Raw genomic sequence first — 56,614 nt, 5'->3', positions numbered from 1 at the left:
ACATAGCGGGGAATCTTGTAGTGGGCGAGCTTGCCGGTGCAGAACGTCCGGAGCGACTCGGCGTCCAGCGGCTCGGTCCCCTCCCGCATCCGGATCCAGGCCATGAGTTCTTCGCCGTACTTCGCGTCGGGAACGCCGACGACCTGCGCGTCGAGAATGTCCGGATGGGTGTAGAGGAACTCCTCGATCTCACGGGGGTAGATGTTCTCCCCACCCCTGATGACCATGTCCTTGATCCGGCCCGTCACCGAGACGTATCCGTCCTCGTCCATGACCCCGATGTCTCCGGTGTGCATCCATCGGGCCGCGTCGATCGCCTCGGCCGTCTTGTCCGGCTGATCCCAATAACCGAGCATCACGGAGTATCCGCGCGTGCACAGCTCGCCGGGCTCGCCACGGGGCACCGTGAGCCCGGTGGCCGGGTCGACGATCTTGACCTCGAGATGCGGCCCGACCCGGCCGACGGTGCTCACGCGCCGCGCGATGCTGTCGTCACTGCGGGTCTGGGTGGACACGGGGGCGGTCTCGGTCATGCCGTAGCAGATCGACACCTCCTCCATGCCCATCCGCTCGATGACCTGCTTCATGACCTCCACCGGGCAGGGCGACCCGGCCATGATGCCGGTACGCAGGTTCGACAGGTCGTAGTTCTCGAAGCCGGGGTCGGCCAGTTCGGCGATGAACATCGTCGGAACGCCGTACAGCGACGTGCACTTCTCCTCGGCGACGGCGGTGAGAGTCGCTGCCGGGTCGAAGGCCGGGGCCGGCAGGACGATGGTCGCGCCGTGGCTCGTGCAGGCGAGATTCCCCATCGTCATCCCGAAGCAGTGGTACAGCGGAACAGGAATGCAGACCCGGTCCTGCTCGCTGTAGTGACACAGTTCGCCGACGAAGAACCCGTTGTTGAGGACGTTGTGATGGCTGAGGGTGGCGCCCTTGGGGAATCCGGTGGTGCCCGAGGTGTACTGGATGTTGATGGGATCGTCGGGTGAGAGCGACGCCTGTGCCGCTGCGAGCGCCGCACGATCGGTGACGAGCGCAGCCCTGCCGGTTTCGACGAGTTCGTCCCAGCGCCGCGAGCCGAGCAGTACGACGTCCTCGAGGTCGGGACAGTTCGGCCGTACGGTCTCGATCATCTCGGCGTAATCGGACGTCTTGAAGGCCGAGGCGGAGACCAGCATCCGTACCCCGGCCTGCTCGAGCACGTACTGCAGTTCGTGAGACCGGTATGCGGGGTTGATGTTGACGAGGATCGCTCCGATCTTCGCCGTCGCGTACTGCACGAGAACCCACTGCCAGCAATTGGGCGCCCAGATGCCGACGCGATCGCCCTTGACGATTCCCGCTCGCAGCATCCCCAGCGCCACGGCGTCGACGTCTTCGACGAATTCGCTGTAACTCCAGCGCTTTCCGGCGGCGGAATCGACGAGCGCCTCACGGTCGCCGAAACGGGCGGCGGTGCGGTCGAGGTTGTCGCCGATGGTGTCTCCGAGCAGTGGGATCTCCCAGGCACCCTGGGTGTAGCTCGGCAGACGGTCGACGTCGAGGCCGGACATCGCGTTCTCCTTTTTCGAGTCGGATACGTCGGCGAGCGGCCGCCCGGGTTCTGCCGGGTGGCCGCTGCCGGGGACGGTGTGTGGACGGATCGGTGGGATCGGTCAGAGTGCTCGGCCGCGGGTTTCGACGAGTGCCGCCGTGCAGATCAGGCTCACCAGGCCGATTCCTGCCAGCATGATCCCGATCGCGAAGCCGCCGTAGGAGGCAGCGAGCGGGGCAGCGATCATCGGTGGGATGGCCCCGCCCAGAACACCGGCGAAGTTGTAACCGAGTCCGGCGCCGGTGTAGCGGTAGCGGGTCGCGAACATCTCGGGCAACAGGGCGCCGCACGGGCCGTAGGCGACTCCGAAGATCGCGAGGGTGGTCATCATTCCGACGACGAACGCGATCGGTGAACCGGTGTCGAGGAGCGGGAACAACACCAGGGCCCAGACCACCGAGAATCCGCACGAGATCATGATGACCTTTCGTCGCCCCACGCGGTCGGAATACAGCGCGGACAGCACGATCGCGAGTCCGAACACCAGCGACGAGGCGATGCCCACCGTGAGGACGAACGGTCGGCCGAATCCGAGGGTGCCGGTCGCGTAGCTGGTCAGGTACGCCGTACCCATGTAGAAGAAGGCGAACATGATCGCGAGCGCGCCGCCTGCGAGGAGAATCTCCTTGGCCTGGTGACGCACAGCATCGAGGAAGGGCAGCCGGCGGGGTGCGGCGACGTCCGCGGCGAGATCGTTGCGCCGGGCCTCCCCCTCGGCACGGAGGCGGGCCTCCTGATCAGCACGGAGGCGGGCCTCCTGATCAGCACGGAGGCGAGCCTCCTGCTCGGCACGGAGGCGGGCCTCCTGATCAGCACGGAAGACCGGGGTCTCCTCGATGGCGAGGCGCATGTAGAGGCCGATACCGACGAGGACGATGCTGAGCAGGAACGGGATTCGCCAGCCGTAGGTGAGGAAGGCCTCGTTGGTGTCGCCGAGGGCCAGACCGGTGAACAGGAAGGTTCCGCTCGACAGGGCGAAGGCGATGGCGGGTCCGAGTTGCGGGAACATCGCGTACAACCCGCGTTGTCCCGGCGGCGCGTACTCGGCCGTGAGCAGTGTCGCACCGGCCCATTCGCCACCCACCGCGAATCCCTGACCGAATCGCAACAGCACGAGGATGATCGGTGCGGCGATACCGATCGTCTCGGCGCCGGGAAGAAGACCGATGAGCAACGTGGAGATGCCCATGAGCAGCAACGTGGAGATGAGCGTCTTCTTGCGGCCGATGCGATCACCGAAGTGCCCGAACAACATTGCGCCCACGGGGCGGGCGATGAAGGCGACGGCGAAGGTGGCGAAGGACGCCACTGTTCCCGCAGTCGATCCGAGGGCCGGAAAGAAGACGGTCGGGAAGACGAGCGCTGCGGCAGTGCCGTAGATGAAGAAGTCGTAGAACTCGATCGTCGTGCCCATGCAACTGGCCACGGCGACACGCCGGATGCCGGGGCCCTTCTTCGAATGCTCCGCCCGGTGGGATGCGGATGGCCCGGGCCGGGGTTCTTCCACCGATCGGGCGACGGGGGGTTCGGCAGCCCCGGGGGTCGACACACTGGTCACGTGAGTCCTCCGTTTGTCCGTTCGAACCGCGGGCGTGATCGCCTCCGCGGATGAACGAAAGGTAGTGATCCGGCTCACCCCCTCACCACCCCCGAAAGGGGGGAAGGGGTGACCGCGATCACATAGTGCGCCGAACGAACGAGAATCTCAGCGGCCGGCTGCGCCTGCGATCTCCTGCCGCATCTCGCTCCACACCGACGCGTAGGAGTCGATGTTGGCCGCAGTGGCCCACGCGAGCGAGCCGCCCTTGATCTTCTGCAGCGCTTCGGCGAACAGGTCCTGATAGCGCGACAGTCGCGGAACGAAGGCCGACACGTCGTCGAACAGGCTCTGCGCACGCCGGTCGAGGTCGAGGAGGGCATCGACGAATCCGTCGGCCTCGGTGTCCTCGAGGAGTGTCGGAAGTTCCTCGTCGAGCGGCAGGAACCGGTCGTAGAGCTCCGAGATCGAGTCTTCGTCGATCGAGACCCGCTCCGCCTCGAGCTGGTCGTTCAGCTCGGAGGTGCCCTTGTCGGTGAGACTGATCCCGCCGTCGTTCTCTGCAGCCTTGCCCTGCTGGAGCAGCGCGGCGACCGCTGCCTCCCCCGCCGCCACCGATACCCCGAGATGCGCGGCGATCACCTCGGCGGTGGCCTGCTTCTTCAATCGCACCGTCTGCAGCAGCGCCAGTTCGTCCACATTGCCCGCGAAGGCCATCACCACTCCTCGTCGCACCCAGGGGCGCTCACGTCACCAACGGAATCCGGACGGATTCCGCCACCGATTCTGGCGCACCGGCGCACTCGACGGGTGAACCACCCGGGCACGGCGCCCCGAGGGAGGCAGCGAGACCGCAGGCAGCGAGCGAATCGAGTCAGGCGAGCGAATCGATATGTGCCTCGAGAACGGCCACTGCCGATTCCGGGGTGTCGCCCCCTCCGACGAGCACGTGCATCGCGAGACCGTCGACGAGGGCGTGCAGGCGCGCTGCCTCGACCCCGAGGTCGAGGCCGGCCGCTACGAGCCCCGACCCGGAGAGCCCCCGCAGGATGTTCGCGCATCCCTCGCGTAAGGCGATCTGAGCGTCGGCAGCGATAACGCCGAGTTCCGGATGGCCAGGCGCTTCCGCGATGAGCGCGAGATTGACCAGCATCTCGCAGCGGCGGAGGTCATCGAGGGGCAGAAACTCGCACAGGATCGCGAGTGCGCTTTTCCGAACATCCGTCAGGTCCACGTGCGACGCGGCCCGCGCCGCCGCTCGCTCGTGCACCAGTCGCATCGAGTACCCGAGCAGCGCCGACTTGCTTGCGAAGACGTGCCGCACGGAACCGGTGGACAGGCCCGCTTCGGCGGCGACCTCCCGGATCGACACCGCCCCGACGCCCCCCCGAAGGATGAGCCGCCAGACAGCCTCCGAGATCTCCTGCTGGCGCGTGTCGTGATCGATCAGTTTCGGCACTGGATCATATTAACACGATCGTGCTAGCATCCTTTTTGCTAGCACGATCGTGCTACTCGAGCTCTGTATCCCCATGGAAGGGATTTCCATGAGCACTACACCCCGATACGCGGCACTCGACATTCTGCGCGGGATCGCAATCCTCGGCACTCTCGGCACGAACATCTGGATCTTCACCAACGCGGAAGGGCTGGTCGGCTACATCAACGGAACCGGACGGGCGACCGGCGGATGGAGTTTCGTCCAGGACGTGCTGCAACAGGTGACCCAGGGAAAGTTCCTCGGCCTCCTGACGATCATGTTCGGCATCGGGCTCGCGATCCAGCAACGCTCGGCGGCCGCACGAGGTATTCCGTGGCCCGGTAAATACCCGTGGCGTGCAGGACTTCTCATGCTCGACGGAGTGCTGCACTACTTTCTGTTCACCGAGTTCGACGTACTCACCGGGTATGCGATCACCGGACTCGTCGTCGCCTTCGTCCTGTCCACCGGCATGCGGTCCCAGAGAATATGGATCGCCTGCGCGCTCGCCCTGCATGTCGCGATGCTCGCCGTCGCGATCACTGCTCTTGCCGCGCTGCCCCCGAATCCGGGCAACCGGACACTGTCTCCGAATCCGTATGCGGACGGCACCTTTTGGGATCTGGTCGTCTTCCGCGCCGAGAACTTCGCGTTGTTCCGGCTGGAGACCGTATTCATCTTGCCCCTGTCGATTGCCCTCTTCCTGATCGGGGCGCGCCTTTACGCGGGCGGCATCCTCGATCCGGGACGCGCCCGACTCCGCCGCACTCTGATGATCGCCGGTTTCGGTGTTGCCCTCCCCCTCGACTTTGCGCTCGGCCTGTCCGGGTCCGACGCGGGACTCGTCCTCGGCCGCTACGGCACAGCTCCGATCGTGGCCTTCGCACTTCTCGCAGCCGTTGCACACCACTATGCCGACGGCCGCACCCCTGGGAGCATCGGCTCGACGCTCGCCCCCGTGGGACGAATGGCACTGAGCTGCTACATCTTACAGAACGTACTGTGCTCAATCGCGTGTTACGGCTGGGGATTCGGCTTGGCCGCACGCCTGGACGGCACCACGATCGTCCCGGCCACCGTAGCCCTGTTCGCCGTCGTGTCCGCGACACTCGTGGTCGTCGCGCGACTGTGGCTGACCCGCTTCGAGCGTGGACCGGTGGAATGGCTCTGGAACGTGAGCTACCAGGCACTCGCCGGTGGGTCGACCTCTCCCGCGAGCGCCTCCGCGCCACCTCGGGTGTCCGTCGTCGACCGCTGAGGTACCGGGCACGCATCGCCGGCGTCACTCACCACGAGCGGCGCCGGCGATGCGCCGGGCCGGGCACCGTCGGCCCAGTCCCGGCCGAGCACCACGCCGGACGACGCCAGCGCGGCGATCTCCTCGCCGGTGAATGCCCTTCCCCGCGAAAGGAATCGCACGACCTCGGGGCTTTCGAGGCTGAAGCCGGCGCCTCTTCCGGGAACCACATCGAGCACGAGGCACGTGTGTTTCCATGCCTCGAACTGCGAACCCGAGATCCACACCGGGACGGCGTAGGAACCGGAAGGCGGGTCGGGACGCGTCTCTCCGGCGTCGAGGCGGAGGTCGAGCACCCCGACCAGGACGTCACGATCGCCCACGAGAAACTCACCGTCGAGAAAGCACATCGGCGACGACCCGTCGCAGCACCCTCCCGACTGGTGCATCATCAGCGATCCGTTGCGGGCGACCAGACGTCGCAGAAGGTCCACGGCCGCAACCGTGGCCAGCAACCGGGCAGGGGTCGTCGACACCGTTCACCTTTCGTTCGCGAACTCCGACCGGCGCCCGCACCGCCCGGGACGAGCGATGCGGGTCCCCGAGGCGGATCAGAAGAAGCCCTGCGCCTTGGGCGCGTAGGACACGAGCAGGTTCTTCGTCTGCTGGTAGTGGTCGAGCATCATGTGGTGGTTCTCGCGGCCGATACCCGACTGCTTGTAGCCGCCGAAGGCCGCGTGCGCGGGATACTGGTGGTAGGTGTTCGTCCACACCCGGCCGGCCTGGATGGCGCGACCCGCTCGGTAGGCGACTCCCCCGTCACGCGACCAGACACCCGCTCCGAGTCCGTAGAGGGTGTCGTTGGCGATCGAGATCGCGTCGTCGAAGTCACGGAACGAGGTGACGGACACGACCGGCCCGAAGATCTCCTCCTGGAAGATGCGCATCCGGTTGTCGCCCTGGAAGATGGTCGGCTGCACGTAGTAGCCACCGGAGAGGTCGCCGCCGAGATCCGCGCGCTCCCCGCCTGTGATGACCTTGGCGCCTTCACTCTTGCCGATCTCGATGTACGACAGGATCTTCTCGAGCTGGTCGTTCGATGCCTGAGCGCCGATCATCGTCTCGGTGTCGAGCGGATCGCCCTGCCGGACAGCCTTGGTGCGAACCGCGGCGAGCGAGAGGAAGTCGTCGAAGATGTCCTGCTGGATCAGGGCACGTGACGGGCACGTGCACACCTCGCCCTGATTGAGCGCGAACATCGTGAAGCCTTCGAGCGCCTTGTCCTGGTAGTCGTCGTTCGCGGACAGCACGTCGGAGAAGAAGATGTTGGGGCTCTTGCCACCGAGTTCGAGGGTGACAGGGATCAGGTTCTGCGAGGCGTACTGCATGATCAGTCGCCCGGTGGTGGTCTCGCCGGTGAAGGCGATCTTGCGGATGCGCGGGCTGGACGCAAGCGGCTTTCCGGCTTCCACACCGAAGCCGTTGACGATGTTGACCACCCCGGGCGGCAGCAGATCACCGATGACGGAGATCAGGTGCAGGATCGACGCGGGGGTCTGCTCGGCGGGCTTGAGGACGACGGCGTTGCCGGCGGCCAGGGCGGGAGCGAGTTTCCACACCGCCATGAGGATCGGAAAGTTCCACGGAATGATCTGGCCCACGACACCGAGCGGTTCGTGGAAGTGGTACGCGACCGTCTCGGAATCGATCTCGGAGATCGAACCTTCCTGCGCGCGAATGGCTCCCGCGAAGTAGCGGAAATGGTCGATCGCGAGCGGAATGTCGGCGTTGAGGGTCTCACGGATCGGCTTGCCGTTGTCCCACGACTCGGCGAGCGCGATCTGTTCGAGGTTCTCCTCGATGCGGTCGGCGATCTTGTTGAGGATCACCGCGCGTTCGGCAGGAGAGGTCTTCCCCCACGCAGGTGCGGCGGCGTGGGCGGCGTCGAGCGCAAGTTCGATGTCTTCCTCGGTGCCCCGAGCAACCTCGGTGAAGACCTGCCCGGTGACGGGGGTGAGGTTCTCGAAGTATTCCCCCTTCGCCGGCGGCACCCACTCGCCTCCGATCCAGTTGTCGTAGCGGGGCCGGAACGACATGAGGGCATCGGGTGAACCGGGACGGGCGTACACGGTCATGTGGATCTCCTGCAGCGTCGAGCGGTCGGTGTATGTGATCCCCGACACTACGAGCGGGAGGGTTGCAACTACGTTGCGAGCTGCCTGTCCAATCGAGCCAACACCGCATCGACCTGCGTGAATCGGGGCGAACGTGGATCGAGGCAGGCTCGATAGGCCGCCCACGCGGGCAGGTCCTCGCGGCCGTGGACGGACGACGTCCAGCGGGCAAGCAGTTGTTCGTCGCCGCTGCGCAGGACTGCAGCCCGTACCCCGGACCGGATCTCGTCGCGGATCTCCTCGATGCCCGGTGCCACCGATCCCGGCAGGATCTCGCCGGAACAGAGGCGCACGGCCGACGCCACGTCCCCACGATCGAGGGCGCTCCGCACATCCGCGACGTCGGTCTCGAACTCGGCCAGCAGCCGGTAGGGCCGCGATCCGAGATACTGCGCCCCGAGCACCTTGCGCAGTCGCGACATCTCCGCCCGTATGGTCACCGAATCCAGTTCGCCCTCGTCGAGCAGTGTCGCGAGCCGGTCGGATTTCAGGCCCTCCGGGTGATCCGCGAGGATGAGCAGGATCTCGGCATGCCGTCGGGACAGACCCACCCGTTCGCGCCCACGATGGAGAACGGGACGTCCGGATCCGATCGTCTCGATGCGCGGTACCGGCGCCGAGAACAGCGGGCGACCGTTCAGCGCATGCAGCCGCAGCTCCGCTTCCGCCGCTGCGACGGTGGCGCGAACCAGCTGCAGGACTTCGGGAGCGGCGACGCGGTGCCCGCCGGTGATGTCGATGGCGCCGAGGATGCGCCCGCTCGTCGGGTCGTGCACCGGGGCAGCCGAACAGCTCCACTCGTGCACCGTCCGGTTGAAATGTTCGGCCCCGAATATCTGCACCGAATGATCCACCGCGAGAGCTGTTCCCGGAGCATTGGTGCCGACCCTGTCCTCACTCCAGTCCGCACCTTCGACGAAGCTCATCGACAGGGCGCGGTCGCGAGCGGCATGGTCGCCCTCCACCCACAGCAGTCTTCCCTGCCCGTCGGTGACCGCGACGAGCAAACCACTGTCCGCTGCGTCCTCGACGAGCAGCTTGCGTACCACCGGCCGGATCAGGGACATGGCGTGCCCGGCCCGGTACTCCTCGAGTTCGCGGCCCGAAAGCAACGAGGGTTGTTCGACGACATCCGGGTCGATGCCGAGCCGGAGGCTGCGGCTCCACGAGTCCCGGACCACCGCTCGCACCCCGTCGAGCCGATCCGCGCCGCGTTCCGAGACGAACGTGCCGTGCGCTCGCAGCATCGCACGCGCGTGCGCAGCCACGTCGGCCCCCGGACCCAGTGCCACCCAGGGATTGGTCGTCGCGGTTCCACGATCCGTCATGCAGGGACTCCTCCTCCCCCGATACTGTAGTCCGGATCACATATCCGGCGGCAACGCCTGCAATCCGCAACATCTCCCGCGGTCCGTAACTCCTACAGGGCAGCCGACTCCCACGACCGGGCGATGCGGTGTGCGAGCATGACCGCAGTGGCATGCGGGCCCCGGCTCGGCAACTCGGGCAGAACCGAGGTGTCCACGACACTGAGCCCCTCGATGCCCCGCACCCGGCACCGCTCGTCGACCACTGCACGATCGTCGTCACCCATCCGGCAGGTGCCGGACAGGTGCAGGGAGGTCCCGAGCCCACCTCGGGCCACGTCGACGCTGCCGTCCTCGACGACGTCGCTCATCGAGGCGAGCAGGTCGGCAGCGAAACGAATCCCTTGGTCCAGCGCGGTCCGGTCGGCAGGGTCCGCCAGGTATCGGTAGTCGAGCACGGGTTCGCGCCGCGGGTCCCGCTCGTCGAGCACGATGCGTCCGCGGCTGTGCGACCGCGTCAGTACGACACCGAGAACCGGGTCGGCGACACCGCTTCCCGGTATCGCCGACCCGAACGCGGTGACGTAGGGACGCAGTTCGAGTTCCCCGGTGTGCAGCACCGCCTCGAGCAGGATCGTGTGCGGCGGGACGTCCGACCGGAATCGGTACGGCACCGCGAACTCCGGATGATCCGAGAAGTCGCGTCCGACCCCGGGAAGGTCGTGCAGCGGGTCGATGCCGAGCCGGTGGAGGTCGCCGGCCGGCCCGATGCCGGAGAGCATCAGCAACTGAGGAGAACGCACGGCACCCGCCGAGACGATCACCTGTCCGGCCGAGATCGTCCGGGGTCCGTCGCTTCCGGCGACCTCGACACCCACCACACGATCACCGGACACGACGAGGCGGGTCGCGCCGGTCCGGCCGGCCACGGTGAGGTTCGGCCGGTGCAGCACGGGCAGCAGATACGCGATCAACGGACTCGTTCGCGTCCCGTCGCGTACGTTCAGCGGAACCGCACCGACCCCGTCGGGTCCGGGAGCGTTCAGGTCCTCGATCGGAGCGAAACCCGCACGCTCGGATGCGTCGACGAAGGCACGCGTGACCGGATGCGCCCGCTCACGCGGCACCCGCGTGACCGGAATCGGTCCGCAGTGGCCGTGCATCGCGTCGTCGGCGAAATCGGTGTCGGTCTCGATGGCACGGAAGTACGGCAGCACCTGCTCGTACGACCAGGAGCCGGGCCAGGCCGCGAAGTCGTCCGGGCGCGCGCGCACGAAGTATGCGCCGTTGACGGCCCCGGAGCCGCCGAGCACCCGGCCACGCCTCACGGTCGCACCGACGTCCGGGGCGAGAAGCCCAGGGAAGGCCGTCACCCAGGGACTGTCCGGACCTACCGGAAGTGTTGCAGCGTCGAGTATCTCGTGCGGCACAGCGGAGAGGGAGTCGAAGCTCGCACCTTCCTCGAGAACCAGCACGGTGCGGTGCGGGTCGTCGCTGAGGATCGCGGCGAGTACACATCCGCAACTCCCGCCGCCGACGATCACCACATCGGCGTGCGCCGGGATCATGTCAGTTCCGGATGTCGGGAACGAGTGCGGACACCCGGCGGGCGTCGAGGGCACCCTTCCACAATCCCGCTCCGTATGCGAGATCGTCGAGTCGCTTGTAGAGCAGATACCGGACGGGATCGAGGCCGCCGCTGCCCCGGTGTGTCTTCCAGTCCCAGATGCCTTCGGCCACTGCGAAAGCCAGCACTACCCGACGCACCTTGTGGGAGAACACCGCTGCGACGACCGTCACCGGCCAGTAGTGGCGGCAGACCGCCGACGCCACCTGCCACAGGCCTCCGGTGAGTCCCTGGACGGTGAGGACCGCCGCGATCCGGCTGGGCGCGTCGAGTTCGGTGAACATGCGGCGCAACCGCAGGAAGGTCACCATCTGCGTAGCCAGAGCCGCGAACAGACCGATCCGCGTGCAGGTCGCGACGGCGGCACACGCGAGTAGCGTCCAGATCGACATCACCATCGGCGGCACGGAACCCGGATGCCGCTCCGCCAGCGGAGCCGCCCCGGTTCCGTAGAACGCCTTGCGTGCCAACCAAGTTCGAAATCGGGTGCGATGGTCGTGCGCGACTTGCGAGATCGGTTCGTAGCGCAGCCGCCACCCGGATGCCTGCAGCCGCCGGCACAGGTCGACGTCCTCGGCCACGTGCATCGTCTCGTCGAACCCGCCGCACTCGACGAGGGCGTCGCGCCGCACGAGCAGTGCCGCACTCGGCACGTACGAGACGGGGCCGCCGGCGACGACCGCGGACTCCCGGCCCCCGAGGTCGAGGGACGATCGTGCGTGCTCGTATCGGGCCAGAGCACTGCTGTCGGGTTCGAGAGCCACGATGCGCGGTGCGACGAGCGCGACGGCGGGATCGGTGAAGTGCCCCAGCGAGCGCTCGAGCCAGCCGAGTTGCGGCACCACGTCCGAATCGAGGAAGGCGACGAAACCGGTCGTCACATGTCGAAGACCGGTATTGCGGGCTGCGGCCGGTCCGCATGAGGTCTCGTGCCTGATCACCCGGACGCGACCGCGGGCAGGGGCCTCGATCGGTGTCTCGGAACCGTCGTCGACGACCACCACCTCGTGCCCCTCGACAGCGGCGAGGAGACGGGCGAGCCCGGCCGGATTGTCCTTGACCGGTACGACGACGGTGACATCGGAACTGGGCGGCAGTTTCGTCGGACGAGGGTTTCCGATCCCCGAGTCGAGCAGGCGTCGTGCCACCGCAGCGCTCTGCGCGTCGACCACCTCGAGGAAGTCCTCGTCGATCATCGCCACTGCGGCGGGGGCGAGCTTGAGCATGCGTGTGGGCGACCCGCCGACGAGGACACGCCCTCCGGCGAATCGGCGCACACGCGAGTCGATACGCACTCCGAAACCGTCGGGTAGCCGGTCCGTCCGGGAGTGCGGCGCCTCGGGAGAGGTCACCTGTGGAGTAATCGCCCGACTCACCGAAGCCTTCCTTCCGTTCCCGGCTGCCACCGAGCGACCTGTGCACTCGCCCGCTCGACCAGATCCGCGAACAGGCGCGCCCCGAGTTCTGCTGTCGCCTCGGTGGGGTCTCCCAGTACCCCGTTGGGGGACACCGAAACGATACCGGCCGCCCGAAGGCGAGGCATCAGTGCGCCGATCGATTCCGTAGCACCCACCTCGGCGCGGCCCATGTCGACCGTCTCGGGTGCGAGGTGCAGCAGCAGGCTCGTCTCCGTGACACCGGCGTGGGCGTCGGATCCGGGCACCGCGCACGGAAGCCAAGCGGCCTCGCGGCCCTCGTACCGCAGGAGGTTCACCGCCTCGATCAGCGGATGGGCGTTTCCGCCGTGCGCGTTGACGAAGACCACCCGCTCGGCCCACCGGCACACCGACCTGCCGTATTCGACGACGAGTGCCTTGGTCACCTCGGCACCGATCGAAACGGTCCCGGCGAAGCCTTCGTGTTCACCGCTCGCTCCGTAGGCCAGAGGTGGAGCGAGGACGACCTCGGGCAGCGCGGCGGCGACAGCGGCCGCGATGCGGGTGTCGGTGTCCAGAGGCAGGTGCGGGCCGTGCTGTTCGAGTGCGCCGACCGGTACGGCCACCGTCACCCGGCCGGGTTCGATGTCCGTCCAGTAGGCGTCGGCGAGCTCCCGCATCACCGCTCCGATGCTAAGGGGTTCGAAGGCGTGCAGGAAACCCGGAGGTCCCGAGGGTCGGCCACGTGGTGGTGCCGGATCTGTACCCTTACGCGAGTGTTGATCGAACCTCGTCCCCTCGACGATCCGGACGTCCAGGCGCTCATCGGCGAGGTCCAGCTCGAATACGTCCGGAGGTACGGCGGACCCGACGAGGCCGAACTGCTCCCCGAAGAGTTCGCGGCCCCGCGAGGGATCTTCCTCCTCGCACGGGCCGACGGGGTTCCGGCCGGGATCGGTGGCTGGCGCGCGAAGAAAAGCTCGCCTCGAGGGCTGCGCCACGGTGACGCCGAGATCAAGCGGATGTACGTGCGCCCGAGCGTGCGGCGGCAGGGCGTCGCGAGACGGATGCTGGGGGCGCTCGAACGGACTGCGACCGACGCCGGTCGTCGCCGCATGGTCCTCGAGACTGGCGGCGAGCAACCCGAGGCGATCGCCCTGTACGCGAAGGCCGGATACGTACCGATGGCGGAGCGATTCGGTCTCTATGCGGATTCGCCGACGTCGCTGTACTACTGCAAGGATCTGCCGCCCATCCGGCTCGCGAGCGACGACGACCTGCCTGTGCTGCAGGAGATCGAACGCGCTGCGGGCACCCTGTTCGCCGATCTGGGCATGTCTTCCGTCGCCGACGACGAACCGCCGGCGCTCGACGTCCTGCGTGCCCATCGGGATGCGGGCCGCTGCTGGGTGTGGTTCGACGACCACTGCCGGCCGGTGGGATATCTCATGGCGGACATCGTCGACGAGGGTGTCCACATCGAGCAGGTGTCGGTGCGGCCCGATCACGCGCGTCGCGGTATCGGCAGTGCTCTGATCGAGCACGCCGCGGGCTGGGCGCAGGACGCAGGCTTCGGGTCCCTGTGGCTCACCACCTACCGCGACGTGCCGTGGAACGGCCCCTATTACGCGCGTCTCGGTTTCCGGACGGCCGACGACCACGCCCTCTCCCCCGCTCTCGCCCGGATCCGCGCCGAGGAGCGGGGCCGCGGTCTCGACGAATGGCCGCGGATCGTCATGCGGCGCGACCTGCCCTGAGGCCCCGGAGGCTAGAGTTCCGCGGCGGCGCGGTCTCCTTCGAGGATCGCGGCCGGTAGACGTCGCGGCGTCACGGCGTCACCTACACGGATCACTCTCGTTCCGCTGCCGGAGAGTTCACGCCACAACTCGTCGACGGGGTCCTGGTGCGTTGCGACGACGACCGTGTCCACCGTGATCGGTCGCCGGTCGCCGGTCGGATGGTGTACCAGGACGACCTCTGCTCCGCCCGGCGTGTCCACCACGCTGTCGACGGCGACGTCGGTGAGTCTCTCGACTCGTCTGCCGTGCGCGCGACGCAGCCAACCGTCGAGTTCGAGGGTGAGTCCGAGGTCCTGGCCCACGATCATCCCAGGCGTGCATATCGTCACCGCGCATCCCCGGTCCGCCAGCAGTTCGGCAACCGAGGTCGCCTGATGGAACCCGAGATCGTCCACGACGAGGACGCTCCCCGCAGGTGTGGCGCGACCTGCAAGCACGTCCCGCACGTCTGCCACCCGCGCCGACGAGCCCGCCCAGATCGGCCTGCGTGGGCGCGCACCCGTCGCGACGATCACGACATCCGGCCGCAGCGCACACAGCGTCGTGGCATCGGCGGTCACTCCGGTGCGGATGTCCACCCCGTTGCGGCGGCATTCGGCATCGAGGTGGGTCACGACGCCGAGCAGTTCGGCCCGGTGCGGCGCGGTGGCCGCCTCGCGGATCTGCCCGCCGGTGCACCGGAGTTTTTCGAGGACGACAACCGAATGTCCTTGCCCGGCCGCCGTTGCCGCGGCCTGCAGACCCGCGGGTCCTGCCCCGACCACGACGACCCGTTGTTTCGGATCGGTATGCGCAGGCTCCCCGGATTCGTACCCGGCGTGAGGATTGACGGCACACCCGATCGGACGGCCGAGGCCGACACGCCCGATGCACTCCTGGTTGCAGCCGATACACGGGCGTATCTCGTCGGCCCGCCCGGAGAGTGTCTTGCTCGCGAAGCCGGGATCGGCGATCTGTGCGCGTACCGCGCCGACGAGATCGCACACACCGTCGGCGAGTGCGGCCTTCACCTGGTCGGGTCGTGTGAATCGCCCGACTCCGACGACCGGTAGGGACACCGCGGACCGGATCGCATGGGGCACGAACAGCGAGTAGCCGTGCGGGGTGGACATCGGCGCCTCGACGAGATGCAGCGTCTCGGTCGCGACCCCAACCGAAGTGTTGAGATAGTCGACCTCGCCGCCCGCCTCGAGCATGCGCGCGACCTGCACGGCGTCGTCGATTCCGACGCCTCCACCGGTTCCGTCGTGACCGGTCAGGCGCACACCGACGACATGATCGCGACCGACCGCCTGCCGCACGGCCGCGACCACTCGGAGCAGCAGACGCGCCCGGCCCGCAAGGTCTCCGCCGTAGCGGTCGGTGCGACGATTCGTTGCGGGGGCGAGAAAAGCCCGCAGGACCGATGCCTGCGAGCACTGGATCTCGACGCCGTCGAAACCTCCGTCGACGCAGCGGCGCGCGACGTCGGCGTAGCCCGCTACGAGCTCGGCGATGTCGGATTCCCCGACCGCGTGCGGGACCTCGCGGAAGAGCGGGTCCGGCTCGGGGCTCGGTGCCCACAGGGCGCGTTCGGTGTACATCGAGCTACCCTGTGCGCCGTTGTGGTTGAGCTGCGCGAGAATTCGCGTGTCGTGGCGATGCACGGCCGCGGTGAGACGACGATAGCCGGCCAGCACGCCCGGATCCCAGCCTCGGATCAGCTTCTCGTACGGCCGATCCGAGGGGTGCACCGTATGTTCCTCGGTGACGATCATCCCCGCGCCACCGCGCGCCCGGGCCTCGTAGTAGGCGATGTGGCGGTCGGTGACGGTGCCGTCGACCGAGAAGTTCGTCAGGTGTGCGGGGAAGACGATGCGGTTGCGCAGGGTGACCGGACCGAGCCGCAGCGACGCCTGCGGATCGGCGCCGGTCTCCGTGCGCGTCACCCTCAGACCTTGGAGTTGCCCTGGTCGATCGCCATCTGGCTGCCGGTGATCGTGGAGGCACGATCGCTCGCGAGGAACAACACGGTTTCGGAGATGTCGTCGGGGTCGGCCGCCGGCTTCTCGGTGAGGATCGGAACGAAGTTCGGACCCCACGAGGGGTTGTTCTCGAACAACTTCAGGACGCTCACGTCGGTGCCCATCGGGGTGTTGACGCCGTACGGGTGGATGGAGTTGACCCGGATGCGGTGCGGGCCGAGTTCCTTGGCGGCAGCCTGCGTGATCCCGACGAGGCCGAATTTCGCAGCCGCGTAGTTGATCTGGCCGGGCATTGCCTTGAGTCCGGCAACCGAACTGACGACGATGATCGACCCCCCGTTGCCGGCCTCGATCATGGCGGGGGCAGCGGCCTTGAGGGTTTTGAACACGCCGGTGAGGTTGATGTCGATCAGTTCTTCGAACTGGTCGTCGGGCATCTCCCAGAACCGGTTCCACGTGCAGATTCCGGCGTTGGCGACCACCACGTCGAGCCGGCCGAACTGGCGGACGCCCTCGTCGACGACGGCTTTGAGAGCCGCACTGTCGCGGACATCGGCGATGCGAGCGAGGATCTTCCCCCCGGCTTCCTCGACGAGTCGCACCGTCTCGTGGAAGTCGTCCTCGGTCGCCTGTTCGTAGGTGATGTACTCCGAGACCGGGCCGGCAACATCGACGCCGATGACGGATGCGCCCTCGCGCGCGAACCGGATGGCGTGGTTGCGGCCCTGCCCGCGTGCGATACCTGTGATGAAGACGACCTTGCCGTCGAAATCTCCCATGTCGGCCCTTCCCGTCGACCAAGACTGGAACACGTTATTGTGTGCCTCACATTACAGCGCCGATGCCAGGCGGTATCCCTCACGAATGGCGTCCCGTACCGTCCGCGGCGCCACGCAGTCCCCGATGGACCACACTCCCGGCCGTTCGGAGGCATCTCCCGGCAGCAAGGGAGCACAGTCGACCAGCACGGCGCCGGGGACGAAGGTGGTGCCGCCCGAGACCTCGTGCTCGAGACGTACCCCCTCGGGGTCGACCGAAGCGACCCGATATCCGAGATGGCGCGCGACTCCTGCCCGCTGCATACGGACGTTGAATGCGACGAGGTCGCCGGTCGGTGCGAGTCGAGATCCGGCGATGGCGTCCCCGGTCGCGTAGTGCACTTCCAGGCGGTGTCGCAGGAGATGATCGACGACCGCGCTCGCCACCGGCCCGCCGATCGGATCCCACACCACCATCCGGGACGCGCACGGTCGCGCGACCGACAGCACCTGCGCGGCGGTCGCGTACTTCTCGCTCGCGGTCACCGGGAAGCCCGGCGGACGCGGCACACCCCCGGTGGCCCGGACGACCGTCCTCCCTTCGGCGAGAGCGGCCTCGATGTCGGCGGCGGTCGCCTCGGTGTCGGTCCGGATCTCGACCCCGGCCTCGAGGCATCGTTGTTCGAGCCACTCCAGAAGGCCCGCGAACTCCGGACGGCCGCGACCACCGGAGGTGACGGCGACCGTGCCTCCCACCTGCGATGCACGGTCGACCACCACGACCCGGTGACCGCGCCCGCCCGCCACCCGGGCCGCTTCCAGTCCGGCGGGCCCGGCGCCCACCACGAGCACGTCGGCGCAGCCCGACCGAGCGACCGGCGGCCTGGTCTCGTCACCCGCCTCCGCATTGCCGACACATCCCACGACCGGATTTCGGAAGTCCTCGACGAGGCACGCCTGATTGCAGCGCACGCACGGACGCGGCCGACGACCACGACGCACGGCTGCCACAAGATCGGGATCGGCGATCTGAGCGCGGGTCATCTCGACCATGTCGCACCGGTCGTCGTCGAGCACATCTCGAGCGTGCTGCGGGTCGACGATGCTGCCCTGCAGCACGATCGGCACCGTTGCGCCGGTTTCCTCCCGGATTCGGCGGCACAAGGCGTCGTTGAATCCCGCAGGGACGTGCGCATCGGGGCGGTACGACTCGGGAGAGAACAATCCGCCGCGCACCACGGTGAGCAGGTCGATCGCCGGGGCGATCGCACGGCTGTACGCGGCGGCGACATCGGGGGTGATGCCCGCCCACGGGGCACTCTCGTCACACGACAGTCGTACGGCGAGGATGCGATCGGGGCCGAGCCGTGCACGGACCGCCGCGACGACCTCACGGAGCAGGCGCAAGCGGTCGGTGCCGTATCCGTCGTCTCGGTGGTTGGTCAGCCCGGAGAGGAACTGCCGCAGCAGCGAGGCCGGTCCGGCATCGAGTTCGACCCCGTCGAGATCCGCGTCCACACAGATCGCGGCGGCCCGCGCGTACGCCTCGACCAGCTCGCCGATCTCCTCGCCGGTCATCTCGGCGGGAAGCTCCCGCGTCGCGGGATCCGGAACCCGCGAGGGTGCCCACAGCGGTGCCCGGGTCCAGGCGCTCGAGCCCTGCAGGCCACGATGCCCGAGTCCGGCGAGCACGAGCGTGCCGTGCGGCCGGCATGCCCGAACGATCTGCCGATAACCCGAACTTCCGTCACCGGCGAGCGGCGCGCGCTCGTAGGGGTGGTCGAGTGGATGCACGGAGGCGGTCTCGGTCACGACGATGCCGCAACCACCCCGCGCACGCCGTTCGTAGTATGCGACGTGCCGACTCGAAAAAGACCGGGCATCACCGAGATTCGTGACATGCGGCCCGAAGATCACCCTCGACGGAGCGACTCGTCCGGCGAGGGTGATCGGTTCGGTGAGCGCGGGGCTCATGGGTAATACCTGCTCGGTCAGATACCGAGGTCGCGGCGGAATCCGTCGGGGACGAAGACGTCGTCCGGCGTGAGTTCGTGGATGGAATTCTTACCCAGACCCATCAGCGCGGAGCCGATGCCACCGCTGAGGATGTCGAGCACGTTCTCCACCCCTGCCTGACCGTTCGCGGCCAGACCCCACAGATACGCCCGCCCGATGAGCACCGCCCTGGCACCGAGCGCAACCGCCTTGACGACATCGCTGCCACGGCGGATACCACCGTCGAGCAGCACTTCGACGTCCTTTCCGACCGCTTCGACGATCGCCGGCAGTGCCCGGATCGGCGCGGGGGTGCCGTCGAGATTGTTGCCGCCGTGGTTGGACACCGAGATGGCCGTGACGCCGGCGTCGACCGCGCGTTTGGCGTCGTCGACGCGCATCACGCCCTTGAGCATGAACGGCGCGTCACCCCACTGCTCGCGAAGCCACGCGACGTCTTCCCAGGTCGGCAGGGGTGTGGTCATCCACTCGCCGTAGGCGCCGAAGAAAGTGGGTGCTTCGCCGCCCGGCAAGGTGAGATTCGGTGTGGTCAGATCGGGAACACCGCCGGTCCTGGCCCATTCGAGCAGCCACTTGGGGCGGATGATGCCTTCGGGGGCGAACTTGACCATCGCCTCGAGATTCATGCGTTCCGGAATGGCGGGGCTGCCCCAGTCCCGACCGTTGGAGAACGACCAGTCCAAGGTCATGATCAGACCCTTCGCGCCGGCCGCGCGGGCGCGTTCCATGCGCTGGACGAGAACCTCACGGCTGCCCACCCAGTACATCTGGAAGAAGGTCTTGTCGTTGACCGCGGCGACCTCCTCGATGGACTTGCTCGCGAACGACGACAACCCCATCGCGGTTCCGCGAGCGGCGGCGGCGCGGGCCACCGCGACCTCACCGTCGGGATGTACGGCCTGCACGCCCGTCGGGGAGATCATCACCGGCAGCGCGACGTGCTGCCCCATGATGGTCGTGCTCATCTCGCGTTTGTCGGACAGTCCGGCCACGTGCGGCGCGAAACCGAGTTCGCGGAAAGCGGTGGTGTTGTCGTCGACGGTGATGCCGGCCTCCGAGCCGGCGACCAGAGCACCGTAGACGGACTTGGGCAGGCGCTTACACGCACGCTGCTGGGCGATCGCGACGGTTTCGAACCATGGGTCTTGCGCCCACGGGTTCTTCAACCAGGACGGCTTGGCCATCTGGGGTCTCCTCGGGAGATTACAGCCCTGCGAGCGGATTCTCGTCGCAGAACTTGGCGGGGGGTTTGGTCAGCAGGGTCAACGGCACCGGAGCTGCCGGGGTGCGACGCTCGGCGCGCTTACCGGTACGCGAGTGGTCGACACTCGACTGCGGCACGGTGCGCTCGCCTTCCAGCGCGGACCGGCCGTAACCCTGCACGCACTCGGGGTCGGGGCCGTCCATCGGCAGTCCGGTGAAGAACTTCGCGGCCATGCAACCGCCGCGGCAGGAATCGAAGAAGTTGCACGAGGCACAGGCCCCGGCCGACTGGGGTTCGCGCAGCTCACGGAACAGCTCCGAGTTCTTCCACACGCTCGCGAATCCGCCGTCGGTGAGGATGTTGCCGGCGTGGAAGTTGTCGTGGATGGCGAAGGGGCAGGCGTAGACGTCGCCGACCGGGTCGATCAGGCAGACCACCCGGCCCGCGCCGCACAGATTCAGCCCGGGCAGCGAACCGCCGCCCTCACCGCCGAAGGCGGACAGATGGAAGAACGAATCCCCTGTCAGGACGCCTTCGCCGTGGGCGACGAGCCAGTCGTACAGCCGGCGCTGCTGCTCGTGGGTGGGGTGCAGGTCGTCCCACACGTCCACCGCTCGGCCCGAGGGCCGCAACCGGGTGATCCGCAAGGTGGCGCTGTACTTGTCGGCGAGCGCTTTGAACTCGTCGAGCTGGTCGACGTTCTGGCGGGTTACGACGACGGAGATCTTGGCATCGCGGAAACCTGCCTCCGACAGGTTCTCGAGTGCGCGCACGGCCATGGCGAACGAGCCCGGTCCGCGCACGGCATCGTTGACCTCGGCGGTAGCACCGTCGAGGGAGATCTGTACGTCGACATAGTCCGAGGCGGCCAGCCGGGCGGCGACCTTCTTGTCGATCCGCACGCCGTTGGTGGAGAACTTCACTCCCACCTGATGTTCGGTGGCGTAGTCGACGAGTTCCCAGAAGTCCGAGCGTACCGTGGGCTCGCCGCCGCCGATGTTGACGTAGAAGACCTGCATGCGCTGCAGTTCGTCGATGATCGCCTTGCACTGCTCGGTCGACAGCTCGCGCGGGTCGCGTTTGCCGGAGGAGGACAGGCAGTGCACGCACGACAGGTTGCAGGCGTAGGTCAGTTCCCAGGTCAGGCAGATCGGGGCGTCGAGACCCTTCTCGAACTGGTCGACGAGACGACCGACCTTCACGGGCGCGGTGGTGGGCGGTTCGAGCAGCGAAGTCATGGGCTGGTCCTTGCTGTTACGAGAAAGGCGCTGGTACGAAAAGGGTTCGGACCCGAGCGGCTCAGGCCGGGACGATCATGTGCGAATCGGCCAGAGTGCCCAGGGCACGGACATACGGCCGCTCGGCGCTCTCGTCGATCCCATGGGCGCGCAATGCTTCTCGCACCGACGCATGGTCGCCCAGAGAGCGGACGACGTCGACGATCACGGTGTTCTTCAGGAACGACAACTTGCGGGTGCCGAAGTGGTAGAGCAACGCCCCGAACGGTTCGGGGCGAAGCGCTACCTGCGGGTGGAGCCGCCAGGTGGCACCCGGATCGAACGTTTCGGTCGACACTTCGGTGGCTCCGGGCGCGGACATGTCAGTACACGCCGCACATGCCGTCGATGGAGACCTCTTCGACGAGTGACTCCTCGATCAGATCGGATTCGACCACGGCGTTGTCACGATCGGACATGTTTCCTCCTCGGAATTTCGCTTCTGGAACGGAGTCGGGCACCACATCGGGGGTTGCGTTGTGAGCCGATTCACCACTGTAATGGCATCGAGTGCACAATGTCATCCCTCCGGGAGGAAGTAATGACGCACAGCCGGCAGAAACCGTCCGCTCGGGTAGGTCGACGCCCGTCCACCTCGAAAGAAGAGCTCGCGTCTGTCGGTATCGAGCTGTTCGTGGAGTTCGGCTTCGACGAGACGAGCATCGACGACATCGCGGAGGCCGCCGGAATCGCGCGGCGTACCTTCTTCCGCTACTTCCCGTCGAAGAACGAACTGGCCTGGGGGAACTTCGACGAACACCTGGCAGGCATGCGAGCGAGCCTCGAAGCGATCCCGGAGGAGGTCTCCCTGTCGGAAGCGCTCACCACCGCCCTGCACGAATTCAACACCTTTCCCGACGGCGAGAACGAACGGCACCGTGCACGGATGCGCCTCATCCTGCACACACCTGCGCTGCAGGGCTATTCGTCACTCATGTACCGGGGGTGGCGACGTGTCGTCGCGGAGTTCGTCGCCCGTCGCATCGGCGCCGAACCGGACGACCACATCCCACGCACCTGTGGGCATCTGCTGCTCGGCGTTGCGCTCGCGGCCTACGAGTCCTGGCTCGACGAACCCGATTCGGATCTGCACGAGTTCCTGGCCGCAGGAATGCGAACGCTGACGGCGGGCCTGGACTACAGTGACCCGAAATCCCTTTCTGCACTCCCGGAAAAGGCCGGCCCACGATGACTGTGCTCGATTCGCTCGCACCCTGCCCACCGGGGCGCTGGACCCACGACCACGTGACGGTCGAACGCCGGCCGAGCGGACCGCTGACCCTGCGGCGCGACGCCGACCACCTGTACGTCTCCCATTCCCTGGGCCCGGAGCAGATCAGCGAACGTCTCGTCGCCGACGTGACCGCGTCGATCCAGGACGCGGACTTCGGCCAGAACGAGTTCGAACTCACCATGGTGGGGATCGTCCGTTCGGCGATTCCCGGCGCACTGGAGTCGTGGGTCACCTACTACCGGAACTCTCTCGGCGAACTCTTGGACGGAACAGCGGATTTCGCACCGATCCACGACAAGGCCGCCGAACTCGTACGCGGTGATGTGCTCGACCTCGGCTCGTGCTTCGGTTTCCTGCCGCTACGGCTCGCCGCGACCGGTACCGCGGTCACCGCCACCGATATCCTCCCGGGCACCATGCGCCTGCTCGATGCCGTCGCACCCCGGCTGGGGCTGCGCCTCGACACGCTCGTGTGCGACGCGGCGAACGTACCGGTACCCGACGCCGCTGCCGACACCGTGACCGCGATCCACCTGCTCGAGCACGTCGACGACGCCGTCGGTGCCGCGATCCTCGCCGAGGCACTGCGCATCGCGAGGAAACGGGTGGTCGTAGCGGTGCCCTTCGAGGACGAGGCGACAGCCTGCCACGGCCACGTACGGACCTTCGATCTCTCCACACTCGAGGAACTCGGACGCACCACGGGTCGGCCGTTCGAGGTCTTCGAACACCACGGCGGCTGGCTCGTGGTCGACTGAACTTCCGCACCCATCCGACTGCCTTCCCGTGACGAATACCGAGTGTGAAGGAAGGAGACGGCGCGGTGAACAGCCAAGACCATTTCAGCTGGACGTCACGTCACGTCGTCCTCCCCCGTGGCCCCGCGACCCGGGAGGATTCGCCCTCGTCCGGGTTGGTGATGGACTGCCGGCCGATTCCCGAGCGACCTGACCTGCGGTTGCTCGTCTATCACGACGAGACGGACGACTCCGACTACGACGCGGTGGCGATCGGCAAGACCGAGGGTGCCAGCGACATTCCCGTCATCGCGACACCGGAGGAATGCCTGCTCGTCGCGGCTGCCCGGTCCGACACGGGCCCTGCGATCGTGCTGGCAGCACCCTCGGGCGACGACATCGGTCGGCGAGTTCGGGAGGTCACCGGTCAGATCCTCCGAGGCGGGCCGTTGCTGTGCCTTCTCCTGTGCACCGGGGCGCTGTCGGTGCTGCTGCCGCTGCATTCCTCGGCATCGGACACTCACTGAGCCCAGGCCCCGAAAGCAGTCCGAGTATCTCGTGTGGAGCGCACGACAGGCTCTTACCCGCTGTGGAAGTCAGATCAGGCCCTGCTTGCTCGCCGCGTACACCGCCTCCGCCCGGCGGCTCACCCCGAGCTTGCGCATGATGTTGCTGACGTGGAATTTGACGGTGGTGGCCGAGACGAACAGCTGCTCCCCGATCTTCACGTTCGACATGCCGGCGGCCAGAAGCTTCAGCACCTCGAGTTCACGAGCAGTCAACCGTTCCGCAGGCGCCTCCTTCCGATTGAGGGAACGCACCACCGCAGCCGCACTGCGCGAGTCGAAAGCGCTCTCACCACGGGAAACTGCCCTTATTGCGCGTACCAGTTCGGTGGTGTCGACATCCTTGACGACATAGCCACGCGCGCCGGCGTGCACCGCGCGCACGACGAGTTGCTCGTCGAGGAAGGTGGTGAGAACGAGCAGACCGATCCCGGGGTGCGCCGACGAAAGTCGATCACACAACGCCAGTCCTTCGTAGTCCGAGCCCGCGGACAACTTGAGGTCGACAAGCACGATGTCGGGCCGCATACGATCGACGAGCCCGAGCGCCTCGGTGTCCGTCGAAGCCTCGCCGACCACTTCGAGATCCGGTTCACGGTCGAGGATCGACCGGAGCCCTTGGCGCAGTATCGCGTGGTCGTCGACGAGCGCGATGCGCACCGTTCCCGGACGCGCCCGCGGACTCGCCTGCGGCGTCGCGGTCATGAGGGTTCTCCCATCTGCTGGAGTGCAGCATTGTCCTGCAACGGAATCCGGACTGCTATTCGCACTCCTCCGAGCCTGGAGCGACGCACCTCGAGGGTGCCGCCGAGTTCGCGTGCGCGGGTCTGCATGTTGACGAGACCTCGATGGTTGCCGTCGAGGTTGCCGCCGGCGAGTTCGAGCATCACACGCAGTCGCGCCGGGTCGCCGTCGCCGTCATCGGCCACCGACAACAGAACCGCATCGTCTCCGTAGCTCAGCCGCAGCACCACGCGACTCGCATCGGCGTGCACCGCGGCATTGAACAGCGCTTCGCCGGCGATCCTGAGCAGAGCATGTTCGGCCTCACCGGTGAGCTCGACCGGCGTGCCGGCCGTCGTCGTCTTCACTTCGAGTTCGCCCGGCATGTGGGCGACGCTGAGTTGTTCGAGCATCTCCGGCAAGGACATCCGCTCGGAATCGGAGGTCCGGTTGAGCGCGTAGATCGCCGACCTGAGCTGCTCGACGGCGCGACGCGTGAGTTCCTTGGCGAGGTCGAGTCGTTCGCCCCGTTCGGTTCCGGGAATGTCGCTGCGGCACACCTCGATCTGCATGCCCGCGGAGAGCACGGCCTGGGTGACGCTGTCGTGGAGTTCGCGGGCGATGCGATGACGTTCCTCGTCGAGGGCCTGATTCCGGTGGGCGACACCGAGTTGCCGCTGGGTCAGTGCGAGCTTCTCCAGGGTCGCTTCGAGTTCCTCGTTGCGTGACTGCAGGTCGGCGGCCGCACGGTTGGCTTCGCGGTAGGCCTGTTCGGCGCGTTCGAGGAGCAGTTGCCCGCGCTGGTACAGCGCGGAGTTCTGCAGGGCGACGGCGGTCTGGCTGGCGAGGATCGACAGCACGGCGCGGTCGGTGGTGTCGAGGGCTCGATGGTCCGGCGTCCATGCGGCGATGGCGCCGGCGACTCCGCCGTCGAGGACGATGGGCACGAAAGCGTGGTGATTCTCGACGAGTTCGCGACGCTCGACCGCACCTGTGCGCACCGAGTCGAGCAGTGCCACGACCTCGCCGGGCAGGGGTGGTCCTTCCACGTCGTCGACGAGGAACGGGGTTGCGTCCGGCCCGAGTACGAGCCTGCGCGGCCCGGCATCGGGCAGCACGCCGTCGGTGAGCGCGAAAGCGACCCACCTCGCGCTGAGGTGCGCGCGTGCTGCTTCGGCAACGGCACAGATGAGGGTTTCCGGTCCCTCGACGGTTCGGACGAGTGCCCGCGAGATCAGCTCGAGCGCGTAGACGACGCGTTCGAGTCGCTCGGCGGCCCCGCGGTACTGCGGGTAGAAGGTCGGCTTCCCGGATCGCAATCCGGTCAGTGCCGACAGGTCGGGGGTACTCACATCGCGGTCCGGAACAACTCGATCATCTGATCGCGGGTCGCGGTACGCGGATTCGTCGACATGCAGGCGTCGCGCAGCGCCCCTTCCGCGAGTCTCTCCAGGTCTTCCTCCCGCACGCCGAGCTGCCCGAGTCCTCGTGGCACACCCACCCGCCGGGCCAGATCGTCGATGCACGAGGCGACCGCCTCGACGGCTTCGGTCGCGGCTCCGCGTGCCTCGTCGAGGCCGAGAGTCGCCGCGACGGCGACGAACGGATCGGGATCGTGGGCACCGTTGAATCGGATGACGTGCGGTAGGACCACCCCGTTGATGACGCCGTGCGGCTGGTCGAGCAGACCGCCGACCTGGTGACTCATCGCGTGGGCCGCGCCGAGGATCGCGTTGGTGAACGCCAGCCCGGCTTCGAGACTCGCCTGTGCCATGGTGGTGCGGGCGGGCATGTGGGCCGGCTCGTCGATCGTGCGCACGAGGGTGCCGGTGACCATACCGACGGCGCGCAGCGCGTGATGGTCGGTGAGCGGGTTGTGCGCGCGGGAGACGAACGCCTCGATGCCGTGGGTCAGCGCGTCGAGGCCGGTAGCGGCGTTGAGGTCGTCGGGCATCGTGGTGAGCAGGCGCGGGTCGATCACCGTCAGGTTGGGCACGAGCGACCTGCCGATGATGGTGATCTTGCTGCCGCGGGTGGTGTCGGTGACCACGCAGAACTGGGAGACGTCGGCTCCCGTCCCGGAGGTCGACGGCACCATGACCATGGGTGGGATGGGCAGTGATGCACGGTCCACGCCCTCGTAGTCGAGGATGCTGCCGCCGTTCGCAGCGAGAATCGCCACTCCCTTCGCGGCGTCGATCACCGACCCGCCTCCCAGCGCGACGAGAACATCGCACCCCTGCGCCCGGTACACCTCGTGTCCGGCGGTGACCTCGTGGTCCTTCGGGTTGGGCGTGAGGCCGGCCCACACCGTGGGGTGCACACCCTGATCGCGCAGATGATGGCGGAGTTCGTCGACCCAGCCCGTTTCGATCAGTCCCGGATCGGTCACGAGCATGGGACGAAGCGCACCGAGCCGGACGGCCGCGTGCGCCGCCTCGACGAGCGACCCTTCGCCGAAGACGATCTCGGGAGCGTGGAACTTGACCAGACGTGGCCCGGCACCGGAACGGCCGTCGTGATGGATTGCGGTGGTAGGAGGATGGGTTGTGGTCTGGTGTCCCGGCATGACGACGGCCACTGTTTCACTCCTGACGATCCTCCACCTGTGTGATCCAGCTTACGGTGCACCGGTCCGCGGACGCAGCCACATGGGCTGGACCGGACCGTTGGCGAGGTCGGTACCTGCCCGACCGGGCAGGTACCTCTCCCGCCTCGGTCCGCTCACCGTCCTGCGTGCTCACTGCCCTCCGGTATCGCCCATCACCGCGCCCTCACGGCGCGGGTCGGCACCACCGATCCACCCGGAGTCCTGCCGGAGCAGTGCACTGAGGCCGCTGGACTGCGGCGCGACCGACACCTCGTGGCCGAGTTCGCGGAGCCGCCGCACGAGCGGATCGTTCGCTCCGTCATCGGAACCGTCGACGGCCGGATGTTCGCTCCCCACCCCGGTCACGGGGGTGTTCGCGGCTCCGAAGGAGAGCGCCGAAACGGCCTGCTGCGGATCGAGTCCCCAGTCGAGGGTGCCCACGAGTGTCTTGACGACGAACTGGATGATCACCGAGCCGCCCGGTGAGCCGACGACCATGTGGACGTCGCCGCGCTCTCCGTCGGGTGTGCGTTCGAACACCAGAGTCGGGGCCATCGAACTGCGCGGCCGCTTGCCGGGCTCCACGCGGTTGGCGACCGGCAGCCCTTCTTCGTCGACCGGATCGGCCGAGAAGTCGGTGAGCTGGTTGTTGAGCAGGAAGCCGTCGACCATGTGGAACGAACCGAAGGCCGACTCGATCGTCGTCGTCATGGACGCGACGTTGCCGTAGCTGTCGGCGACCGAGATGTGGCTGGTTCCGTGTTCGGGGCTCTGCGGCGGCATACCGAGCGGGACCGGACCGAAGTCGCCGGGTTGCGCCTTTCCCATGCTCTTGTCCTGGTCGATCGACGCGGCGCGGCCGGACAGATAGTCCGGATTCACCAGGGTGTCGAGCGAGCCGCCCGGCAGGGGTACGAAATCGGCGTCGGCGACATACTTGTCGCGATCGGCGTAGGCGAGCCGTTCTGCTTCGGAGATGAGGTGCACCGCATCGGCCTCGGGTACGCCCCCGTCGGCGTCGACATCACGCGGCGGCAACGAGGCGAGATCGAAGTTCTCGAGGATGCCGAGGGTCGCCGCGACCGCCATGCCTCCCGACGACGGATTGGGCATGCCGCAGATCTCGTAGTCGCGGTAGGGAGTGCACAGCGGGGTTCGTTCCTTCGCCTCGTAGGCGGCGAGGTCCTCGAGAGTCATGGTCCCCGGGGTTCGGCCGCCGGAGTCGGTGTCTGTGGCCTCGACGATCGCCCGGGCGGTGTCACCGGTGTAGAAGGCGTCCGCGCCGCCGGTGGCGATCGCCGAGAGTGTCTTGGACATGGCAGGATTCGTGAGGGTCTCACCGGCCGGCTTGGGTGAGCCGTCGGGTTGCAGGAAATATGCGCGGGCCTCGTCGTCGACGGCGAGTTGTGCCGCGGAATCGGCGATGGACTGAGCCATGCGGTCGCTGATCACTACGCCTCGATCGGCGAGATCGATTGCAGGGCGGAACAGTTCGCTCCAGGCGGTACGTCCGTGTTCTTCGTGGACCGTCTCGAGCATCCGCACGACACCGGGTACGCCGATCGACCGGCCGCTCGCCCGTGCATCGGGACGAGGTTCGGTACGGTCGGTGTCGCTGATCCAGCGCAGATAGTTCTCGGTCGCGGACATCGGCGCAGTCTCGCGACCGTCGAACGCCTGCACCTCACCGGACTCGGCGTCGTAGTACACGAGAAAGGCCCCACCGCCGATGCCCGACGACTGGGGTTCGACGAGGCCGAGGACCATCTGGGCCGCCACGAGCGCGTCGGCTGCGGTACCGCCGTCGCGCAGGACCTCACACGCCGCTTCGGTGGAAACCGGATTGGCCGTGGACACGGCATACGAGGATGCGGTCACCGCCGTCATACCGGTGCGATATCCGGTCGCGATCTCGGGGTTCGTGGAGATGTCGCGGTCTCCGGACTCGGACTGCTGCGGCATATCGGTGATCGGGGTGCCGTTCGGTTCCGCGGTGCAGGTCGCGGGCGCACCGGCCGCCTGCACGCCGGCGGTGCCGACCGATTCCGCATCGCCGGTGTCGTCGGGAGCGGACGTACACGCGCCGAGGAGGGCGAGCGAGACGGCCGTGGCGAAGGCCGCGCGGACACCGGACCGGACTCTCGAGGGCTGGACCATTCACCGACCGTAACCGGGCGTGACAGGGCCCGTAGGAAATTCGCTCGCGATCCTTCGGCGGCCCTTGACACGGCAGGAGCCGGGGAGCATTCTTTATTCAACCGGATGGTTGATAAACCGGATGGTGCACAAAGCGGAGAGGTGATCGTGTACGACGAGGAAACGGACGACACCGCTCTCGACCTGGCGTTCACCGCCCTGGCCGATCCGGTCCGTCGCCGCATCGTCGCCCGGCTCAGCCGGGGCTCTGCCACGGTCACCGAACTCGCGGAACCCTTCGAGATCTCCACACAGGCGATCTCGAAACACATTCGGGTGCTCGAACACGCCGGTCTGGTCACGCGCACGCGCGACGCCCAGCGTCGGCCCGTCCACCTGAACCCCGCACGGCTGGAGATGCTGACCTCCTGGATCGACCGCTACCGGTTGGTGAAGGAGCAGCAGTTCCGCGATCTCGACGCCGTGCTGGCCCGGGAAGCGGCCGACCACCACCACAGTGCCGAACAACATCACCGGGGCGCGTGACGCCCCGAAACCGGAGGACTGTCATGAGCAACGCACTCACCCTCTCGGTCCCGGAAGGTGTCCCCTTCATCGACTACGAGCGGGAATTCGATTTCCCGGTCGCGGACGTCTTCCGCGCCCACAAGGATCCCGACCTCGTCGCCCGCTGGCTCGGGCCGCGAGGCATGGAACTCGAGATCGAACAGTTCGACTTCCGCACCGGAGGCGCGTACCGCTACGAGCACACGGACGACAGCGGAAGCTACCGCTTCGCCGGTGTCTTCCACACCGTGCGCGACAACGACCTCATCGTCCAGACCTTCGAATATCTCGGATTCCCGGATGTCGTGAGCCTCGAAACTCTCACCTTCGTCGACCTCGGCGACGGACGGTGCAAGCTCGTGGGACATTCGGTGTACCCGAGCATGGAGGCCCGCGACGGCATGGCGGAATCGGGCATGGAGACGGGCCTGACCGAGGGGTTCGAGCAACTCGAAGAAGCCCTGGCGCAGGAAACCGCCTCGCGCTGAGCTCTCCGGACCCGGCCGCTCATCGCAGCGCATGCCCGAGTTCGGCTGCGCGTGCGAGCAATTGCCGCCCGTCCCGGGCGACCACCACCTCGTCGCACAGTTCCGCGTAGTCGGGCATCGCGCATGTCGCCTGCGTCCAGTACCGCTCCGGTTCGGGCGTGATCCAGGCGAGGCGATGTACACGCCGGCGCAGTTCCTCGAGCCGATCGATTCGCGGTGGCAGACCGTTGCACCGGCCGTCCCCAACGACCAGCAACGATGTCCGGCGGTCGAAGGATCCCGAGTGCTCGGTGAGCAGTTCGTCGAAGGTAAGGCCGTAATCGCTGCTCGCCTCGAGGTCGACGGCGGGGTGTGCCAGCACCGCGGCGAGTGCTCCGTCGCCGTCGGCCGCGAGCAGTTGCCGGGTCACGTCCACCGGGCGGTCGACGAAGGCGACCACCCGGCACCGGTGCGCGCGCCCGTGCATCGCCTGGGCGAGCCGGAGCGTGAACGCGGTGATCGGCCGCACCGACAGCGAGACGTCCGCGAGTACGAGGAGGCGCACTCGATCGGGACGGGGCGCTCGGACGACGAGCCTGAACGGCACTCCGTCGGTGCGCATCCCGGCTCGGGCGGTCCTGCGCATGTCGAGTCGCCCACGTGCCCGTTCGCGCGGATGAGGACGGACGGGTCCGCGCATGCGACGCAGCACTTCGTGGCACGCGAGTTCGATCTCGGCGCGGTCGATGCCCGCCGGGTCGGCGGCTTCGGGCGCCTCGACGCCCTCCGTGCCCGGCACGATCGCGGCGAGGGACGCGACGAAGGCTTCGACCGCATCGACGAGGCGAGCGAGCTGTGATTCGGAGAGGGGGCCGTCGAGGGCCCCTTCCGCGTAGGTGCGATGCGGGTCGTAGGCGTCGAGCCACGCAAGGATCGAGGCGGGGTCGTCCCAGGACAGCGCTCCGGCCACGGCGGCACCGGGTTCTCCGGAGAGGTCGCCGACCGTCGTGGTTCCCGCGTTCTCGACGTCGACGGTGTAGGTGACGCCGCGACGACCGGAATCCCCGCCCGTGTCCACCGACAGATCGGCGTCGGAGGACGTCATCGACACATCGTCGTCGTCCTTGTGCGGATTGAATCCCCTACGAGCCTCCGGGGTGTCGAAGTGGTCTCCGGCTTCCGCCGCGCGTTCGTTGTACTCCGCGTAGCGTGCCACGCCGGGGTCCTCGCCGACCTCGAGCGCCGCCGGCAGGGTCTCCGCGAATCGAGCGCGGGTGGGCCCGTTTCCGGTCGTGGCAACCGCGGCGTCGACCGCACCGAACAGTTCGTCGAAGGCACGCTCGAAACCGGGACGTTCGTGGGGGTACTTGGCGCACGCCGCACGCAGGCAGGCGCGGAGCGCGTCCCGATCTCGGGCGGGAACCAGATCGAGAACCCGTCGGACTTCGATGCTCTCGGCCGGCGACGCCGCGACACCGTGGCGCCTCAGGAGCAGACCGAACACCGCCGCCACCACATCGAGCACGTACCGGGGACCACGCTGGTCGAGGGCATCCGCTCGCATCACCGGGGACACGCGCACAGCCGGATCACCCCCGCAGTCCGCTGCCCGCGATGTCACGGCCGCCACCGCCGCGCCCCCGGAATACGGAGGTCGTCGTGTTCGCCGGGCGCGACGCGACGGTCGCGCGCTCCGCCGACGGGACGGATTCGGACACAGCCGATGCGGACACCGGCGACGACGTCGGAGCCGCACCGTCGAGCCGGGTCTTCGCGAGGTCCACGTCACCGATGTACTTGAGCAAGGTCGACAGCAGTACATCGCGCATGGCGTCCAGCGAACTGTGGTCCGCGTCGTCGTGTCCCATCACCGTCGCCGCGCGTGCCGCGTCGATGACCTCCGAAATCGACGGGCTCTTGCGCAGAGGCAGCTCCCGCAGGGTCCGGGAGAGTTCGACGACCTCCCGTGCCGTTCCGGGGCGAACATCCGGTACCCGTGCCGTGACGATCTCGCGTTCGCGTTCCGGTGTCGGGTAACCGACGTGATAGTGCAGGCACCGCCGCTTGAGCGCCGGCGACAATTCGCGGGTGTCGTTGGAGGTCAGGATGACCCAGGGTGTCGACCGGGCCGTGAACGTACCGACCTCGGGGATCGTCACCTGCCGTTCGGCGAGCACCTCGAGCAGCAGAGCTTCCATGGATTCCTCGGTGCGGTCCACTTCGTCCACGAGCAGGAGCACCGGTTCCGGGGAGAGCACGGCTTCGAGCAGCGGACGGACGGAGAGGAAGGTTTCCGAGTAGAGACCGAAATCCTGTTGCGCGAGGAACTTCGACGCTGCCGCGAGATCGGTGTGGCCGGCGAGCAGTTCACCGATTCGGTCGCGCAGCATCTGCACGTGCAGCAACTGCTTCGCATAATCCCACTCGTAAAGCGCGCGACTGTCGTCGAGACCTTCGTAGCACTGCAGCCGCACCAGTTTCCGGCTCCCGGCGGCGGCGAGTGCCTTGGCGAGTTCGGTCTTGCCGACCCCGGCGGGACCTTCGAGCAGCAGCGGCCGCTCGAGTGCGGTGGCGAGATGCACGACGGTCGCGAACTCGTCGTCGGCGATGTAGTCGTGCCTGCGCAGCGCGTTCCTCAGCGCGGCTCCCGACTCGAACGGGGTCATCCGGGGTCTCCTTCTCTCGCACGGTCCTCTGGCGTGGTCACAGCGCAACGGGTTGCGCTCCCGGGGCGTCGGTCCGCCCCGGGAGCACCCGGTTCTCAGTAGGACCGGTTCATGCAGTGGTCGACCACCGGGATCATCGAGTCGACCGTGACCTCACGGGGGTTGCCCGGGGTGCACCAGTCGTCCTGGATGTGCTCGGAGACGGCCCGCACGGTCTTCTCGTCGCCGGTGATGACGTCGCCACGACCGGCGTACTTGCCTGTGTTCATTCGGTTCTTCTCGTACGAATCCACCCGCACCTGTCCGAAGTTGTCGGGGATACCGACGTCGTTCGCGAGGCGGATCGCCGCTTCGACCGCCGCGTCGGCGGCTTGCACGGTGGTCATGTTGCGGGTGTCCACACCCATGGCGGTCGCGATGCGGGCGTAGTGCTCGTAACGCGAGGGGAGGTTGTACTCCCATACGCGTGGCAGTGCGATCGCGTTGTTGAGCCCGTGGTGACTGTCGAAGAAGGCCGAGACGGCATGGGAGATCGAGTGCACGATGCCGAGACCGCCGGAGTTGAACGCCTGCGCCGCGATGTACTGGGCGTTCATCATGCCTTCGCGAGCCGCGAGATTGCGCGGTTCGAAGACCGCTTCGCGCAGGTGCTTCGCGACGAGTTCGATCGAGTAGAGCGCGTTGCCGAGCGAGGGTGCGAAGTCCAGCCGCGAGACGTACGGCTCGGAGCCGTGAGCGAGGACGTCGAAGCCGCAGTAGGCCGTGAAATGTTGGGGGCAGCTGTAGTAGAGCAGCGGATCGTCGATCGCGAGGGTGACGATCGTCGCCTCGTCGAAGCCCACCCACTTGTGCGGATGATCCATGTCGGAGGTGTCGGTGATGACGTAGGCCCACGAGGTCTCGGAACCGGTGCCGGCCGTCGTGGAAACCGCGATGTGCGGAGGGTTCTCCTTGTTCGTGGACTTCGCGAAGCCCTCGAACTCGTTGATGTTGCGGCCGTCGTGGGCGATCACGACCCGCGCGCCCTTGGCCGCGTCGTGGCTCGAGCCGCCGCCGACGGAGATGATCGAGTCGCACTTCTCCTTCTGGTAGAGCGCGGCTGCTTCCATGACGTTGTAGTCCTTGGGATTGGACTCGACCTTGTCGTAGAGGACGACCTCGACGCCCTGGTACTCGATCTTGCCGATCAGTTCCTCGATGATCCCGGATCCGCGCAGGCCCGTGGTCATCAGCAGCGCACGCTCGAACCCGAGGTTCTTCGCTTCGACTCCGATGATGTCGTGGGCGCCGACACCCAGGAGTGCGCGTGGGAAGGGGTGGAATTCCTTGATCGGGAAGTCCCAGATCTGGTTGAGCTCGATTGCCATCGTGATCTCCTCGTCGAGGGGTGTACCGGCGGGTGGGTGTGATGTGGACCTCATCCGCGATTCACCCTCGACGAGGGGTGCAGCGGCCGAAAGAGGATTCGGCGGAAACCGTCCGGTCGCCGCACGGGCACCGTCCGTTCGGGTAGGCCGCTTCCCGCTGACCGGGTGGGGCCGCAGCCCGCCCGAGCGGTCCCGGTACCGTTTCCTCATTCCATGTGCGCTGGTAATCTGAATTAGAACACGTTCTAGATTCGGGTCGGGCGCGGCCATCTTTGCAGGAGAGGACGAGAACTACCCATGACGACTGTCGAGGTGCCCCACGGCTCACGGTCGGTGATCCTCACCGTGTCCGCCGTCGTCGAGGAGACGGCCGACGCGCGGTCGATCGTGTTCGCCGTCCCGGACGAACTGCGCGAGAAGTTCGCCTACCGGCCCGGTCAGTTCCTCACCCTCCGCATCCCGAGCGACCGGACGGGCTCGGTGGCACGCTGCTATTCGCTCGCCAGCTCGCCGTACACCGACGATGCCCCCAAGGTGACCGTCAAGCGCACGTCCGACGGCTACGGCTCGAACTGGCTGTGCGACAACGTGGCGGCCGGGCAGACCATCGAGGTCCTCCCTCCCGCCGGGGTGTTCACCCCGAAGTCGCTCGATCACGACTTCCTGCTCTTCGGTGGAGGCAGCGGCATCACCCCGGTGATCTCGATCCTCAAGTCCGCACTCACCCAGGGCAGCGGCAAGGTGGTACTGATCTACGCCAACCGCGACGAGAACTCGGTCATCTTCGCGGAGGAGCTGCGTTCCCTCGCGGAGAAGTATCCGACCCGGCTGACCGTCGTCCACTGGCTCGAATCCGTTCAGGGGCTTCCCACCGCCGATCAGCTCGCCACGCTCGCAGCGCCCTACGAGTCGTACGAAGCGTTCATGTGCGGCCCCGGACCGTTCATGGACACCGTCCACCAGGCACTTCACTCGGTGGGGATGCCTCGTGCGCGAGTCCACGCGGAGGTCTTCAACTCGCTGTCGGGCGACCCCTTCGCCGACCAGGCCCCGGTCGAGATCAGCGACGAGGATGCCGCCGATGCCGCGACCGTCGAGGTCGAACTCGACGGGGTGGTCCACGAACTGTCCTGGCCGCGCAAGCAGACCCTCGTCGACATCATGCTGGCCAAGGGCCTCGACGTGCCGTATTCGTGCCAGGAGGGCGAATGCGGGTCGTGTGCGTGCACCGTGCTCGAGGGCAAGGTCGAGATGGAGCACTGCGACGTGCTCGATCCCGAGGACATCGAAGCCGGCTACATCCTGGGCTGCCAGGCACGCCCGGTGACCGATCACCTCAAGATCGAGTTCTGACCCTCCGAATTCCCCCGCGCGGCATCCCGGCCGCGCAGACGGTGCCCGTGCCTACGAGCGAATCGGCGCGGGCACCGTCTGCGCTCGGACCGAGTCGGGCTTCGGTGTGCGCATCAGCACACCGGCCCCGGCCACGAGTGCCAGCACGGCCACCACCACGCCGTAGCCCACGGCCGTGGATGTCAGCCCGAACGAGCCGGCCGCCACTCCCGCGGCCATCGCGGGCACCGAGAACGCGAAATAGCAGATCACGAAGGTGGCCGCGAAGATCCGGCCGCGTTCATCGGCCCGCCCCAGGGAACCGACCACGCTCATCGCCCCGACGAAGGTCGATCCCCATCCGAATCCGGCGACTGCGGTGCCCACGTAGTACACCGCGACCCAGCCCGTGAGCAGCGCGGTGATCACCACAGCCAGCCCTGTGGCGAGCAGCACGGCTCCGGCAACCACGACGCGATGCGGGTCGCGACGGGCCATCGTGGTCGCGGCGAGGGTGCCCGAAGTGAACAGGGTGGCGATTACCAGCCCTGCCGCGAGCCTGTTGTCGACACCGAAGACCGTGTCGACGATCGACGGTCCCAGAGACATGTACAGACCACCGAGCCCCCACGCCGACATCAGGCTGGGAAGGATGAGCAGATACCGGCCCCGGACCTCCCGCGGCACCGACGCGCTCGGTATCAGGCTCCTCAGTGCGTCACGGCGTGACGGGAAGCCCACCGAGGGGGAGGTCTCCGGAACGAAGACCAGCGCCACCGCCAAGGTGAGGGCGAGGGCTGCCACGACGGCATAGCTCAGGACCGTCGGAAACGGCGCGAACTGCACGAGCACACCCGCTCCCGCAGCGCCGAGCGCGAGTCCGAGCGACGGTGCCGCAGTGTTGACGAGGGACCCGGAGTGCGCGGTCGGCTGCATCTCGATCACGGCGGCGGCAACGGCACTCGTCGCCGCACCGACCGCGAGGCCCTGCAGGATCCGCGCGACCATCAGCCATTCAACACCGGGAGACGCCACGAAGACGAACATGCTCGCGGCGAGCACGAGCAGCGCCGTCACGATGACCGGCCTGCGCCCGACGTGGTCGGACAGTGAACCCACCGTCACGAGAGCCGCGAGCAGCGCGAGCACGTAGACCGCGAACACCACCGTGAGCGTCGCTGCAGAGAAGCCCCACATCTGCTGATAGACGGGATACAGCGGTGACGGTGCCGACGACGACGCGGTGAGGGTGAACGCTCCCAGGCCGGCGACGACGAAACCGAACGAGCGGAGTCGACCGCGCGGTGGTGAGGGAGCAGCCATGAGACCTCCGGAAGCGTCGGGAGCAGATGAGGTGAATGCTCCTTCACCCAACGTACTTCGCTCGGCGAAGTATTCCCGCGGGCTCGACGGCTCAGCGGGAGGGTGCGTCCTCGACGTCCTCTCCCTGCGCACGATCGGGGGCTACGACCAACTCCCGGCCGGCGGCGAAGACCGTGGCCGCGGCCGGTAACTCACCGGGCACACCACTGCGGAACACCTCGAGGCGACCCGCCCCCGTCACGGGCCGTCCCAGCGCGTCGATCCGGCGCAAGGTCTGGCGGGCCACGGCCTCGGCGCTGTCGAACAAACGCACCCCCGCCGGAAGGTGGGCCGTGATGGTCTCGGCAACCAGCGGATAGTGGGTGCACCCGAGGACGACCCCTTGCACGTCGGGCGGGGTGCGCTCGGCGGCTGCTGCGACTGCGGCGGCGACAGCCGCCCGGTCGCCCGCGTCGATCGCGTCGGCGAGTCCGTGGCAGGCGACCCCCACGACCTCGGCGCCGTTCGCGAACTGCTCGATGAGATTCGCCTGATACCGGCTGGCGGTGGTCGCGGCGGTCGCCCAGATCGCCACAGAGTCGCATGCCGCGGCCGCGGGCTTGACGGCGGGAACCGTACCCACCACCGGAACCGATGGCCCGAGATCGGCCCGGACGTGCTCGAGTGCGGTCACCGATGCGGTATTGCACGGAAGTACGACCACATCGGCGCCGCGGTCCACAGCGCGCCGAGCGGTGGTGACGACCCGCTCGATCACCCACTCCGAGGGCTTCGGCCCCCACGGCGCACCCTCGGGATCCATCGACAGCATCAGATCGAGATCGGGACGCAACCGTCGCAGCCACGCGGACGTCGGCAACAGCCCGAGACCCGAGTCGATGAGCGCAACGATCACCCCACGAATCTAGCGGGTGGCGCGCTGCCGGGAGGACGGCGGTCGGCGCCGCCCGCCCGGCTTCGACAGCTAGACCGTGGCGGCGAGCAGCTCACCGATCGGTGCACCCGCGGCGATCTTCGCGCGCGACTTCATGACCATCGCGGGCAGGCCGCCTCCGACGACACCCACGAGCTTGCCGTCGCGCTCGTAGTACGCAAGGAACTTCCGGCCGTCGTCGCGCACGACGTGCACCGTGTCCCCGGCCGTGATCGCACCGAGACCCTGGATCTTCACGTCGTACTGGTCGCTCCAGAAGTAGGGGACCTGAGCGGCCGCGCCGGCCTCTGCTCCCACGAGTGTCTTCGCGAGCACGGAGGCCTGCTCACCGGCGTTCGTCCAGTGCTCGATGCGCCGGCGCCCACCGGCAGGTACCTGCCACGACGCGACATCGCCGACGGCCCACACGTGTGGAGTGGAGGTGCGGCCCGTGCCGTCGCACACGACACCGTTGTCGACCTCCACACCCGACCCCTCGAGCCACTCGGTGGCCGGAACGGATCCGATGCCGAGCACGACGAGATCGACGTCGATCTCGCTGCCGTCCGAGAGGACCGCGGAGGTGACCCGCCCGTCGCCGCGGATCTCCGACAGGCCGGTCCCCGCACGCACGTCGACACCTTCGGCGACGTGCAGTCGGGTGACGAAGTCTCCGACCTGAGCACCGAGCACCGATGCGAGCGGTGTCGGCTGCGGTTCGACCAGCACGACCTCCACTTCGCGCGCCCGCAGGCTCGCCGCGACCTCGCACCCGATGAAACCGGCCCCGACGACCAGCGCGCGCGCACCCGGAACGATCGCCTCGCGCAGAGCCCGGCTGTCCTCGAGCGACCGCAGGACGTGTACTCCGGCGAGCTCGGGCAGACCGGGGATGCGCCGGGGACGCAGACCGGTGGCGACGACGAGTTCGTCGTACCCGAGTTCGGTGCCGTCGGTGAGGGTCAGCGTGCGCGCCGCGGTGTCGACCGACCGTGCGGCGGCGCCGAGCCGCAGTTCGATCCGGCTCTCGTCGAAGAACTCACGGGGACGAAGGGTCGTGTCGTCGCGGTCGCCGCGCAGAACATCCTTCGACAACGGAGGGCGGTCGTACGGCAGGTGCGTCTCGTCGCCGACGAGGACGAGTTCGCCCTCGTACCCCGCGCGCCGCAATTCCTCGGCGGTACGCACCGCCGCCAGGCCCGCGCCCACGACAACGACGCGCTCCGGCACAATCTCGGTCTCCCGCTCGTTCGGCACCCTCGGCCATCCTTCGAATCGTGGGTGACACGAATACCCGTGTCGCCCGGTAGTGATATGTCCCACCTGTGTGTCCCACGTTCTTACCAAACCGCGACGACGCGCGACACACCCGCTTCGCGCACTAGAGTTCGACACACCGTGAGGACAATGGAATCGAGCACGGAACACGACCGGTACATCTACCTTGGAGCCCTCATGACCAGCGACAGCGGCGCAGGTATCAGCCGCATTCAGTTCGGTGCCGGAACCTTCTCCGGACCCGCCGACCCGCAGGGCCGGACGATCATCGCGGACGCGGTGGTGGCCAAGATCGCAGGACTCGCGACCCGCGAGATCAGCGGCGTGATCGAGGTGGGCGCCGGAACCGCCCGGATGGTGGGCGCGCTGCGCGACCGCATCCCCGGCGCGCGCATCAACCACGGTCAGGGCGTGGCCGTCGAGGTCGGCGAACGACAGGCCGCGATCGACATCGGCATCGTCGCCGAATACGGCGTCGCGCTGCACGAACTCGCCGTGGCCATCCGGCAGAACGTCATCGCGGCGGTCGAGCGGATGACGGGCCTCGAGGTCACCGAAGTCAACATCACGGTCTTCGACGTCATGCTCCACGAAGAGGCGGCCGCCCTGACCGACGACGTCAAACCCCGCGTGCAGTGACTCCCCCAGCCGCGGCCCCGGCGGACACGGCCGACCTGATCGCGGAAGCAGCGCTGGCCGTTCCCGGCGTCGTTGGTCTGCACCACGGCGCTTTCGGGGAAGTCGCGACCTATCTGCCGGGGCGACGCGTCGAAGGAGTGCGGCTGACCGATCAGATCTGCGCGGTGCACATCGTCGTGCGGATCCCCGCGGATCTCCCGGCCGTCGCCGACGCCGTCCGCGTCCGGGTGGCACCGTTGGTGGATGTGCCCGTCCAGGTGACGATCGAAGACGTCGACGCCGGTGAACGAGAAGGAGCGCAATCGTGAACCACATACCCGTCAGCAACACCGCCGTCGGGCTTCTCGCGGGACTGTTGCTCGCACTTGCCGGGATCATCGGTGGATTCAGCGGCCTGTTGTTCGGCGTGCTGCTCGGCGCTCTCGGAGCCGCGGTCGGCGCCCACCGCGACGGCCACCTCGATCTCGGCGCCCTGCTCAGGAGCCGCGGCCGTGGCTGACCCCGCGCTACCCGAGAACGCCGCGCCCGAGAACGTCGTCCCCGCGGATGTGGCCTCCGGACAGGCGGCACAGGCCCCGGGCGAGCGCGGCAGCCTCGTCGTCAAGGACCGTGCCGTCGAACGGATCGCCGCGGCCGCCGCACTCGGCGTTCCCGGGGTGGTGCGCCACAGTGGAGGCGGCATTCTCCGCCTCACCGGCAGGGATCTGCCTCGCGCAGACATCTCCACCGGCGCGAGGGCCGTAGCGGTGAATCTCTACATCGCGGCCGAATGGCCTTACGACGCAGCGATGCTCACCCGCCGGGTTCACGATGCCGTCGAACGGCAACTGCACGAGCTGACGGGTCTGCGCGTCAGTGAACTCAACGTGCTCATCGTCGCCACCGCGCTCGTCGAAGACGGCGAGACCGATGAAGCGCAGCCGCCTGTGGAGTACCTCGAATCGGACATCGTCGCGGCGCGGACCGCTCCGCACCCGGACCTTCCCACGGTGGCTCCCCTGCCTCCGCTGGCGTCGCCCGCTGCGGCACCCGCCGCGGCGCTCGTCGCGATCGCAGCGCTCGTGCTGGCGTTCACCGCCGCCCGCGAACTGCTGATCGTCAACGGCACGTACGACGGTGCTCCGTGGCTGCGCAACTCCTTCGAATGGTTCGGGCGCCTGCACTGGCACACCTGGCTCGCACCCGTCGCCGCAGCCTGTCTCGTCCTCGGGCTCGTCCTGATAGCCGTCGCCCTCAAACCGCGTCGCCGCACGCACGTACCGCTGCAGGTCGCCGGTCCGGCGCCCACGGTGTGGATGCGGCGCACCGACGTGGCACGCATGTGCAGCGCCCACGCCTCCGCGCTGACCGGTGTACGTACGGCCCGCACAGTCGTCGACCGGCGGCGCGCCGTGGTGCGGATCTCGGTCGAGGACGAGACTCCCGTCGCCGAGATCACCGCCTCCGTGCGCGGGGCGGTCGCCCCGAATCTCGCGGCGCTCGCCGATCCTGTCGAACTCGTCGTGGAGGTGGCGCGGTGAAACTCCGTACCGTGCTTGCGAACCGGCTCGTCACCCTCGCGGCCGGCCTGGTCCTCGCCGGGGTGGGCGCGTTCGCGCTCGCGTGGGTGTGGCGGGTTCCCTTCGCGCGCGAGCAACTCTCCCGTCTCGACCGCCCCCGGGTGACCGACGTCCCGGATCAGTCGTGGTGGACGCCTGCCCTGTGGTCGGTCCTCGCCGGTGGTCTCGTGCTCGGCATCGCGCTGCTCGCGGTCAACCTCTCGCGGCGGCGCACCTCTACCGTGCAGCTCTACGACCAGGTCACCGATGCCACCCTCGGTGTCGAGCTCGGCCCGGTCGCCGACGGTGTCGCCGCCGAGCTGTCCGCCCTGCCGGGCGTGCGGTCCGCACGTGGGCGGGCCGTCGTCGAAAGACACCTGCCGACGCTCTCGGTGGTGCTCAACGCCGAGCCGACCGTCGACGTCACCGAACTGACGCAGGCGGCCGAGGATGCGGCCCAGCGGGTCGCGCGAGCACTCGGTGGAGCCCATGTGGCGACCCAGGTCCTGTTGCACCTCGACCCGGCGGTGGACGTCCGCTGAGAACCGTGGGTGCCGCATGATCACATTCCGGCCCCCGCAGCCTGCTGCGCGTCTACGTCCTGGCCGCGTCCACCAGATCGTGCTCGACGCGATAGTCCACCCGCATCCGGTCCATCGCTACGTCGCGCACCTTGTAGGCCCGCAGCGTGGTGCGCTCACGGTCGGGATAGCGGCGTTCCTGGATGCGGTTGCCGAGGGCGAGCAGCGGGCCGACGCGACCGAGAACGTGCTTGAGGGGGTTGTCGGGGATGCGCAGAGCGTCGGCGTCCGCGTCCCCGATGAACACCCGCTGCAGCGAGTGCATGAGCGTGCGCGCGACCGTCGTGCGTATCGGTGCGCCCCCGGGCAGCAGGTTCGCGAGTTCCGGCACGAGATACTGCTCGGTGAGCGCGGTGACGAACTGCCGGTCCTCGTCGCTCGGCCCCGGCGACGTGAGCCGGTACAGCTCCTCGACCGCGATGTGGTCGCGCTCGGTGCGCAGTGCCAGCTCCTCGCGCATCCCGATCACGTGCCCGACATAGCGCCACAGGTGGTAGATGTCGTCGAGCTCGCGGTCGGTGAAGCGCACGCCGAGCGTCTGCATCGCCTCGACGGCGATGTGCCCGAACTCGGCCATCGTGAGCGCCATGTACGACTGCGGGATCGGGACACCCCAGGCCTCCTCGTCCCACATCCCGCTCGCGACGATGCCCTTGCGCACGTGGGCGTGGATGAGCCGCACGCGCACGGTGAAAGCGAATCCGCCTCCGTCACGCCGCATTCCGCCCCGGGTGAGAACGTGCCGCAGCCACTCCCCCACCTCGACCGAACGCACCGCCGGTTGCCCCACATACCGGCCGGTGAGCGCAAGCGGCTTTCCGGCGATGAAGTTGCCTGCGCCGCGCAGCAGTGACGCGGCACCGAGCACCATCCCGAGGATCGGTGTGTGCCGCACGAGCGCGTCGGCCGCGTTGTCGAGACGCGCGTGGTCGACCCAGGAAGGCTCGTCGTCGAGGAAGTCGAACAGCGCGCGCAACGACTCCGGTGCGTTCGGCACCGACTCGATCCCGTCGGCGAGAGCCATCCGGACGGCGGCGGTAGCGGAGGTCGAACCGAAGTCGTCGCCGACCACGGCGTCGGCCAGTGGGTCGGCCTGCCACATGCCGTCGAGCCAGCGCTCGCCGAGGTCGGCGTACCGGCGTATCGCAAGGTCGGCGTTGACGAGATCACGGGGGATGCGTCGATCCATGCATCCATGGAAACACGAGGAATACTCACTTACTATTCACTTTTCATGGGCTCCCCGCATGGCAGCAGAAGCGCTGGAAAGCGCCCCCGAAAACGACCCGTCCAGCAGCGCAGTCACGACACTCGGCGACTGATTCTCACTTCCGCGTACGCGTTGCTCGAGCGTGGTCCCGCTGCCCGGATCAGTACGACGGCGCTGGCCGCACACGCCCACGTGAGCATCGGGACGGTCTACCGGTACTTCCCCGACGTCGATGCCGTGCTCGACGAACTGCGTATGAACGCCGTCCATGCGATCACCTCGTCGCTGTCCACCGCGATCGGCCGCGCGATGGATCAGCAACCGGAGGACGCCATGGTGACGGTGGTGGAGAGCCTGACCACCGCCTTCGAGAAGCACGCGCCCGTTCTCCGGGTGTCGTACACCTCCGAGGAAATCGAGTTCGGACTCGCGTGGGCCGAGATCGAAGGACCGCTGCGGCCGCTCGCACGCATCATCCCCACACGGTTACGGCCGGACCTCGACGACGCAGCACTCGACGACCTGGTCTTCATCGTGATGGGCGCGACGGCGAGCCTGTGCTCGCGGATCGCCCTCCTACGGCACCGGCGGTCGGATCGGGCCAGGATGGTCGCGGTGACCTCCAGAATGCTGCTCGCCGCAATCGAGGCGGCCTGAAGCACCACGACCGAGCGGGCGGCACAACCGCGAAACGCCGAACGGCGCCCACCCAGGAGGGTGGACGCCGTTCGAGCGTCAGCGGGCGCTACCCGCTTCGGTGAGCTGTCAGATCACTTGACGATCTTCGTGACGCGACCGGCGCCGACGGTGCGGCCACCCTCGCGGATCGCGAAGCGGAGGCCCTCGTCCATGGCCACCGGCTGGATCAGCTTGACGGACATCTCGGTGTTGTCACCGGGCATGACCATCTCGGTGCCCTCGGGGAGGGTAACAACGCCCGTCACGTCCGTGGTACGGAAGTAGAACTGCGGACGGTAGTTGTTGAAGAACGGCGTGTGGCGGCCGCCCTCCTCCTTGTTGAGGATGTAGGCCTGGCCCTCGAACTCCGTGTGCGGAGTGGTGGTGCCGGGCTTGACGACGACCTGGCCGCGCTCGACGTCCTCGCGCTTGATGCCGCGGACGAGGAGACCGACGTTGTCGCCGGCCTGGCCCTGGTCGAGCAGCTTGCGGAACATCTCGATGCCGGTGACCGTGGTCTTGGTCGAATCGGGGCGGATGCCGACGATCTCGACCTCTTCGTTGACGTTGATCACGCCACGCTCGATACGACCGGTGACGACGGTGCCACGACCGGTGATCGTGAAGACGTCCTCGACGGGCATGAGGAACGGCTTGTCGGTCTCACGAACCGGATCCGGGATGGAGTCGTCGACGGCCTGCATGAGGTCGACGATCGACTGAACCCACTTCTCGTCACCCTCGAGAGCCTTGAGAGCCGAGATCGGAACGACCGGAGCGTTCTCGTCGAACTCCTGCGAGGCGAGGAGCTCGCGCACCTCCATCTCGACGAGCTCGAGGATTTCCTCGTCGTCGACCATGTCGGCCTTGTTCAGGGCGACGAGGATGTAGGGAACGCCGACCTGGCGGGCGAGCAGCACGTGCTCGCGCGTCTGCGGCATCGGGCCGTCGGTGGCGGCCACGACCAGGATCGCACCGTCCATCTGGGCGGCACCCGTGATCATGTTCTTGATGTAGTCCGCGTGACCCGGGGCGTCGACGTGCGCGTAGTGGCGCTTCTCGGTCTGGTACTCGACGTGGGAGATGTTGATCGTGATACCACGAGCCTTCTCCTCAGGTGCCTTGTCGATCTGATCGAAAGCGAAGCTCTCGTTCAGGTCGGGGAACTTGTCGGCAAGCACCTTGGTGATCGCAGCCGTGGTGGTGGTCTTGCCGTGGTCGACGTGACCGATGGTGCCGATGTTCACGTGCGGCTTGGTCCGCTCGAACTTCGCCTTCGCCACTGGATGTCCTCCTGGACTGTTGTTGCTTGCAGTATGCAGCAGTGCGGTTTGTATTACTTGGTCGTGCAGGTGACCGAGGGATAACCCGAAGGCTACTCTCCGGTCGCCTTGGCGATGATTTCCTTCGAGACGTTCGAGGGAACCTCTGCGTAGGAATCGAACACCATGGAGAAGTTCGCGCGGCCCTGGGTCTTCGACCGCAGATCACCGATGTAACCGAACATCTCCGAGAGCGGAACCAGCGCCTTCACGACACGGGCACCACTGCGTTCCTCCATGGCCTGGATCTGGCCACGGCGGGAGTTCAGGTCGCCGATCACTTCACCCATGTAGTCCTCGGGGGTGGTGACCTCGACCGCCATCAGAGGCTCGAGGATCACCGGGGCAGCCTTGCGGGCCGCTTCCTTCAGTGCCTGCGAGCCTGCGATCTTGAACGCCATTTCGGACGAGTCGACGTCGTGGTACGCACCGTCGATGAGGGTGACCTTCAGGTTCACCAGCGGGTAGCCGGCGAGCACACCGTACTGCATGGCGTCCTGAGCACCCGCGTCCACCGAGGGGATGTACTCGCGGGGGATGCGACCGCCGGTGACCTTGTTCTCGAACTCGTAGGTCGCGCCGTCCTCGCCCACGAAGGGCTCGAGGCCGATGATGACCTTCGCGAACTGGCCGGATCCACCGGTCTGCTTCTTGTGCGTGAACTCGAGCTTCTCGACCGGCTTGGTGATCGTCTCGCGGTAGGCGACCTGCGGCTTGCCGACGTTGGCCTCGACCTTGAACTCGCGCTTCATGCGATCGACGAGGATGTCGAGGTGGAGCTCGCCCATACCGCCGATGACGGTCTGGCCGGTCTCGTCGTCGAGCTCGACCGAGAAGGTCGGGTCCTCTTCGGCGAGCTTCTGGATAGCCGTCGACAGCTTCTCCTGGTCGGCCTTCGACTTCGGCTCGATGGAGACCTGGATGACCGGGTCCGGGAAGGTCATGGACTCGAGCACGATCGGGGCGTCCTGCGCGCACAGGGTGTCGCCGGTCGTGGTGTCCTTCAGGCCGATCATCGCGTAGATGTGGCCGGCCACGGCCTCGTCGACCGGGTTCTCCTTGTTGGCATGCATCTGGAACAGCTTGCCGACGCGTTCCTTCTTGCCCTTGGTCGAGTTGAGCACCTGGGTGCCCGAGTCGATCCGGCCGGAGTACACGCGGACGAAGGTCAGCTTGCCGAAGAAGGGGTGCGCAGCGATCTTGAAGGCGAGCGCGGAGAACGGCTCGTCCTTCGAGGGCTTACGACGCATCTCCTCTTCTTCGTTACCGACCGCGTGGCCGATGACGTCGCCGATGTCGAGCGGGTTCGGCAGGTAGTCGATGACCGCGTCGAGCATGGGCTGGATGCCCTTGTTCTTGAACGCGGAGCCGCAGAGCACCGGGTACAGCTCGGAGGCGACCGTCAGCTTGCGGATGGCGCCCTTGATCTCGTCGACGGTGAGCTCTTCGCCGCCGAAGTACTTCTCCATGAGCTCTTCGTCGGACTCGGCGACCGTCTCGAGCAGCTTCTCGCGGTACTCGGCAGCCTTGTCGGCGAGATCGGCCGGGATCTCCTCGATGGTCGGCTCGGCACCGATCTCGGTGACGCCGCGCCAGGTGATGGCCTTCATCTCGACGAGGTCGACGACACCGTCGAAGTTGTCCTCGGCACCGATGGGAAGCTGCAGAACCAGCGGCTTCGCTCCGAGGCGGTCGATGATCGTCTGCACGGTGAAGTAGAAGTCCGCGCCCATCTTGTCCATCTTGTTGACGAAGCAGATGCGCGGGACGTCGTACTTGGCAGCCTGTCGCCAGACCTGCTCGGACTGGGGCTCGACGCCCTCCTTGCCGTCGAACACGGCGACCGCGCCGTCGAGGACGCGCAGCGACCGCTCGACCTCGACCGTGAAGTCGACGTGGCCGGGGGTGTCGATGATGTTGATCTGGTTCTTGTTCCAGAAGCAGGTCACGGCAGCGGAGGTGATGGTGATACCCCGCTCCTTCTCCTGCTCCATCCAGTCGGTGGTCGAGGCACCGTCGTGGGTCTCACCGATCTTGTAATTGACACCGGTGTAGAAGAGGATGCGCTCGGTGGTGGTGGTCTTGCCGGCATCGATGTGCGCCATGATGCCGATATTGCGGACCTTGTTCAGGTCGGTCAGCACTTCCTGTGCCACAGGTAACCCCGCTCGTAGCTCGTGTCGGTCCTTGGGTGCGGACCACATGTTCTTGTGTTGTCAGCCGGCCTTTACGGGACCGACACAGTTGTGCGAGCAGCCGGCCGGGAGGTCCGTGATGACAGGCCTCCCGGCCGGCGTCGACTCACCAGCGGTAGTGCGCGAACGCCTTGTTGGCTTCAGCCATCTTGTGCGTGTCCTCGCGGCGCTTCACGGATGCGCCGAGGCCGTTGCTCGCGTCGAGGAGCTCGTTGGCGAGCCGCTCGACCATGGTCTTCTCGCGACGCTGACGCGCGAAGGTCACCAGCCAGCGCAGCGCGAGGGTGGTGGAACGACCGGGGCGAACCTCGACCGGCACCTGGTAGGTGGCGCCACCGACGCGGCGGCTGCGAACCTCGAGGGCGGGCTTGACGTTGTCCAGCGCGCGCTTGAGGGTGACGACCGGATCCGTGCCGGTCTTCTCGCGTGCCTGCTCGAGCGCCTGGTAGACGATGCGCTCGGCGGTGGACTTCTTGCCGTCCAGAAGGATCTTGTTGACCAGCTGGGTGACCAGCGGCGATCCGTAGACCGGATCGGCGATCAACGGGCGCTTGGGAGCGGGACCTTTACGTGGCATCAGCCCTTCTCCTTCTTCGCTCCGTAGCGGCTGCGAGCCTGCTTGCGGTTCTTGACACCCTGGGTGTCGAGCGAACCGCGGATGATCTTGTAGCGCACACCCGGGAGGTCCTTCACACGACCGCCACGCACGAGCACCATCGAGTGCTCCTGGAGGTTGTGGCCCTCACCGGGGATGTAGGCGGTGACCTCGACCTGAGAGGTCAGGCGCACACGGGCGACCTTCCGCAGAGCCGAGTTCGGCTTCTTCGGGGTGGTGGTGTACACGCGAGTGCACACGCCGCGGCGCTGGGGGCTGCCCTTGAGCGCCGCGCTCTTGACCTTGGTGGCCTTGTCGCGGCGGCCCTTGCGGACCAGCTGATTGATGGTTGGCATTAACCGGCTTTCTTCGTTGTCTGAAGCTGCTCACTACGAGCAACCTCGGCTGTTCTGAAATTAGGGATCCATCGGTTGGGGCAAGAAAGCTGCTGCCCCTCACTCGCCCCTCGTGTGCACACGAGGTCGGGTGTGTCGCGTACCCCCACACAGGCAGCCGGGGGCTCGCACCTGCAGATTTCTACAGACCGCGCGCACGGCACTACCTCGCATAGGCACACAGACCGGCCCGGGCATGCCGGACACGACCCACAACGATACCCGTCGGGCGCGCATGAGGTCAAAGTGATGCGGCGCTCTTCTCCGAGGATCCGCCCACACCGTCAACTGCTGAGGTTCAGGGTGAGCCGAGCCAACGTAGCAGCAGCTTCGCAGGGGTCCATTCCTCCGGAGGTGTATTGCACCCACCAACCGAAGATGCCTGTCGTCGAGGCGCCGGAACTGACCCCACACGACAGGGGATCACCCGGTCGGCGCATCTGCAGAGCCCGCCGGCCTTCGATCGTGGTGTCCTCGATCTCGTACCCGAGCCCCTCACCGGCGGCCCGTTCGTGATCGAGTGAACCTGTCTCGAACCAGTTGAACGTGATTTTCACTACTCCGGTGGGTCCTTCGCCGTCCCACCGGCAGATCGCGCCGAAGAATCCGCGATAGACGAAATCCGCACCCACTGCTTCGGCGATTTTCTCGTCGGCGACCGCATCGCACTCGGTCAGCAGCCGGGTGTACTCGGTACCCCCACCACCGGCACCGCCGCCCGCACCCTCCGGCACCGGTTGCCCTTCGATGCTGCGCGTGCAACCGGTGAGCAGAGCCGACACCGTCAGCAGGCCGGCCAGACCGGTAGCGCAGGCGCGGACCCGCTCGCCGGTCATTTCTGCACCCTCTCGACGCTCGTCGTCGCCAGGTCGCGTGCGACCACACATGCGTCCGCGGCGGGTGTGAAGTTCGAGTACGAGATCGACCAGTGAATGAAGTCGCCCCCGAAGTCCACGCCGATCTCACACAGGGTGGTCTGCCCGATCTCGTTCTGATAGGACCCCATGAATCCGGCTCGTCCGCCGATCTCGACGTCCACGGCGGGCCTGCCGATGAGATCCGAGCCGGCGCGTTCACGACCGATGGGACTTCCCCGATACCACGAGAAGCTCACGCTGGGACCACCGACGAAATTCTCCCACTGGCAACCCACCGAATTGCGCGTCACCGTGGTGAACGCTCCGAGACCGAAGGCTGCCGCCACCTCGTCGTCGGAGAGGGCGCCGCACTCGTCGAACAACGGACCGGGCCGGGTCACGGACGAGGTCGCCGGAGCTGCGGACTGCCCGGCGTCGCCGGATTCCCCGCATGCCACTGCACCGAGGCCGACGGCCGCGGCCGTCACCACGACAGCCGTCGTCCTTCCGATACGCAGGCCAGGCATGGCCGGAAGACTACCGAGCCGAACCCGCCTGCGTGCGGCGACTCCTGGACTCGTCCAGCACCGCATCGAGCTGTGTGGCCCAGTGCCGGACGATCTCGCGTCGACGGGACGAGTCGTCCGTCAACACGTCGGCCAGACCCAGGCCCCGCGCGAGATCCAATGTCGCCTGGACCATCCGGTGGACAACCGGATCGGTGTCGTCGGCGCGCAGCTGCTCGACGGCCACGGCGTGCGAGACACGCCCGAACTTCTCCTCGAGCGGCAGGAGCATTTCACGCAACGCGGGGTCGGCTGCCGCAGCCGTCCACACCTGCAGAGCAGCTTTGAACATGTTGCCGGTGCACTGGTCGACGATCCGCTCGACGACCGCTTCCGTGCGGGTCACACCGCCCGGCACATCGAACGTTTCGGTGCGCACGCGTTCGATACGGCTGTCGAACATGAACTCGAGCGCCGCGGTGATGAGATCCTCGCGGGTGGGGAAGTGATGCTGGGTCGCTCCACGCGAAACTCCCGCCCGTTCGGCCACTACCCCCACTGTGGTTGCGGCCCATCCCGACTCGGCGAGGCAATCGATCGTCGCTTCGAGCAGTCGCCGCCGCGTGGCGCGACTGCGGTCCTGCTTCGGCTCCCGGACCATCGCGTCGACCTCCTCGTCCCGTCACGACTGTTCTCATGCCGAACGGGTATACGTACACCACAGAACCGTACGCAAAGCTCATCATCCGTACACTCATAGATCAGGTCGGGGTGAAAGGGGAGCACCTAGTGGCGACCATCGTCAGGCGCGAGGACTACTTCGACGCCGCCTTGGCCATCCTGGCCACCAACGACCATGCCGGACTGAAGCAGGCGAGACTGTGCAGTCACCTGGAGGTGACGACCGGCTCGTTCTACAACTATTTCGAGAGCTGGAGGCACTTCAAGGAAGAATTCCTCCAGCACTGGCTCGAGCACCAGACTCTCCAGCTCACTGCCGCGGCGCGCCTCGAAGGTTCGATGCCCCGACGACTTCGGTTGCTCATCGACTTCGCATGCGGACTGCCGCACTCCGCCGAGTCCGCCATCCGAGGTTGGGCGCACAGCGACCCGAGAGTCCACGAGGTGCAGTGCCAGGTGGACGAACTCCGCTACGCCGTGGTGGCCGAAGCGGTGGCACCCATTCTCGGACCGAAGGAAACGGCGGAGCAGTTCGCCCGCACAGCCCTGTACTCGCTCGTGGGATACCAGCAGAGCCTGCCCCTGCAGGACGTGAGCTCGCTGCGATGGTCTCTCGATTTCCTGCTGCAGACTCTGCTCTGCCGGATCGACCAGGACCCCTCCTGCCCTCGGACTCCGGGATTCCGGAGTCCGAGGCCACGGTCTAGTACGACTTCGGCAAGCCGAGCGAATGCTGGGCCACAAAGTTGAGGATCATCTCCCGGCTGACCGGTGCCACGCGCGCGATCCGCGCGGCGCCCAGCATCGCCGCAAGACCGTACTCACGGGTCAGCCCGGCGCCGCCGTGAGTCTGGATCGCCTGGTCCAGGGCGGCGATCGCAGCCTCCCCCGCGGCGTACTTGGCCATGTTCGCGGCCTCTGCGGCACCGAAGTCGTCACCGCCGTCGTAGAGGGCGGCGGCCTTCTGCATCATGAGCTTGGCGAGTTCGAGTTCGATCTTCCGCTGTGCCAGCGGGTGCGCGATGCCCTGATGCGCCCCGATGGGCTGTTTCCACACGGTGCGCTCGTTGGCGTAGCGCACCGCGGCATCGAGGGCGTACCGGCCCATGCCGACCGCCATCGCCGCACCCATGATCCGTTCGGGATTCAGCCCGGCGAACAGCTGCATCAGTGCGGCCTCCGGCTCGCCGACGAGGGCGTCGGCGGGAAGGCGCACGTCGTCGAAGAAGAGGGAGAACTGGTAGTCGGGCTCGAGGATGTCCATCTCCATCGGGGTCTTGGTGAACCCCGGCGCATCGGTCGGCACGATGAACAGGGCGGGGCGGAGCTTGCCCGTCTTGGCATCCTCGGTCCGGGAGACCACGAGCACGGCGTCGGCCTGGTCGACACCGGAGATGTACACCTTGCTGCCCGAGAGGATCCAGTCGTCACCGTCGCGGCGCGCGATGGTGGTGATGTTGTGCGAGTTGGAACCGGCGTCGGCCTCGGTGATACCGAAGGCCATGATGCGCGAGCCGTCGGCGAGGCCCGGGAGCCACTGCTGCTTCTGGGCCTCGGTGCCGTACTTGGAGATGATCGTTCCGCAGATCGCGGGTGAGACCACCACGAGCAGCAGGCCACACCCCTTGGCGGAGAGCTCCTCCTGTACGAGTGCGAGTTCGTAGATGCCGGCGCCACCGCCCCCGTATTCCTCCGGGAGGTTCACGCCGAGGAAACCGAGCTTGGACGCCTCGGCCCACAGTTCGGTGAGCGGCTGGTGCTCGCGCGACTTGGGGAGCACGTAGTCGACGTAGTTGTAGCGTTCTGCCAGCGCCGCCACCGCAGCGCGCAGTTCCTTCTGCTCGGCGGTTTCGATGATGCTCACAAGATGCCTTCCGGTCGTTTGCGGATGCGGTTGTTTCGGATGTGGGATCAGGCGCCGTATCCCAGCCTCTTGGCTGCGAGTTCGGTGAGGATCTCGGTGGTGCCGCCGCCGATGCCGAGGATGCGCATGTCGCGGTACTGCCGTTCGACCTCGGATTCGGCCATGTAACCCAGTCCGCCGAACAATTGCACCGCCTGATGCGCAACCCACTCCCCCGCCTCGACGGCGGTGTTCTTCGCAAAACACACCTCCGCGATCAGGTCGGTCTCGCCCGCGACGGCCCGCTCGGTGACGTATCGGGTGTAGACGCGAGCGACGTCGATGCGACGGGTCATCTCGGAGAGCGTGCGCTGCACGGACTGCCGGGTGATCAGCGGCCGGCCGAAGGTCTCGCGAGTTCGGCACCAGGCGACCGTCAGGTCGAGACACCGCTGCGCACCGGAATAGGCCTGTGCGGCGAGGGCGATCCGTTCGGACACGAAACCTTGCGCGATCTGCCAGAAGCCCGTGTTCTCGGCACCGACGAGGTTGCCGACGGGGACGCGTACGTCGGAGAAGGACAGCTCTGCGGTGTCCGACGCGCGCCAGCCCATCTTGTCGAGCTTGCGGGAGACCGTGAATCCGGGGCTGTCCTTCTCGATCACGAGGAGCGAGACTCCCCCGGCGCCGGGACCTCCGGTACGGACGGCCGTGACCACGAAATCGGCTCGGCACCCCGAGGTGATGTAGGTCTTGGCACCGTTGACGACGTAGTGATCACCGTCGCGCACCGCTGTAGTGGTGAGGTGGCCGACATCGGAGCCGCCACCCGGTTCGGTGATTGCCAGCGACCCGATGAGTTCGCCTTCGAGCGTGGGGCGTACCCACCTGTCGATCTGGCCGGGGTCGCCGGCAGCGATGAGGTGCGGAAGCGCGATTCCGCAGGTGAACAGGGACGAGAACGCCCCTCCGGAGGCACCCGCTTCGTGGAACGCCTCGCAAACGGTCAGCGTGTCTGCGCCGTCTCCGCCGGAACCACCGACCTCCTCGGGGAACCCGACGCCCAGCAGACCGACTTTCGCAGCCGTGCGATGCAGTTCGCGGGGCAACTCCCCCGCCCGCTCCCACTCGTCGAGGTACGGAAGGATCTCGCGATTCACGAAGCCGGTGACGGTCTCGCGGAGCGCACGGCGCTCGGGTGTGGTCCACATACTGACGGTGTCTCCGAACTGTCGTTGCGATGGCCGGCGGCGAGCGAGTCCGCTCAGGAACCGGACGAGAGAGGTGCGCGCCCGGTCCCGGGAGCCCCGGCGAAAGCCTGGGCCAGGCCGAGCCATTCGTCGGCGTCGGTGCCGTCGGCGACGAGGCTGGTGTCGTCGCGGTGGATGCGCTGGGTGACCAACAGGCAGAAATCGAGAGCCGGTCCGGTGACCGACTGCGTCGCATCACTCGGCCCCCATTCCCACGACTCACCGTCGGGGGCGGTGAGTGCTACGCGGAACGGTTCGGCCGGTGGCGTGCGATCGCGGATGATGTATGCGAAGTCGCGGGTCCGTACTCCGAGATGCGCGATGTTCTTCAAGCGGGCGGTGGGCGTTCGGGCGACACCGAGCGCGTCTGCGATATCTCCTCCGTGCGCCCAGGTCTCCATCAGCCGTGCAGTCGCCATCGAGGCCGGGGACATCGGCGGCCCGAACCACAGGATCTTCGAGCCGCGCGGCACCTCGGCGAGAGCGTCCGCCAGCTCACGGCGCGTGTCGCGCCAGTCGGCGAGCAGATCGGCCGGGGGGCGGGCGGCCTGTTCGTCGGCGCCGGCATCGACGAAGCCCAGCGGATTCCCGAACGCCGCTTCGACCATCGCGACGAAGGCATCCGGCTCACGTATCGCGGTCAGTGCTGCCCGGTCGGTCCACAACAGGTGGCCGATCTGGTGGGCTACGGTCCAGCCGGAAGCGGGAGTGGGCAACTTCCAGGCGTCTTCGGACAAATTCGCGACGAGCTCGTCGAGGTCGTCACCTTCGGCGCGGAGATCGTCGAGCACCGCGTTCAGATCGGCCATGCGGCAAGCGTCACACGTCGCCTCCACAAAATCAAGCACTCATGATTGTTTTCTGCGGGCGCGGCCTTCGCCCTTTTCGGACAGACTGACGTGATGAGCCACGGCGACCGCGCACATTCCGTCGTGCCGGTCGCCTCAGTCCTCGGAGCAGTGCTGTCGATGCAGTTCGGAGCAGCATTCGCCGCGACCCTGTTCGACCGGGCGGGCGCGCTCGGCACCGTGACCCTGCGTCTCGTCTTCGCGGCCGCGATCCTGTGCGTGTTCACCCGGCCTCCGATGCGGCGGTGGACACGCCTGCAGTGGCAGACCGTAGCGATGCTCGGCGCGAGTCTCGCTCTGATGAACACCGCCTTCTATGCTGCGCTGACGCGATTGCCCCTGGCCGCGACCGTCACCATCGAGTTCCTCGGACCGCTCGGACTGGCCGCGATACTGTCGCGACGCGCCCGGGACGCACTGTGGCTTCTGCTCGCGTCGGCCGGGGTGGCGCTGCTCGGCGTCGGCGACGGGGCCGGGCTCTCCACCGGACTCGATCCGGTGGGCGTCGCCTTCGCGCTGGTCGCCGCAGCGGGATGGGCGTGGTACATCGTGGCCGGCTCGCGCGTGGCCACGACCCTGCCCGGGTCCGCCGGTCTGGCCGGGGCCACTGCCATCGCAGCCGTCGTCGTCCTGCCGTTCGGGGCGGTGTCGGCCGGCACGCAGCTCGTCCGGCCCGACCTCGCTCTCGCGGGCCTCGCCGTGGCGCTGCTGTCGTCGGCGATTCCGTACACGCTCGAGATACGCGCCCTGCGCGACCTTCCGCCGAAGGTGTTCGCCATCCTCATCGCGCTCGAACCGGCCGCGGCCGCACTCGCAGGTCTCGTGGTTCTCGGCCAACTCGTCGAGCCCCTCGCCGCCGTGGGTATCGCCTTCGTCGTGGCAGCAGGTATCGGTGCGCTACGCCACTCGCGGACGTGACCGGCGTCAGCGGCCACGCGTGATCATGCGGATCAGCTCCCCGGCCGGACCGGAGAGCGCCCGCGGAGGCCGCCAGACCGCGCGCAGCACGCGTTGCAGGTCGAGGCCGTCCACCTCGACCGACACCAGCCGACCGGAGCCCAGATGCTCCTCCACCGCGAGAGTGCTGAGCACGGCCGGTCCGGTGCCGTCGAGCACACTCGTACGGACCGCAGCCCCGCTCCCGAGTTCGAGCAGGGGCGTCGCTCGTTCGTACTCCTGAAGGGCGAGATCGAGGGTGCGGCGCGTTCCGGAACCCTCCTCGCGCACGACCAGCGGAGTGGCGGCGAGTTCGGCCACGGTGAGCGGACGGCGTCGCCGCGCCCACGAATGCCCCGGTGGCACGACCACGAGGAGGCGGTCGCGTGCCACCGCCACACTGTGCAATCCACCGGGAACGGTCGGCCCTTCCACGAACCCGACATGGCATCCGCCGTCCGCGACGACCTCGCACACTCGCACCGAGTTGTGGACCTGCAGCTGGATCTGGACGTCGTCCCGGATCAGGCGGAAGGCGCCGAGCCATCGCGGGATGAGATGTTCGGCGACGGTCATGGACGCGGCGACGATCAGTTCGGGTTGCTGCTCTACGCGCAGGGCGGCAGCGGCGTCGAGCAGGCGACCGGCGTCGGCGAGCACCTCCCGCGCCCAGTGCGCCACCACCGTGCCTTCGGGAGTGAGTACCGACCCGGTACGGCCCCGGCGTACGAGAACGACCCCCAGCTGCCGTTCGAGCCGGCGGAGGGCGCGGGTCGCGTTGGGCTGAGCCAGACCGGCAGCTCGGGCAGCGGCACCGAGTCCGCCCCGGTCGTCGATCCCGACGAGCAGTTCCAGAGCGAGAAGATCGGGCCAACTGGTCATGCACAGACGATATGCGTCTTCGCCGATGCATATCGATTCGATATGACCTCATGCGTGATCGACGGCTGGTGCGGGAGGCGCCGGGGCGGAAGGGTCGGAGCATGCCCACCGTCCACGCACCCTCGTCCCGGCCGACCGCCGTCCCGGGCCTGCTGGTCGCCACCTCGGGCGCGCTCGTCGCGCTGGCGGCGGCCCACCTGATGCCGGGAACGAGTCCGCTGCTCGTCGCGATCGTCCTCGGCGTGGTCGTGGCGAACGCGGGCCTTCCGGCGGCTGCCACCTGCGTCCTCGAGCCGGGTCTGGGTGTGGCGTCGAAGCGACTGCTGCGCGTGGGCGTCGCTCTCCTCGGCTTGCAGCTCGCGGTCTCCGAACTCGCCGATCTGGGCTGGGGAACAGCGCTGGTCGC

Annotated in this window: 56 protein-coding genes (2 of these 56 cut by a window edge); 17 read left to right on the top strand and 39 right to left on the bottom strand. The window is 67.5% G+C overall.

The window, feature by feature from the left end; genetic code table 11:
* The 4 genes from ABZ789_RS12210 to ABZ789_RS12195 all read right to left on the bottom strand — a co-directional run.
* Positions 1–1,556, bottom strand: partial view of an AMP-binding protein gene (locus ABZ789_RS12210; RefSeq protein WP_358423867.1) — the 5' portion only. 109 nt of this gene lie to the left of the window's left edge; only the first 1,556 of its 1,665 coding nucleotides appear in the window; its start codon is at positions 1,554–1,556; its stop codon lies off the left edge, out of view.
* 102 nt (positions 1,557–1,658) lie between these two features.
* Positions 1,659–3,038: an MFS transporter gene (locus ABZ789_RS12205; protein WP_358423924.1), complete on the bottom strand. Its 1,380-nt coding sequence runs from the start codon at positions 3,036–3,038 to the stop codon at positions 1,659–1,661.
* 264 nt (positions 3,039–3,302) lie between these two features.
* Positions 3,303–3,851, bottom strand: a complete 549-nt coding sequence (locus ABZ789_RS12200; protein WP_358423865.1) for a hypothetical protein — start codon at positions 3,849–3,851, stop codon at positions 3,303–3,305.
* Positions 3,852–4,008: 157 nt separating this feature from the next.
* Positions 4,009–4,593: a TetR family transcriptional regulator C-terminal domain-containing protein gene (locus ABZ789_RS12195; protein WP_358423863.1), complete on the bottom strand. Its 585-nt coding sequence runs from the start codon at positions 4,591–4,593 to the stop codon at positions 4,009–4,011.
* Positions 4,594–4,681: 88 nt separating this feature from the next.
* Between ABZ789_RS12195 and ABZ789_RS12190 the strand changes: the two genes are divergently transcribed.
* Positions 4,682–5,872 carry a DUF418 domain-containing protein gene (locus ABZ789_RS12190; RefSeq protein WP_358423861.1) on the top strand — a complete coding sequence of 397 codons (1,191 nt, stop codon included), beginning with the start codon at positions 4,682–4,684 and terminating at the stop codon, positions 5,870–5,872.
* On the opposite strand, the gene ABZ789_RS12185 is transcribed toward ABZ789_RS12190, so the two are convergent.
* From ABZ789_RS12185 to mftE, 6 genes are all read right to left on the bottom strand, one after another.
* On the bottom strand, positions 5,794–6,387 hold the full coding sequence (locus ABZ789_RS12185) for a DUF779 domain-containing protein (RefSeq protein ID WP_358423859.1): 594 nt from the start codon (positions 6,385–6,387) through the stop codon (positions 5,794–5,796). The two genes, ABZ789_RS12190 and ABZ789_RS12185, sit on opposite strands and share 79 nt — an antisense overlap.
* 75 nt (positions 6,388–6,462) lie before the next feature.
* A complete protein-coding gene (adh, locus tag ABZ789_RS12180; RefSeq protein WP_358423857.1) occupies positions 6,463–7,986 on the bottom strand; it encodes an aldehyde dehydrogenase in 1,524 nt (507 codons plus the stop codon).
* A gap of 68 nt (positions 7,987–8,054) precedes the next feature.
* Positions 8,055–9,353, bottom strand: coding sequence for a transcriptional regulator (locus ABZ789_RS12175; protein WP_358423855.1), 1,299 nt, complete (start codon positions 9,351–9,353; stop codon positions 8,055–8,057).
* A gap of 92 nt (positions 9,354–9,445) precedes the next feature.
* Positions 9,446–10,900, bottom strand: coding sequence for a mycofactocin system GMC family oxidoreductase MftG (gene mftG, locus ABZ789_RS12170; protein WP_358423853.1), 1,455 nt, complete (start codon positions 10,898–10,900; stop codon positions 9,446–9,448).
* Between the two features lies 1 nt (position 10,901).
* On the bottom strand, positions 10,902–12,335 hold the full coding sequence (mftF, locus tag ABZ789_RS12165; protein ID WP_358423851.1) for a mycofactocin biosynthesis glycosyltransferase MftF: 1,434 nt from the start codon (positions 12,333–12,335) through the stop codon (positions 10,902–10,904).
* On the bottom strand, positions 12,332–13,015 hold the full coding sequence (gene mftE, locus ABZ789_RS12160) for a mycofactocin biosynthesis peptidyl-dipeptidase MftE (RefSeq protein WP_358423922.1): 684 nt from the start codon (positions 13,013–13,015) through the stop codon (positions 12,332–12,334). The genes mftF and mftE overlap by 4 nt, the downstream gene beginning before the upstream one ends.
* A 96-nt stretch (positions 13,016–13,111) precedes the next feature.
* Here mftE and ABZ789_RS12155 point away from each other — a divergent pair, with 96 nt between their 5' ends.
* Positions 13,112–14,092, top strand: a complete 981-nt coding sequence (locus ABZ789_RS12155; protein ID WP_358423849.1) for a GNAT family N-acetyltransferase — start codon at positions 13,112–13,114, stop codon at positions 14,090–14,092.
* An 11-nt stretch (positions 14,093–14,103) separates the two neighbouring features.
* On the opposite strand, the gene ABZ789_RS12150 is transcribed toward ABZ789_RS12155, so the two are convergent.
* The 7 genes from ABZ789_RS12150 to mftA form a co-directional block, all read right to left on the bottom strand.
* Positions 14,104–16,062 (bottom strand): mycofactocin system FadH/OYE family oxidoreductase 2, encoded by a 1,959-nt coding sequence (locus ABZ789_RS12150; RefSeq protein ID WP_358423847.1) that lies wholly within the window; start codon positions 16,060–16,062, stop codon positions 14,104–14,106.
* A gap of 2 nt (positions 16,063–16,064) precedes the next feature.
* Positions 16,065–16,877 carry a mycofactocin-coupled SDR family oxidoreductase gene (locus ABZ789_RS12145; RefSeq protein WP_358423846.1) on the bottom strand — a complete coding sequence of 271 codons (813 nt, stop codon included), beginning with the start codon at positions 16,875–16,877 and terminating at the stop codon, positions 16,065–16,067.
* A gap of 51 nt (positions 16,878–16,928) precedes the next feature.
* Positions 16,929–18,830 carry a mycofactocin system FadH/OYE family oxidoreductase 1 gene (locus ABZ789_RS12140; protein ID WP_358423844.1) on the bottom strand — a complete coding sequence of 634 codons (1,902 nt, stop codon included), beginning with the start codon at positions 18,828–18,830 and terminating at the stop codon, positions 16,929–16,931.
* A 17-nt stretch (positions 18,831–18,847) separates the two neighbouring features.
* Positions 18,848–20,056: a pre-mycofactocin synthase MftD gene (mftD, locus tag ABZ789_RS12135; protein ID WP_358423842.1), complete on the bottom strand. Its 1,209-nt coding sequence runs from the start codon at positions 20,054–20,056 to the stop codon at positions 18,848–18,850.
* A gap of 19 nt (positions 20,057–20,075) precedes the next feature.
* Complete coding sequence (mftC, locus tag ABZ789_RS12130) at positions 20,076–21,314, bottom strand: mycofactocin radical SAM maturase (RefSeq protein WP_358423840.1); 1,239 nt, start codon at positions 21,312–21,314, stop codon at positions 20,076–20,078.
* Between the two features lie 61 nt (positions 21,315–21,375).
* A complete protein-coding gene (gene mftB / locus ABZ789_RS12125; protein ID WP_358423838.1) occupies positions 21,376–21,675 on the bottom strand; it encodes a mycofactocin biosynthesis chaperone MftB in 300 nt (99 codons plus the stop codon).
* A 1-nt stretch (position 21,676) separates the two neighbouring features.
* On the bottom strand, positions 21,677–21,772 hold the full coding sequence (gene mftA / locus ABZ789_RS12120) for a mycofactocin precursor MftA (protein WP_358423836.1): 96 nt from the start codon (positions 21,770–21,772) through the stop codon (positions 21,677–21,679).
* A 122-nt stretch (positions 21,773–21,894) separates the two neighbouring features.
* Here mftA and mftR point away from each other — a divergent pair, with 122 nt between their 5' ends.
* From mftR to ABZ789_RS12105, 3 genes are all read left to right on the top strand, one after another.
* Entirely contained in the window at positions 21,895–22,545 is a 651-nt protein-coding gene (gene mftR, locus ABZ789_RS12115) for a mycofactocin system transcriptional regulator (protein ID WP_358423834.1), read from the top strand.
* A complete protein-coding gene (mftM, locus tag ABZ789_RS12110; protein WP_358423832.1) occupies positions 22,542–23,345 on the top strand; it encodes a mycofactocin oligosaccharide methyltransferase MftM in 804 nt (267 codons plus the stop codon). Before mftR ends, mftM begins: the two co-directional genes overlap by 4 nt.
* 65 nt (positions 23,346–23,410) lie before the next feature.
* The gene (locus tag ABZ789_RS12105) at positions 23,411–23,851 is read left to right on the top strand and encodes a hypothetical protein (RefSeq protein WP_358423830.1); all 441 of its coding nucleotides are present in this window, start codon (positions 23,411–23,413) and stop codon (positions 23,849–23,851) included.
* A 69-nt stretch (positions 23,852–23,920) separates the two neighbouring features.
* On the opposite strand, the gene ABZ789_RS12100 is transcribed toward ABZ789_RS12105, so the two are convergent.
* The 4 genes from ABZ789_RS12100 to ggt all read right to left on the bottom strand — a co-directional run bounded on the left by ABZ789_RS12100 (position 23,921) and on the right by ggt (position 29,360).
* Positions 23,921–24,595 carry a response regulator transcription factor gene (locus tag ABZ789_RS12100; RefSeq protein WP_358423829.1) on the bottom strand — a complete coding sequence of 225 codons (675 nt, stop codon included), beginning with the start codon at positions 24,593–24,595 and terminating at the stop codon, positions 23,921–23,923.
* On the bottom strand, positions 24,592–25,965 hold the full coding sequence (locus ABZ789_RS12095; RefSeq protein WP_358423827.1) for a histidine kinase: 1,374 nt from the start codon (positions 25,963–25,965) through the stop codon (positions 24,592–24,594). The genes ABZ789_RS12100 and ABZ789_RS12095 overlap by 4 nt, the downstream gene beginning before the upstream one ends.
* Positions 25,962–27,194: an iron-containing alcohol dehydrogenase gene (locus tag ABZ789_RS12090; RefSeq protein ID WP_358423825.1), complete on the bottom strand. Its 1,233-nt coding sequence runs from the start codon at positions 27,192–27,194 to the stop codon at positions 25,962–25,964. Before ABZ789_RS12090 ends, ABZ789_RS12095 begins: the two co-directional genes overlap by 4 nt.
* A 159-nt stretch (positions 27,195–27,353) precedes the next feature.
* Positions 27,354–29,360 carry a gamma-glutamyltransferase gene (gene ggt, locus ABZ789_RS12085; RefSeq protein ID WP_358423823.1) on the bottom strand — a complete coding sequence of 669 codons (2,007 nt, stop codon included), beginning with the start codon at positions 29,358–29,360 and terminating at the stop codon, positions 27,354–27,356.
* A 147-nt stretch (positions 29,361–29,507) separates the two neighbouring features.
* Here ggt and ABZ789_RS12080 point away from each other — a divergent pair, with 147 nt between their 5' ends.
* Positions 29,508–29,885: a metalloregulator ArsR/SmtB family transcription factor gene (locus tag ABZ789_RS12080; protein WP_358423821.1), complete on the top strand. Its 378-nt coding sequence runs from the start codon at positions 29,508–29,510 to the stop codon at positions 29,883–29,885.
* Positions 29,886–29,908: 23 nt separating this feature from the next.
* A complete protein-coding gene (locus tag ABZ789_RS12075; protein WP_358423819.1) occupies positions 29,909–30,394 on the top strand; it encodes an SRPBCC family protein in 486 nt (161 codons plus the stop codon).
* A gap of 19 nt (positions 30,395–30,413) precedes the next feature.
* Here ABZ789_RS12075 and ABZ789_RS12070 read toward each other — a convergent pair whose 3' ends face one another.
* The 3 genes from ABZ789_RS12070 to mdo all read right to left on the bottom strand — a co-directional run bounded on the left by ABZ789_RS12070 (position 30,414) and on the right by mdo (position 34,406).
* Positions 30,414–31,937, bottom strand: a complete 1,524-nt coding sequence (locus ABZ789_RS12070; RefSeq protein ID WP_358423920.1) for a VWA domain-containing protein — start codon at positions 31,935–31,937, stop codon at positions 30,414–30,416.
* A 25-nt stretch (positions 31,938–31,962) separates the two neighbouring features.
* Positions 31,963–33,039, bottom strand: coding sequence for a MoxR family ATPase (locus ABZ789_RS12065; RefSeq protein WP_358423817.1), 1,077 nt, complete (start codon positions 33,037–33,039; stop codon positions 31,963–31,965).
* Between the two features lie 95 nt (positions 33,040–33,134).
* Positions 33,135–34,406, bottom strand: coding sequence for an NDMA-dependent methanol dehydrogenase (mdo, locus tag ABZ789_RS12060; RefSeq protein ID WP_358423815.1), 1,272 nt, complete (start codon positions 34,404–34,406; stop codon positions 33,135–33,137).
* A gap of 297 nt (positions 34,407–34,703) precedes the next feature.
* Between mdo and ABZ789_RS12055 the strand changes: the two genes are divergently transcribed.
* Positions 34,704–35,759: a ferredoxin--NADP reductase gene (locus tag ABZ789_RS12055; RefSeq protein WP_358423813.1), complete on the top strand. Its 1,056-nt coding sequence runs from the start codon at positions 34,704–34,706 to the stop codon at positions 35,757–35,759.
* Between the two features lie 51 nt (positions 35,760–35,810).
* Here ABZ789_RS12055 and ABZ789_RS12050 read toward each other — a convergent pair whose 3' ends face one another.
* The 3 genes from ABZ789_RS12050 to ABZ789_RS12040 form a co-directional block, all read right to left on the bottom strand.
* Positions 35,811–37,061, bottom strand: a complete 1,251-nt coding sequence (locus ABZ789_RS12050) for an MFS transporter (RefSeq protein WP_358423810.1) — start codon at positions 37,059–37,061, stop codon at positions 35,811–35,813.
* A gap of 91 nt (positions 37,062–37,152) precedes the next feature.
* Positions 37,153–37,956: an aspartate/glutamate racemase family protein gene (locus ABZ789_RS12045; RefSeq protein ID WP_358423807.1), complete on the bottom strand. Its 804-nt coding sequence runs from the start codon at positions 37,954–37,956 to the stop codon at positions 37,153–37,155.
* Between the two features lie 69 nt (positions 37,957–38,025).
* A complete protein-coding gene (locus ABZ789_RS12040) occupies positions 38,026–39,231 on the bottom strand; it encodes an FAD-dependent oxidoreductase (protein WP_358423804.1) in 1,206 nt (401 codons plus the stop codon).
* A gap of 198 nt (positions 39,232–39,429) precedes the next feature.
* Here ABZ789_RS12040 and ABZ789_RS12035 point away from each other — a divergent pair, with 198 nt between their 5' ends.
* Genes ABZ789_RS12035 through ABZ789_RS12015 form a run of 5 tightly spaced genes read left to right on the top strand, consistent with a single transcriptional unit; the run spans position 39,430 to position 41,971 of the window.
* Positions 39,430–39,891, top strand: a complete 462-nt coding sequence (locus tag ABZ789_RS12035) for an Asp23/Gls24 family envelope stress response protein (protein WP_358423801.1) — start codon at positions 39,430–39,432, stop codon at positions 39,889–39,891.
* On the top strand, positions 39,888–40,199 hold the full coding sequence (locus ABZ789_RS12030; protein ID WP_358423798.1) for a hypothetical protein: 312 nt from the start codon (positions 39,888–39,890) through the stop codon (positions 40,197–40,199). The genes ABZ789_RS12035 and ABZ789_RS12030 overlap by 4 nt, the downstream gene beginning before the upstream one ends.
* Positions 40,196–40,390, top strand: a complete 195-nt coding sequence (locus ABZ789_RS12025; protein ID WP_358423795.1) for a DUF2273 domain-containing protein — start codon at positions 40,196–40,198, stop codon at positions 40,388–40,390. The genes ABZ789_RS12030 and ABZ789_RS12025 overlap by 4 nt, the downstream gene beginning before the upstream one ends.
* Before the next feature lie 49 nt (positions 40,391–40,439).
* Entirely contained in the window at positions 40,440–41,411 is a 972-nt protein-coding gene (locus tag ABZ789_RS12020; RefSeq protein ID WP_358423918.1) for a DUF6286 domain-containing Asp23/Gls24 family envelope stress response protein, read from the top strand.
* On the top strand, positions 41,408–41,971 hold the full coding sequence (locus ABZ789_RS12015) for a hypothetical protein (protein ID WP_358423792.1): 564 nt from the start codon (positions 41,408–41,410) through the stop codon (positions 41,969–41,971). The genes ABZ789_RS12020 and ABZ789_RS12015 overlap by 4 nt, the downstream gene beginning before the upstream one ends.
* A gap of 52 nt (positions 41,972–42,023) precedes the next feature.
* Here ABZ789_RS12015 and ABZ789_RS12010 read toward each other — a convergent pair whose 3' ends face one another.
* Positions 42,024–43,199: an oxygenase MpaB family protein gene (locus ABZ789_RS12010; protein ID WP_358423789.1), complete on the bottom strand. Its 1,176-nt coding sequence runs from the start codon at positions 43,197–43,199 to the stop codon at positions 42,024–42,026.
* Positions 43,200–43,244: 45 nt separating this feature from the next.
* Here ABZ789_RS12010 and ABZ789_RS12005 point away from each other — a divergent pair, with 45 nt between their 5' ends.
* Positions 43,245–43,877, top strand: coding sequence for a TetR/AcrR family transcriptional regulator (locus ABZ789_RS12005; RefSeq protein ID WP_358423786.1), 633 nt, complete (start codon positions 43,245–43,247; stop codon positions 43,875–43,877).
* Positions 43,878–43,990: 113 nt separating this feature from the next.
* Here ABZ789_RS12005 and tuf read toward each other — a convergent pair whose 3' ends face one another.
* The 7 genes from tuf to ABZ789_RS11970 form a co-directional block, all read right to left on the bottom strand.
* Complete coding sequence (gene tuf / locus ABZ789_RS12000; protein ID WP_358423783.1) at positions 43,991–45,181, bottom strand: elongation factor Tu; 1,191 nt, start codon at positions 45,179–45,181, stop codon at positions 43,991–43,993.
* A gap of 92 nt (positions 45,182–45,273) precedes the next feature.
* Positions 45,274–47,376 (bottom strand): elongation factor G, encoded by a 2,103-nt coding sequence (gene fusA, locus ABZ789_RS11995; protein WP_358423780.1) that lies wholly within the window; start codon positions 47,374–47,376, stop codon positions 45,274–45,276.
* A 145-nt stretch (positions 47,377–47,521) separates the two neighbouring features.
* Complete coding sequence (gene rpsG / locus ABZ789_RS11990) at positions 47,522–47,992, bottom strand: 30S ribosomal protein S7 (protein ID WP_016690891.1); 471 nt, start codon at positions 47,990–47,992, stop codon at positions 47,522–47,524.
* A complete protein-coding gene (rpsL, locus tag ABZ789_RS11985; protein WP_241386411.1) occupies positions 47,992–48,366 on the bottom strand; it encodes a 30S ribosomal protein S12 in 375 nt (124 codons plus the stop codon). The genes rpsG and rpsL overlap by 1 nt, the downstream gene beginning before the upstream one ends.
* Before the next feature lie 323 nt (positions 48,367–48,689).
* Positions 48,690–49,241 carry a DUF3558 domain-containing protein gene (locus ABZ789_RS11980; RefSeq protein WP_358423775.1) on the bottom strand — a complete coding sequence of 184 codons (552 nt, stop codon included), beginning with the start codon at positions 49,239–49,241 and terminating at the stop codon, positions 48,690–48,692.
* A complete protein-coding gene (locus ABZ789_RS11975) occupies positions 49,238–49,789 on the bottom strand; it encodes a DUF3558 domain-containing protein (RefSeq protein WP_358423772.1) in 552 nt (183 codons plus the stop codon). Before ABZ789_RS11975 ends, ABZ789_RS11980 begins: the two co-directional genes overlap by 4 nt.
* Positions 49,790–49,799: 10 nt before the next feature.
* Positions 49,800–50,429 carry a TetR/AcrR family transcriptional regulator gene (locus tag ABZ789_RS11970; protein WP_358423769.1) on the bottom strand — a complete coding sequence of 210 codons (630 nt, stop codon included), beginning with the start codon at positions 50,427–50,429 and terminating at the stop codon, positions 49,800–49,802.
* Positions 50,430–50,557: 128 nt separating this feature from the next.
* On the opposite strand from ABZ789_RS11970, the gene ABZ789_RS11965 reads away from it, so the two are divergent.
* Complete coding sequence (locus ABZ789_RS11965; RefSeq protein WP_358423766.1) at positions 50,558–51,199, top strand: TetR/AcrR family transcriptional regulator; 642 nt, start codon at positions 50,558–50,560, stop codon at positions 51,197–51,199.
* Here ABZ789_RS11965 and ABZ789_RS11960 read toward each other — a convergent pair.
* The 3 genes from ABZ789_RS11960 to ABZ789_RS11950 are packed head-to-tail and all read right to left on the bottom strand — an operon-like array spanning position 51,153 to position 54,351.
* On the bottom strand, positions 51,153–52,313 hold the full coding sequence (locus ABZ789_RS11960) for an acyl-CoA dehydrogenase family protein (RefSeq protein WP_358423762.1): 1,161 nt from the start codon (positions 52,311–52,313) through the stop codon (positions 51,153–51,155). The genes ABZ789_RS11965 and ABZ789_RS11960 overlap by 47 nt on opposite strands.
* 47 nt (positions 52,314–52,360) lie before the next feature.
* Positions 52,361–53,503, bottom strand: coding sequence for an acyl-CoA dehydrogenase family protein (locus ABZ789_RS11955; protein WP_358423759.1), 1,143 nt, complete (start codon positions 53,501–53,503; stop codon positions 52,361–52,363).
* Positions 53,504–53,556: 53 nt separating this feature from the next.
* Positions 53,557–54,351, bottom strand: coding sequence for a TIGR03084 family metal-binding protein (locus ABZ789_RS11950; protein ID WP_358423757.1), 795 nt, complete (start codon positions 54,349–54,351; stop codon positions 53,557–53,559).
* 93 nt (positions 54,352–54,444) lie between these two features.
* On the opposite strand from ABZ789_RS11950, the gene ABZ789_RS11945 reads away from it, so the two are divergent.
* Positions 54,445–55,308, top strand: coding sequence for an EamA family transporter (locus ABZ789_RS11945; protein ID WP_358423754.1), 864 nt, complete (start codon positions 54,445–54,447; stop codon positions 55,306–55,308).
* A 6-nt stretch (positions 55,309–55,314) separates the two neighbouring features.
* Here ABZ789_RS11945 and ABZ789_RS11940 read toward each other — a convergent pair whose 3' ends face one another.
* On the bottom strand, positions 55,315–56,208 hold the full coding sequence (locus ABZ789_RS11940) for a LysR family transcriptional regulator (RefSeq protein ID WP_358423751.1): 894 nt from the start codon (positions 56,206–56,208) through the stop codon (positions 55,315–55,317).
* A gap of 101 nt (positions 56,209–56,309) precedes the next feature.
* On the opposite strand from ABZ789_RS11940, the gene ABZ789_RS11935 reads away from it, so the two are divergent.
* Positions 56,310–56,614, top strand: partial view of a putative sulfate exporter family transporter gene (locus ABZ789_RS11935; RefSeq protein ID WP_358423748.1) — the 5' end (the start) only. The gene runs 721 nt beyond the window's last position; only the first 305 of its 1,026 coding nucleotides appear in the window; the start codon lies at positions 56,310–56,312; its stop codon lies beyond the right edge, outside the window.

This window comes from Rhodococcus sp. NPDC047139, assembly GCF_040643435.1.
Taxonomy (GTDB): domain Bacteria; phylum Actinomycetota; class Actinomycetes; order Mycobacteriales; family Mycobacteriaceae; genus Rhodococcus.
The sequence above is the reverse complement of the archived record's forward strand: the minus strand, read 5'-3'. Positions and strand labels throughout refer to the sequence as shown.

Coding starts and splice junctions, on each gene's coding strand:
- ABZ789_RS12200 (WP_358423865.1), bottom strand. CDS start 3,851: ATGGCCTTCGCGGGCAATGTGGACGAACTGGCGCTGCTGCAGACGGTG.
- ABZ789_RS12190 (WP_358423861.1), top strand. CDS start 4,682: ATGAGCACTACACCCCGATACGCGGCACTCGACATTCTGCGCGGGATC.
- adh (WP_358423857.1), bottom strand. CDS start 7,986: ATGACCGTGTACGCCCGTCCCGGTTCACCCGATGCCCTCATGTCGTTC.
- ABZ789_RS12175 (WP_358423855.1), bottom strand. CDS start 9,353: ATGACGGATCGTGGAACCGCGACGACCAATCCCTGGGTGGCACTGGGT.
- mftG (WP_358423853.1), bottom strand. CDS start 10,900: ATGATCCCGGCGCACGCCGATGTGGTGATCGTCGGCGGCGGGAGTTGC.
- mftE (WP_358423922.1), bottom strand. CDS start 13,015: ATGCGGGAGCTCGCCGACGCCTACTGGACGGACATCGAACCCGGCCGG.
- ABZ789_RS12145 (WP_358423846.1), bottom strand. CDS start 16,877: ATGGGAGATTTCGACGGCAAGGTCGTCTTCATCACAGGTATCGCACGC.
- ABZ789_RS12140 (WP_358423844.1), bottom strand. CDS start 18,830: ATGAGCCCCGCGCTCACCGAACCGATCACCCTCGCCGGACGAGTCGCT.
- mftD (WP_358423842.1), bottom strand. CDS start 20,056: ATGGCCAAGCCGTCCTGGTTGAAGAACCCGTGGGCGCAAGACCCATGG.
- mftC (WP_358423840.1), bottom strand. CDS start 21,314: ATGACTTCGCTGCTCGAACCGCCCACCACCGCGCCCGTGAAGGTCGGT.
- mftB (WP_358423838.1), bottom strand. CDS start 21,675: ATGTCCGCGCCCGGAGCCACCGAAGTGTCGACCGAAACGTTCGATCCG.
- mftA (WP_358423836.1), bottom strand. CDS start 21,772: ATGTCCGATCGTGACAACGCCGTGGTCGAATCCGATCTGATCGAGGAG.
- mftR (WP_358423834.1), top strand. CDS start 21,895: ATGACGCACAGCCGGCAGAAACCGTCCGCTCGGGTAGGTCGACGCCCG.
- mftM (WP_358423832.1), top strand. CDS start 22,542: ATGACTGTGCTCGATTCGCTCGCACCCTGCCCACCGGGGCGCTGGACC.
- ABZ789_RS12100 (WP_358423829.1), bottom strand. CDS start 24,595: ATGACCGCGACGCCGCAGGCGAGTCCGCGGGCGCGTCCGGGAACGGTG.
- ggt (WP_358423823.1), bottom strand. CDS start 29,360: ATGGTCCAGCCCTCGAGAGTCCGGTCCGGTGTCCGCGCGGCCTTCGCC.
- ABZ789_RS12075 (WP_358423819.1), top strand. CDS start 29,909: ATGAGCAACGCACTCACCCTCTCGGTCCCGGAAGGTGTCCCCTTCATC.
- ABZ789_RS12070 (WP_358423920.1), bottom strand. CDS start 31,937: ATGCGAGCGGATGCCCTCGACCAGCGTGGTCCCCGGTACGTGCTCGAT.
- ABZ789_RS12065 (WP_358423817.1), bottom strand. CDS start 33,039: ATGACCCCGTTCGAGTCGGGAGCCGCGCTGAGGAACGCGCTGCGCAGG.
- mdo (WP_358423815.1), bottom strand. CDS start 34,406: ATGGCAATCGAGCTCAACCAGATCTGGGACTTCCCGATCAAGGAATTC.
- ABZ789_RS12055 (WP_358423813.1), top strand. CDS start 34,704: ATGACGACTGTCGAGGTGCCCCACGGCTCACGGTCGGTGATCCTCACC.
- ABZ789_RS12050 (WP_358423810.1), bottom strand. CDS start 37,061: ATGGCTGCTCCCTCACCACCGCGCGGTCGACTCCGCTCGTTCGGTTTC.
- ABZ789_RS12035 (WP_358423801.1), top strand. CDS start 39,430: ATGACCAGCGACAGCGGCGCAGGTATCAGCCGCATTCAGTTCGGTGCC.
- ABZ789_RS12010 (WP_358423789.1), bottom strand. CDS start 43,199: ATGGATCGACGCATCCCCCGTGATCTCGTCAACGCCGACCTTGCGATA.
- ABZ789_RS12005 (WP_358423786.1), top strand. CDS start 43,245: ATGGGCTCCCCGCATGGCAGCAGAAGCGCTGGAAAGCGCCCCCGAAAA.
- rpsG (WP_016690891.1), bottom strand. CDS start 47,992: ATGCCACGTAAAGGTCCCGCTCCCAAGCGCCCGTTGATCGCCGATCCG.
- rpsL (WP_241386411.1), bottom strand. CDS start 48,366: ATGCCAACCATCAATCAGCTGGTCCGCAAGGGCCGCCGCGACAAGGCC.
- ABZ789_RS11980 (WP_358423775.1), bottom strand. CDS start 49,241: ATGACCGGCGAGCGGGTCCGCGCCTGCGCTACCGGTCTGGCCGGCCTG.
- ABZ789_RS11975 (WP_358423772.1), bottom strand. CDS start 49,789: ATGCCTGGCCTGCGTATCGGAAGGACGACGGCTGTCGTGGTGACGGCC.
- ABZ789_RS11970 (WP_358423769.1), bottom strand. CDS start 50,429: ATGGTCCGGGAGCCGAAGCAGGACCGCAGTCGCGCCACGCGGCGGCGA.
- ABZ789_RS11955 (WP_358423759.1), bottom strand. CDS start 53,503: ATGTGGACCACACCCGAGCGCCGTGCGCTCCGCGAGACCGTCACCGGC.
- ABZ789_RS11950 (WP_358423757.1), bottom strand. CDS start 54,351: ATGGCCGATCTGAACGCGGTGCTCGACGATCTCCGCGCCGAAGGTGAC.
- ABZ789_RS11945 (WP_358423754.1), top strand. CDS start 54,445: ATGAGCCACGGCGACCGCGCACATTCCGTCGTGCCGGTCGCCTCAGTC.
- ABZ789_RS11940 (WP_358423751.1), bottom strand. CDS start 56,208: ATGACCAGTTGGCCCGATCTTCTCGCTCTGGAACTGCTCGTCGGGATC.